The organism is Rhizobium aethiopicum (genome assembly GCF_014197535.1).
Classification (GTDB): Bacteria; Pseudomonadota; Alphaproteobacteria; order Rhizobiales; family Rhizobiaceae; genus Rhizobium; species Rhizobium aethiopicum_A.
Genome location: NZ_JACIFV010000002.1, coordinates 228,478 through 286,148, shown reverse-complemented (window position 1 = coordinate 286,148; position 57,671 = coordinate 228,478). Strand labels below are relative to the sequence as shown.

Genomic DNA, 57,671 nt, shown 5'->3' with positions numbered 1-57,671 from the left:
TTGGGGCTGAGTGGGGTCGGCATCATTTATGGCGCGGAACCGGTCCTTCGCCCGCACATCGAGACGGGCGCGCTGACGGTCGTGCTCAGCGATTGGGCTTCGATGGGCAGCGGGTTTCACGCATACTATTCCAGCCGCCGACAGGTCCCAACCGCGTTGCGCCTGCTCATCGACCTTATTCGAGAGATACGGCCGCTGGCTGGTTGAACAGACCGCTATAGTACCCGGACTGGGTCACGAAGCCAGCCGCTTGAATGCCGGACGCTTGCGACCTAAATTGGCTCCATGCTTGACCATTCGTCCCGGCCGTTATCGCCGTCCACTATCCCAATGGATGCCCTGAGTGAAGTCCTGCAGGACTTTCGCTTGAGCGGAGTCAACTATGGCCGCTGCGAGCTCAGGCATCCATGGAGCATAGCCTTTCCGCAACAACAGCTGCTTCGTTTTCACTTCGTCAGCCAGGCTCCGTGCCGGATCCATACCGAAACCCACGGATGGCAGGAGTTGAACGATGGCGATCTGGTGCTGCTGCCGCAAGGCATCGCACATCGATTGGCCAGTGCGCCGGACGTTGAGGGCGACTCGCTTAAAAGCTGTCAGATTACAAGATTGGGCAGCAACGTCTGCGACGTCTTGCGAGAAGGAACGGGCGCCACCAGCACCCTTTTCTGCGGCTCCATGACTTTGGGCGCTCATGCGCTTAACCCCTTGATCGCCCTGATGCCGCCAATCATCAAGGGTTGCGATGTAGCCGGTAATGACCCGATCGTAGGCCCCCTGCTTGCCGCTATGTCAGCGGAGGCGACACAGCCCCAGATGGGAAGCGCGACGGTCTTATCGCGTATGGCGGACTTGCTCGCTGCGCGGCTTATCCGCTGCTGGGTCAACTGCAGCGGAGGCTCGACCACCGGCTGGCTCGCCGCCATCCGCGATCCCCATATCGGTCGTGTGTTGGCGGCCATGCACCGGGATCCGGGCCATAACTGGACTCTCGAAAGCCTCGCTGGTGTGGCAGGCCAGTCGCGCTCGATCTTCGCCGAGCGCTTCAGCGCTATCTTGGGAGAAGGCGCGGCACATTATCTCGCCCGTCTGCGTATGCAGCTTGCCCGCGATTTGTTGGCCCAAGGCGGCATGTCGGTTGCCGAGGTTGCTTCCCGGCTGGGCTACGAGTCCGAGGCGTCGTTCGCGCGGGCCTTCAAGCGCGTCACCAATGTCTCCCCGGGAATTGTGCGTCGCACAAGTTTCGGACGAATGGACATAGATTTCGGATTTTAAGACACATATCATCCTGAAAACTTCGTCTATGAAATCTCCGAACATAGGAGATTCTTCAATGACGGACACGACATCACAGTTCGACGAAGCCGCAATTGGCGTAGAGACGGCTGAACCATCCGCGTGGAGCGGGGCGACCTGGTTTGCCGTTGTTTCGATGGCGGCCACCAGCTTTGCACTGGTGTCTGCTGAGTTCCTGCCGGCGGGACTGTTGACGCCAATGGCGCGCGATCTCAGCATTTCCGAGGGAACGGCCGGACAGGTCGTCACCGCCACCGCTTCCGTCGGCGCCGTGGCGGCCCTGCTGAGCAATGTTCTCATCGGCAGGCTGAACCGCAAGGCGGTGCTGGTCGGTCTCAGTGCGTTGGCGGTCGGCTCCAATATTCTTGCATCGTTAGCGACCGATTTTTGGCTGTTGCTGTTGGGCCGGGCCGGCTTGGGCATCGCGCTCAGCGGCTTTTGGGCGCTTTCAGTGGCCGTCGTGGCGAGGCTGGTCGGCGCCAATGCGACAGGTCGGGGCATGGCTATCGTCACCCTCGGCGTTTCGCTCGCCACGATCGCTGCCCCATCAATGGGTGCTTTGATCAGCGATTGGCTGGGATGGCGCAGCGCCATGGCGATGACAGCCGGGCTTGCCGCGCTTGCCATGCTGCTGCAGTTGCTCAGTCTGCCGACGCTCCCTGCAAGCACAAGCAACAGTCTCGCGGATGTTTTCCGGCTGACACGACGGGGCGGCATTCAACTGGGAATGCTCGCGATCCTTTTGCTGATGACCGGGCATTTTGCCGGGTCGGTTTATGTGCGTCCCTTCCTCGAAAAAGTGACGCTCCTTGAAACCAGATCGATCGCCTTGGCATTGCTCGGATTTGGCATCGCCTCCGTGATCGGCAATGTCGCCGGTGGCCGGATGGCCGACGCAAGCATCCGCATAGCATTGGCCGTCACCGCGGCATTGATGGCGTTTGCCGCATTCGCTCTGGTGCTTTGGGGCGCTCACACCGGCGTCGCCTTCGCGCTCGTCACGCTTTGGGGCTTTGCCTTCGGCATGGCGCCGGTCGTGCTGCCGACCAATCTTTCCCGCGCAGCCTCCGACGCTCTGGAAGCGGCAGGTAGCCTGATGGTCGTCTCTTTTCAGGTGGCCATCAGTATCGGCGCGGTTTTTGGCGGCTATATCGTCGACCACTACGGCGCTGTGGGTCCATTGACGCTTACCGCTCTCCTGGCTGCGTCGACGGTTGCCTTGGCGCTGCTGCAGCCCCGCAACTGATTTTGCTTCCTGCTTGATGGGCCGAGTAGCGCCCCACGGCGCTCTGTATATGAGGTCGTCGGCAATCGCCGGCGACCTCGGTCAGTTGAGGTTCAGGCCATCCGGTTGTTCGACCTTGGCGCAGCCATCAGGCTATACGCTCGCCTGCGCCTGCTGAACGACCCTGCGGTTTGTCATATATACGCCCGTCACGACGATCACCGTGCCCAGAATCAACGGCAGCGTCAGCCGCTCCCCGAACGCGATGAAGGCTTCGAGCGCGACGGCCGGCGGCATCAGGTAGATCAGCGAGGCGGCGCGCGAGACCTGACCGCGGCGGATAAGGTAAAGCAGCAGCCCGACACCGCCCATCGACAGGCCGAAGACCGACCAGAGCAGCGCGCCATAGGCCTGCGCGGTGCCGTCGAAATGCTGGTGTTCGAAAATCAGCGACAGCGGCAGGGTGAGGATGAGAGCGCCGACATATTGCAGCGTCGCGATGGTCCTGAGATCGCCGGATTGCAGGTGTCTCTTCTGGTAAAGCGTGCCGTAGGTGACGGAGCCCATGGCGATGAGGTTGATCGCCAGCGGCAGAGCGGCATTGCTGAGATCGGCCGTCGCCGGATCGAAAAGCTTTGGCGAAATGGCGATGGCGATGCCGATGAAGCCGAGCCCGAGGCCGAGCTTCTGTGTTTGTTGCAACCGCTCGCCGACGAGAAAGGGCGCCGCCATCGCCGTCAGCAGCGGCTGCAGCGCCGCGATGATGCCCGATATGCCGGCCGGCACGCCATTGGCAATCGCCCACCAGAGGCCGGCGAGATAGAAGCCGTGCAGGAAAAAGCCGGAATAGATGGCGCGCAGCACCGTCGCCCGGCTCTTCGGCCATTGCGCCCGCGCCACCAGGCAAAGCGCCAGGAAGGCGAGCGCCGACAGCGCATAGCGTATCGACAGAAAGGTGAAGGGCTCGGAATGCAGCGCCGCATATTTCGCCACCACCCAGCCCGTGGACCAGAGCAGGACGAAGAGAGCGGGGGCCAGGCGATCGAGGGACATGAGGCTGCTCGGCAAGAGGAGGTTTCGCCCCGCTGATATCCGCAGCCGGCGGTCACAGTCAAAGGCGAAGCGTTGATGCTTATTTGAAATTTGGCTGATGGTTGGAACAACCGACCGTCAGGAAGACGATAGTTTCAAACATAACGAACGAGCCTGTTGGAAGCTCGACAACATGCTACCGTAGCGAGGAATCGCCGGCGCACCGCCATACTCTACCTCATTCCTGTGCTCGTCACAGGAATCCAGTGCGCCCAAGTCCTTGGGCGCGGGAGACTCCATTTCTCGGTAAAGTCATTCACCGCGCCGACGCGCGGTGGCTGGATTCCTGTGACGAGCACAGGAATGAGGGTGGAGAGGTCGAGAACCGACTCCCGCCCGCCGACCGAAAAACCATCACCTGCCCAGATTTTGCGCAATCGCTGCAGAACAACCCTCCACCGCCCCGCGCCGCGCCGCGCCAAACGCCCCGATCTCACCCCTTTCCCGCACCGCAAAATCTTTTCCTTGAACTGCGCATGGTTCTTGCATTGCAATTTGCGTTGTATTCAAATGAACAAAAAAGGGGAGCCGCACCTTTGGCATTTGATGAAATGATTACCGGGGACGAGAGCCCCCGCCCGCCTTATGAAAAATATTTCGAGTGGTACAACAGCCAAGACCGGTCGCATCTGATTGCCAAGTCCCGCGACGCGGAAAACATCTTCCGGAAGACCGGCATCACCTTCGCCGTTTACGGCCATGCCGACAGCTCCGAAAAGCTCATCCCCTTCGATATCATCCCCCGCATCATCTCCGCCCGCGAATGGCGCAAACTCGCCCAGGGTATCGAACAGCGGGTAATCGCGCTCAACGCCTTTCTGGATGATATCTATCACAAGCAGGAGATCATCCGCGCCGGCCGCATCCCGCGCGAACTGATCGAAAACAATGTCGCCTTCCTGTCCGAGATGATCGGCTTCCGCCCGCCTGGCGGCGTCTACACCCATATCGTCGGCACCGACATCGTACGAACAGGCGAAGACCAGTTTTACGTGCTGGAGGATAATGCCCGCACCCCTTCCGGTGTCAGCTACATGCTGGAAAACCGGGAAACCATGATGCAGATGTTCCCGGAACTCTTCCATGCGAACAAGGTGCAGCGCGTCGAGGATTATCCCTACCTCTTGCGCCAAAGCCTCGCCTCGCTCGCCCCTCCCGGCTGCGCGGGTAAGCCGCGCGTCGCTGTCCTGACACCGGGCATCTACAATTCGGCCTATTACGAGCACTCCTTCCTCGCCGACATGATGGGCGTCGAACTGGTCGAGGGCTCGGATCTGCGCGTCATCGACGGCAAGGTGAAGATGCGCACGACCCGTGGTTACGAGGCGATCGACGTGCTCTACCGCCGCGTCGACGACGACTTCCTCGATCCGCTGACATTCCGGGCCGATTCCGCACTCGGCATTCCCGGCATCATGGATGTCTACCGCTCCGGCAACATCACCATCGCCAATGCGCCGGGCACCGGCATATCGGACGATAAGGCGATCTATTCTTACATGCCGGAGATCGTCGAATTCTATACCGGCCGCAAGGCGCTGCTTGAAAACGTCCCGACCTGGCGCTGTTCGGAAGCATCGAGCCTGAAATACGTGCTGGAGCACCTCGAAGAGCTCGTCGTCAAGGAAGTGCACGGCTCCGGCGGCTACGGCATGCTGGTTGGACCAACGGCTTCGAAGAAGGAGCGCGCCGATTTCGCCGAAAAGCTGAAGGCCAAGCCGAACAACTACATCGCCCAGCCGACGCTGTCGCTCTCCACCGTCCCGATCCTCGTCAACAAGGGGATCGCGCCGCGCCATGTGGACCTTCGCCCCTATGTGCTCGTCTCCGACAAGGTGCAGATCATTCCGGGCGGGCTGACCCGCGTGGCGCTGAAGCAGGGTTCGCTTGTGGTCAATTCCAGCCAGGGCGGCGGCACCAAAGACACCTGGGTACTGGAGGACTGATGCTCGGAAGAACCGCAAACGGCCTCTACTGGATGTTCCGTTACATCGAGCGCGCCGAAAATATCGCCCGTCTGGTCGATGCCGGGCTGCGCATGTCGCTGACCCGCAGCAGCGCCGGTGACGACAACTGGGACGGGGTGCTGCAAAGTGCCGGCGTGCGCGAGGCCTATGACGAAGGCCACGCCAAGCTGACCAATGCCGACGCGATCGATTATCTCCTGCGCGATCGTTCCAATCCGTCGAGCGTCATGTCCTGCATCGACTTCGGCCGCAATAATGCCCGCATGGTGCGCACCGCTCTGACACGCGAAACCTGGGAAGCGACCAACGAATGCTGGATCGACCTGAAGGCGCTGCTCGAAAAGCGCGTCAAGGCAGCCGAAATGCCGGAGGTGATCGACGCCATCAAGCGTCGCGCCGGCCTCATCCGCGGCGCCTTTCATGGCTCGACGCTGCGCAACGAGCTCTACAATTTCGCCCGCATCGGCACCTTCATCGAGCGGGCCGACAATACCAGCCGCATCCTCGACGTGAAATATTACGTGCTGCTGCCTTCGGTCTCGGCGGTCGGCTCGTCTCTCGACAACGTGCAGTGGGAATCGATCCTGCGCTCGGTCTCCGCGCACCGTGCCTATAGCTGGGCCTATGACGGTGAATACCGGGCAATGAACATTGCCGATTTCCTCACCCTCAATGTCCAGATGCCGCGCTCGCTGGCCTATTGCTACGAAAAGATCGTCAGCAATCTCGGCTATCTCGCTCAGGATTATGAGGCGCGGCTGCCCGCTCACGATACGGCCGATGCGATCCGCACCACGCTGCAGACCAGAGCGATCCGCGACATCATGGATCAGGGCCTGCATGAATTCCTCGAGGATTTCGTCTCGCGCAACAACCAGCTCGGCGCCGAGATTTCCGACGGCTACCGATTCTACGTTTAAGCGGATCAGAACATGAGACTGAAAATCAGCCACCTCACCGAATACCGCTACGACGAACCGGCGCAGTTCTCGCTGCAGCGCCTCAGGCTGACGCCGCCGACATCAGCCGCCCAGAAGGTGCTCGCCTGGTCGCTGAACGTCGAGGGCGCTACGCCCGAGGTGGAATATGACGACCAGTATGGCAACCACGTCAACTTGGTCTCGCTGGAAGGCGCGCAGCACGTGACGCGGATCTTGGCCGAAGGCGAGATCGAGACGGCGGACAATAACGGCGTCACCGGCCCGCATACCGGTTTCTGCCCGCTCTGGCTCTTCCTGCGCGAGACGCCGCTGACTAAAAGCGGCAAGCTGATCAAGGAACTGGTCAAAAGCGTCAGCGGCGATAACGAACTCGCCCGCCTGCATGCGCTGATGGCTGCCATCCACGAAACCGTCGACTACCGGCCCGGCACCAGCGACACCGCGACGACGGCCGAACAGGCGCTGGAGAAGAAAAGCGGCGTCTGCCAGGACCATGCGCACATCTTCGTTGCCGCCGCCCGCGCCCTGCAGGTGCCGGCGCGTTATGTCTCTGGCTATCTGATGATGGAAGAAAAGGTCGAACAGGCGGCGACCCATGCCTGGGCCGAAGCCCATATTCCCGGCCTCGGCTGGGTCGGCTTCGACCCGGCCAACGAAATCTGCCCGGATGAACGATATGTCCGCATCGCCTCCGGCCTCTGCTACCGCGATGCTGCCCCGATCTCAGGCATGCGCATCGGCACGCCGGGTGAGACGCTGTCGGTGACCGTGAAGGTTGAGGACGGCGGGCAGATGCAAAGCCAGAGCCAGAGCTGAGCGAGAGCGGGAGGTCGCATCTATCCAGCCGCAACGACCTGGAGGTGACCGCGCGCTCCATAACTGAGGATTGCCTGATCCGCCGTCAGTAACGGTGCGCGATGAAAACGGGCTGTGGCGGCGATGATGCGGTCCACGGGGTCGGCATGAAACTCGCCGGGCAACCGAACGCTGTCTATCGCGATGGAAGGCTCAATCGGTGCAAGCTGAAGCCCGGGCAGCGAGAGAGCGCTATCGATCCATCGCCCGACATCGTCGCCGAGCGCCAGGCGCCCCTTCTGCACGAGCATGGCGATTTCCCAAGGTGTGATCGCCGAAATCAGGATACGGCTTTTCTCCGTCATCTCGTCGATGATGCGCCGGGCCTGTGAACCGAGGCGCGCATCGTCCTGCATCGCCCAGACGAGGATATGCGTGTCGATGACGATCAACGGAGGGCGTCCCAATCCTCCGGCTCAACGGCCGGAGACAGAGGATCGTCATAGCGCAATACGCTGCCCTTCATCGCGCCGATGATGCTCCTGCGTTCACCTGTGTTTCGCGCCGGGGAAAGCACGGCAACCGGCTTACCGCGCTTGGTGATGACGATGGATTCATCGTCACTGCGCATCTGATCGATAAGATTCAGGCATTTCGCCTTGAATTCCGCAGCACCGACCACCTTTGACATGACCATCTCTCCTGTACACTTGTTCAGAATATAGCGTCATCTTCTCATTAAACAAGTACAACAAAAAACGGGGCTCTCGCCCCGCCTTTCAACTATTCCAATCTCGAATGCTTCCGCTCAGTGGCTGTCCTTGCCGACCGCATTTCCGCGACATCCCTTGAGGAAGTCGAGGTCGGCACCGGTATCGGCTCCTTCGACATGCTGCTGATGCAGGAAGGCGTAGCCCGAGGTCGGCAAATCGTGGTTCGGCTGCCATTCGGCGATACGGCGCGCCAATTCCTCGTCTGAGATGTCGAGATGCAGGCGGCGGTTCGGCACGTCGAGCTCGATCATGTCGCCGTTCTTGACGACAGCCAGCGGTCCGCCGACGGCGGCTTCCGGCGAGGTGTGCAGCACGACGGTGCCGTAGGCCGTTCCGGACATGCGGGCGTCTGATATCCGCACCATGTCGAGGATGCCCTTCTTCAGCACCTTGGGCGGCAGGCCCATGTTGCCGACTTCGGCCATGCCCGGATATCCCTTCGGCCCGCAGTTCTTCATGACCATGATGCAGGTCTCGTCGATGTCGAGATTGTCGTCGTTGATCTTCGCCTTGTAGTCGTCGATGTCCTCGAACACCACAGCCCGACCCTTATGCACCAGCAGATGCGGCGAGGCGGCCGACGGCTTCAACACCGCGCCCTTCGGCGCCAGATTGCCGCGCAGCACGACGATGCCGCCCGAAGAGGTCAGCGCCTTTTCAGCAGGCAGGATGACGTCCTCGTTCCAGTTGACGACGTCCTTGACCTCGTCCCAGACGGTTTCGCCGGAGACCGTCAGCGCATCCTTGTGCAGCAGGCCCGCCTCGCCGAGGCGTTTCAGCACCACCGGCAGGCCGCCGGCATAGAAGAACTCTTCCATCAGGTACTTGCCCGATGGCATCAGGTTGACGATTGTGGGAACGTCGCGGCCGCAGCGGTCCCAGTCGTCAAGCGACAGATCGATGCCGACGCGGCCGGCGATGGCGAGCAGATGGATAACGGCGTTGGTCGATCCGCCGATCGCCGCATTGGTGCGGATGGCGTTCTCGAAAGCCTGCTTGGTCATGATCTCCGAGGGCTTCAGGTCGTCCTTGACCATCTGCACGATACGGCGGCCGGTGAGCTGCGCCATGACCTTGCGGCGGGAATCGACGCCCGGGATCGCGGCATTGCCGGACAGCGCCATACCAAGCGCCTCGGCCATGGAAGCCATGGTGGAGGCGGTGCCCATCGTATTGCAGGTGCCCGACGAACGGCTCATCGAGGCTTCCGCCTCGAGGAACTCGGCCTGCGTCATCTCGCCGGCCTTCACCATTTCGGAGAATTTCCACAGATGCGTGCCGGAGCCGACACGCTCGCCGCGGAAATAGCCGTTCAGCATCGGCCCGCCGGTGACGACGATCGACGGCAGGTCGCAGGAGGCGGCGCCCATCAGCAGCGACGGCGTGGTCTTGTCGCAGCCGACGAGAAGGACGCAGCCATCCATCGGCTGGCCGCGGATCGCTTCCTCCACCGCGAGAGCGGCAAGGTTGCGGTACATCATCGCGGTTGGGCGGAAGGTGTTTTCCGATGCCGAGAACACCGGCACTTCGAGCGGGAAGCCGCCGGCCTCCCACACACCCGCCTTCACCTTCTCGGCGAGCTCTCTCAGATGGCCGTTGCAGGGGGTCATATCCGACCAGGTGTTGAGGATGCCGATGACCGGCCGTCCGTCGAACAGGTCGTGCGGATAACCCTGGTTTTTAAGCCAGCCGCGATGATAAATCACGTCGCGGCTCGTGCCGCCGTACCATTCCTGCGACCTCAGCCTGCGCGGCCATTCCGCTTTCTTCTTCATAATCTCCGTCCTTCAGGTGATTGCCGGGCCGCCTCGTACGGCCCGGGTCATCGGATATGTCTCAAGCCAGCGTGTAGGCCGTCTTGACCACAGTAAAGAATTCGCTCGCATACTTGCCCTGCTCACGCGGGCCATAGGACGACCCTTTGCGGCCGCCGAACGGAACGTGGAAATCGACGCCTGCCGTCGGCAGGTTGACCATGACCATGCCGGCTTCCGAATTGCGCTTGAAATGCGTCGCATGTTTCAGGCTGGTCGTGGCGATGCCGGCCGAAAGGCCGAACGGCGTGTCGTTGGCGAGGGCAAGCGCCTCGTCGTAATCCTTCGCCCGGATCACCGAGACCACGGGTCCGAAGATCTCCTCGCGCGAAATGCGCATCTGGTTGGTCGCTTCGGTAAACAGCGTCGGCTGCAGATAGAAACCGGGCGTTTCGCGCGAGATGACCTCACCGCCGAAGGCGAGCTTGGCGCCTTCCTTTTTGCCGATCTCGATATAGTCGGTATCGGTCTTCAGCTGCCGTTCGTCGACGACGGGACCTATATGGGTTCCGGCTTTCAGCGCATTGTCGACAACGAGCGTCTTCAGCTTGTCGGTGAGCGCCGCGACGAACTTGTCGTGGATGCCTTCGGTGACGATCAGGCGCGACGACGCCGTGCAGCGCTGACCGGTGGAGAAGAAGCCGGAGTTGGCGGCAGCTTCAACGGCGACGGAAAGATCGGCATCGTCAAGCACGACCATCGGGTTCTTGCCGCCCATCTCCAACTGGAACTTGCGGTTATGCTCGATCGAGGCGGCGGCCACGCGCCGGCCGGTGCCGGTGGAACCAGTAAAAGTAATGCCGTGAACGTCGGGGCTTTCGAGCATGGCCTGGCCGACAACCGAGCCCTTGCCCATGACGAGATTCAGCACGCCCTTCGGCAGCCCTGCCCGGTTGAGGATATCGACGATCGCCCAGGAGCAGGCCGGCACCAGCTCGGCCGGCTTGAAGACGATGGTGTTGCCGTAGCAGAGCGCCGGCGCGATCTTCCAGGCGGGGATGGCGATCGGGAAGTTCCACGGCGTGATGATGCCGATGACGCCGAGCGCCTCCCGGGTGATCTCGACGCCGATATTCGGGCGAACCGACGGGATGACCTCGCCGGCGAGCCGCAGGGCTTCGCCTGCAAAGAATTCGAAGATCTGCGAGGCTCGGATGACTTCGCCGGTCGCCTCAGGCAGCGTCTTGCCCTCTTCGCGGGCGAGCAGCGCGCCGAGCTCGTCCTTGCGCGCCATGATCTCGTCGCCGGTCTTCTTCAGGATGACGTGGCGCTCCCAGATGCCCGAGCGCGACCACGCCGGAAAGGCGGCCTTGGCGGCGGCGATGGCATTTCTCGTGTCTTCGGCGCTACCGTCGGCATAGAGGCCGACGACCTCGTTCGTATCCGACGGGTTGATGTTCTTCGTCGCGTTCGTGCCGACCCATTCGCCGGCGATCAGGTTTTGATAAATGGTCATGGGCTGAACAAGCCTCCTTTACCGTTTACATCACGGCCGGCCACGGACGCAGCCAGGCCTCGAAAATCAGAGCTGCTTGACAGCAATCTCTTCTTCGGCCGCCACCTTCAGCGGATTGCGCAGCGGCAAGCCGAATTCGGCGACTTCGATCTCGAACAGATCGCCTTCTTCCGTCTTGATGCCGTCGGCAAAGGACAGCGTCGCCGTGCCGAACATATGGACATGGACATCGCCCGGAACACGGAAGAGGCCATATTTGAAATGGTGATATTCGAGGTTCGCAAAGGTGTGCGACATGTTTGCCTCCCCCGACAGGAACGGCTTTTCGAAGATCACCTCGTCGCCGCGCTTGATACGAGAGGTGCCGCGGATATCGTCGGGTGCGGCGCCGATGCGGATTTCCGGACCATAGGCGGCCGGGCGCAGTTTCGAGTGGGCCAGATAGAGGTAGTTCATCCGTTCGGTGACGTGGTCCGAAAACTCGTTCGACAGGGCAAAGCCGATGCGGAACGGCGAGCCGTCCTTGGCGATGACGTAAATGCCGGCCATTTCAGGCTCTTCGCCGCCGTCGAGCGCGAAGGAGGGCGAGACGAGCGGCGCCCCGGGGGCAGCCGTGCCATAGCCGTTGCCCTTGTAGAACCATTCGGGCTGCACGCCCTTTTCGCCAGCCTTCGGCTTGCCGTTCTCCAGGCCCATCTTGAACATCTTCATCGAGTCGGTCAGCGTTTCCTCGGCCGCCTCGCTGGTCTTCTTGTGCATGCTATCACGGGTGGCGGCGGAGCCGAGATGGGTGAGGCCGGTGCCGGTCAGATGCAGGTGCGCGGCATCGGGATGGGTGATCGGCGGCAGGAAGCGGCCTTCCGCATAGGCCTTTTCAAGATCGACGGCATCGCCGTAACCATGGGCCTCGATAACAGCGGCAAGCGACTTGCCGGCATCGGCGGCTTCCATCGCCAGCGCATAGACGCTGCCGGCATTGTTGACCGACCTGGCCGCGCCGCCCTGCTCGCGCACGGCGACGACGATCTCTCCGTTGGCACCCTTGATCTGGGAAATAAGCACGACTTCAATCCTTCTCGTTTCGGCGAGTCTCAGAAAAAGCTCCGCCTGTCCGGCTCCCACGGGAGCCGGAATCCATCATTCATATGACTGCGAATGCCGGGGCTGGCGCTGACGCGCTCAGCCCTTGTTCTTGTTGTAGACGTCGAAGAACACAGCGGCGAGAAGCACCGCACCCTTGACCATCTGCTGCGAGTCGGTGCCGAGACCGTGGATCGACATGCCGTTGTTCATGATACCCATGATAAGCGCGCCGATCACCGCACCCGTCACCTTGCCGACGCCGCCCTGAGCCGATGCGCCGCCGATGAAGCAGGCGGCGATGACGTCGAGCTCGAGACCGAAACCGCCCTTGGCCGTCGCCGAATTCAGTCGCAGCGCGACGATGAGGCCGGCGAGACCGGCAAGCAGACCCATATTGGCAAAGGTCAGGAAGGTCAGCCGCTCGGTGTTGATACCGGAAAGCTTGGTCGCCTTCTCGTTGCCGCCCATGGCGTAGATCCGCCGGCCGATCGTCGTGCGACGGGTAATGAAGGCATAGGCAGCGACGAGGACGAGCATGACGACAAGCACGTTCGGGAAGCCGCGATAGATCGACAGCTGATAGCCGAGCCCCAGGATGGCGAGCGAGACAATGATGTTCTGGGCAAGGAAGAAGCCCATCGGCTCGACGTCATTGCCATGCTTCTCGTTCGACAGGCGCTTGCGCCACGCCAGATAGAAGAGGGTTACGGCGCCGACGACGGTCAGGATGATCGAGGTCGAGTTGATGCCGCCCATATCGAAGAGGTTCGGCAGGAAGCCGATGCTGATCAGCTGGAACTCCGGCGGGAAAGGACCGATGCTGGTGCCGGTGCCCGATGCCGTCATCACGAACAGCGTCAGGCCGCGGAAGACCAGCATGCCGGCGAGCGTGACGATGAAGGACGGAATTTTGTGATAGGCGACGAAATAGCCCTGAACGCCGCCAACGACCGCGCCGAGAGCAAGACACACGACACCCGCCAGGACATAGTTGGCGTGCCACTGCACCGTCATCACACCGGCGATGGCGCCGATGAAGCCGACGACCGAGCCGACGGAAAGATCGATATGGCCGGCGACGATGACCAGCAGCATGCCGAGCGCCATGATGACGATGAAGGAGTTCTGCAGAATGATGTTGGTCAGGTTGAGCGGCCTGAAGAGAACGCCACCGGTCGAGAACTGGAAGAACACCATGATCGCGATGAGTGCGATGAACATGCCGTATTCGCGGATGTTGCCGCGAACATAGTCTCCGATGGAGACGACACGCCCCTGCTCAGCGATGGGTTGGTTGATCGGCGTCATTGTTTCTTCTCCCCTGAGCGCATGATAGCGCGCATGATGGTTTCCTGGCTTGCTTCTCCCTTCGGCAGTTCCGCGACGATGCGTCCTTCGTTCATCACGTAGATGCGGTCACACGTACCAAGCAGTTCGGGCATTTCCGACGAGATCATCAGAACGCCCTTTCCGTCGGCGGCAAGCTGGTTGATGATAGTATAGATTTCGTATTTTGCGCCAACATCGATGCCGCGCGTCGGCTCGTCGAGGATCAAAATATCGGGATTGGAAAACAGCCATTTGGACAGCACCACCTTCTGCTGGTTGCCGCCGGATAGATTGACCGCTTCCTGGAAGATGCTGGAGGAACGGATGCGCAGCTTCGACCGATAGTCGGTCGCAACGCGCGATTCCTTGACGCTGTCGATGACGGAGGCATTCGACACCGCCTTCAGATTGACCAGTGTCGTATTGTGCAGGATCGTGTCGTTGAGCACCAGGCCGAGCTGCTTGCGGTCTTCGGTGACATAAGCGAGACCGGCGTCGATTGCCTTGCGCACAGTGCTGACGTCGACCGGCTTGCCGTGCATCAGCGCTTCGCCCGAGATCTTGTGGCCATAGGCCTTGCCGAACAGGCTCATGGCGAATTCGGTTCGCCCTGCCCCCATCAGACCGGCGATACCGACGACTTCGCCCTTGCGGACGGTGACGTTGATATTGTGCAGGACCTGGCGGTCGCGATGCTGCTGATGATAGGCGTTCCAGTTCTTCACTTCGAGAATGGTTTCGCCGATCGGCACCGAACGCGGGGGATAGCGGTCTTCAAGATCGCGGCCGACCATGTTGCGGATGATGATATCTTCGCTGATCTCGTCGGCGTGACAGTCGAGCGTCTTGACGGTCATGCCGTCGCGCAGGACGGTGATCTGGTCGGCGACCTTGCGGATCTCGTTCAGCTTATGGGAAATGATGATGGAGGTGATGCCCTGCTTGCGGAACTCCATCAGCAGCGTGAGCAGCGCATCGGAATCGCGTTCGTTGAGCGACGCCGTGGGCTCATCGAGGATGAGCAGCTTGACGCTCTTCGACAATGCCTTGGCGATCTCGACGAGCTGCTGCTTGCCGACGCCGATGTCGGTCACCAGCGTGTTCGGAGATTCGGACAAGCCGACTTTCTTGAGCAGCTGCTTCGTGCGGTTGAAGGTCTCGTCCCAGCTGATGACGCCGCTCTTGGCATTCTCGTTGCCGAGGAAGATGTTTTCGCCGATCGACAGCAACGGCACGAGCGCCAGTTCCTGGTGAATGATGACGATGCCGATTTCCTCGGAGTCCTTCAGGACCTTGAAGTTGCGTGTCTCGCCTTCATAGACGATGTCGCCTTCATAACTTCCGGTGGGATAGACGCCCGATAGGACCTTCATCAGGGTCGATTTGCCGGCCCCGTTTTCGCCGACCAATGCGTGAATTTCACCCTTGCGAACCTTGAGGTTCACGTTCTCCAGCGCCTTGACGCCCGGGAACGTCTTGGTGATGCTCCGCATTTCGAGGATGGTGTTGTCCATAGTCAAAAGTTCCAGCGCCTTGAGCCGACAAGCGGCCTGGCGATCATAAAATCGAAGACCGGAACCCGCAAGCGCGGGCTCCGGCCTCCTGCTTAACGTCTTACTTCAGCTTGTCTTCAGAGTAGTAACCGCTGTCGACGAGGATCTGCTTGTAGTTGGTCTTGTCGACGGCAACCGGCTTCAGCAGGTAGGACGGAACGACCTTGACGCCGTTGTCGTAGGTCTTGGTGTCGTTGACCTCAGGCTCCTTGCCGGACATGACGGCATCGACCATGGCAACCGTGACCTTGGCGAGTTCGCGGGTGTCCTTGAAGATCGTCGAGTGCTGTTCGCCAGCGATGATCGACTTGACCGACGGGATTTCAGCGTCCTGGCCGGTGACGATCGGCAGCGGCTGAGCAGCCGTACCGTAACCAACGCCCTTCAGCGAGGAGATGATGCCGATCGAGAGACCGTCATAGGGAGACAGAACGGCGTCGACCTTGGCGTCGGTGTAGTTTGCCGAGAGCAGGTTGTCCATGCGGGCCTGGGCCGTTGCCGGATCCCAACGCAGCGTGCCGACCTTGTCCATGCCGGTCTGGCCGGACTTCACGACGAGCTTGCCCGAGTCGATGTAGGGCTGCAGGACGGACATTGCGCCATCATAGAAGAAGAAGGCGTTGTTATCATCCGGCGAACCGCCGAAGAGTTCGATGTTGAACGGGCCCTTGCCATCCTTGAGGCCGAGGCCGTCAACGATGGAGTTTGCCTGCAGAACGCCGACCTGGAAGTTGTCGAAGGTGGCGTAGTAGTCGACGTTGCCCGAATCGCGGATCAGTCGGTCATAAGCGATGACCTTGATGCCGGCGTCGTGTGCCTTCTGCAGAACGTCGGAAAGGGTGGTGCCGTCGATCGAAGCGATGACGAGAACCTTGGCACCCTTGGTGACCATGTTTTCGATCTGCGAAAGCTGGTTCGGAATGTCGTCGTCGCCATACTGCAGGTCAGTGCCGTAACCGGCAGCCTGGAGCTGCTTGACGATGTTGTTGCCGTCGTCGATCCAGCGGGCCGAAGCCTTGGTCGGCATGGCAATGCCGACGGTGCCCTTGTCGGCAGCCATTGCCGGCGCAACGAACGAAGCGACGCCGAAGGCAGCCGCAGCCATCAATGAGATAATGGATTTCATTTCTCTCTCCCTTGTTAATAGAGCAGCGGACGAAAAATCGCCCGCCCCGAAACTGTGGCAGGTTCCGTATTGGATAGTTACTTCAGATGGTGAGAAACGAAGTAGGTCTCCTCCACGATCTCACACGTGTTGAGTGCCAACCAGCACACGGCGGCAAACTGGTATGGATTCCTATAACTGTCAAATAGAATAAGTGGTAATGTGCATAACAATTTTGGTATATCGTTAAAAAGTATTACTTTTGATGGAGCGCAGTGGGGAGGCTGCAACCATGACGATCGTTTCAGAGCCCATTTCGATGGATCACGTCGATATCCACAGCGACAATTTCGGCGACGACAGCTTTCTCCGTTCGGGACTTAAGCTGAATCACCTGCGCATCATCGTCGCAATCGAAGATAGTGGACAGATTTCCGCAGCTGCAGAAGTTCTCAACATCTCGCAGCCCGCCGCATCGCGCATGCTGTCGGAAATGGAGGCGATCACCAAGACCTCGCTCTACGAACGCGTCGCCCGCGGTGTGGTGCTGACGACCTTCGGCGCGGCCCTTGCCAGACGCGCCCGCAAGATCCTGCTGGAGCTGCGCGAGGCGAGCCGCGAGATCGGCGAATTGAAGAGCGGCAAGGGCGGCTCGGTGTTCATCGGCGCAGTGACGGCGCCGGCCATGAGCCTCGTCGTGCCGGCAATCAACAGGGTGCGCAAGGCCTATCCCGGCATCGAGATCAACATCCAGGTGGAGACGAGCAACGTGCTCGCCCGCGAGCTGCTTGCCGCCCGTCACGACTTCATCATCGGCCGCATTCCCGACGACCTCAACCCGCGCCTGTTCGAGGTGAAGGAGATCGGCATCGAACGGGCCTGCCTGATCGTGCGCAACCGCCATCCGCTCCTCAAAAGAAAGAAGACGAGCAGTCTTTCCGACGTCAGGGATTACGACTGGGTGTTCCAGCCGCCGGGCACGCTGCTGCGCCGCACGATAGAAGACATCTTCCTGTCGCGCGGCGTGGCGCTGCCGGAGAACATCGTCAACACCTCCTCGCTGCTGCTCACCTGCGCCATCGTCTGCGAAACCGATGCGATCGCCCCCGTCGCCGTCGACGTCGCCCATTTCCTCGCGAGCCAAGGCGCCAAGGCGTCCGACGTGCGCATGCTGCCGATCGATTTCGACATCAACGTCAAGCCCTACAGCCTGATCACGGCGAGAGAACGGGCGCTGCCGCCGAGCGCCAAGCTGCTCTACGACATCATCCTCGAGGAGAGCCGCAAGCAGGGCGGCTAGAGCGCGACGCCGGTTTCGGGCGACATCATGCTCCATCGATTTAACCGGCAAGCTCTGCGCCATCTTGCCCAGATCTAATGTCTTCGAGAGGAAGGCGCATGCTGTTCGGACAATCGGTATTTCAATCAGTGCTCGAGCGGCTGAAGGCGGAGGAAGATCCGGCCGAAGAGACGCACGCGCCGGCTGCCCACCGCGTATCCGGGCTTGCCACCGGCCTCGCATTCGATATCCTGGAAGGCATCTCGGTCGCCTCGCAGCGGATCGGCGAAGCTTATTTCGACAATCTCGGCAGCGAGCCTGCGGCCGAGGAGGCTCTCCCGCCGCAGCCGGAACCCGTCATGCCGGACCATCTCGCCCGCATCGCTCCGGAAGAGATCGCCGCCGAATTGGCGATCGCTGCCGCCGATACCCAACAGACGCTGAACGAGAAGCGGCGCACCTTTGCCAAGGCCAATCACCCTGATGGCGTCGCAGAGCCTTTCCGCGACAATGCCAACAGGCGCATGATGATCGCCAATCTGCTGATCGACGAGGCGATGCGCCGCCTGCCGCAGAGCTGAAACTTTCTCGAGCGCGGGTAAACACTCCGACGCCACGGAGGAGCCGCCATCCGGCTCGGTCCGCGCACGCTATATGTGCTGTTTTCCTGCAATTCAACCGGTCACGACGGTACTCAGTTCGATTCTTTCGCGCTTCGGTAGCATATAAACCCCCCGCTTTTTGCTATCTGACATAGCGTATTTCGGGACCCCCCTAACCCATGCCTACGTCCTTTTCAGTAAGGCACAGCGCTAACTGGCGAAATTGAATGCGATACAACATGTTGTAGCATCGGGCGGTTTAATGTTTTCAGGAGATCGCCCACATGTCGTCTACGGAAGATCCGAAGCAGCCACGCAACACTGCGCGCAGACATTTTCTAGGAGTGGTTGCGGCCGCCGGCGCTCGTCTCGCCGGCGCGGCGGCCATGGCCACGGCAATTTCAATCTCTCCGGCCAAAGCGATGGGTCGGCGCTGGGGGCGGGGCGGCTCCGGTGGACACGGAGGTTCCGGCGGAAGAGGTGGCCATGGCGGCAGCGGCGCAAATTGCTTCCTGCGCGGAACGGCGATCCTCACCGATTGCGGTGAGAAGCCCGTCGAGGATCTCAGCATCGGCGATCGCGTTGCCCTTCCGGACGGCAGCACCCGTGCGGTCAAGTGGGTCGGCCGCCAAAGCTTCAAGAAGAGCGGCGCACGCTGGCAGAAAGACGTGGTGCCGATCCGGGTTTGCCGCCACGCGCTGGACGGGCACACACCCCATTCGGATCTCTACCTGTCGCCTGGCCATGGGCTGTACCTGAACGGCATTCTGATCCAGGTGAAGGAGCTCGTGAACGGCACGACGATCGCACCGGTCTCTCCCGCGCCCGACGCCTCGATCGACTATTATGCCGTCATGCTCGATGCGCACGAGGTTATCCTAGCCGAAGGTGCTGCGGCCGAGTCCTTCCATCTGAAGAACAGCAATCACGAGAACTTCTGCAACTTTGCAGAGTACCAGCGTCTCTATGGCGGTGAACACAGCATGATGACACCCTTTGCGCCGTTGCTCGGAGGTGGCTGGTCACACTTGAAAGCGCTTCTCCTGCTCGGCGTTTCGCCGTTGGTACCGACAAGCGATCCATTCGGCGATGCCTGCGAAAAGATCGACGCGCAGGCCAGGGAATTGTCGCTCTGACGGGACGGGAATGCGCATAGACCAGGCTCGCTGCACGCGAAGCCGTGCGCCGGTTTTGCGATAATATCGAACAAAGATGTCAAGCGCGGCGCGCATCGGAAAGAGCGCGGCGCGCTTCGATTGTTCGGCTGCGACGAAGCCGATGATGCTCGCCGATCTCTTGATCGGCGAGCCGCCCGCTACTATTCCGCCTGACCGTCTTTCGAAGGCTTTTCGGCTGATGTCTCATCGGCCTCGTCCTCTCCCCCGGCGTCGGGCTGCGCAACCGGCTCGGCCGACTGCGGCTGCGGCTTAAAGGTCCAGAACAGCATATAAAAGGCATAGGCGCCGGCCGCCGCGGAGATCACCGCCCAGAAGGGATCGCCGCCGATAATCTCGACCGCGGCCCAGCCGAAGCAGACGGCAACGATGCCGACACGCACCCAGAGGCGCTGGTATGCCGGATGGTTCGGATCGATCAATTGCATGTCTGTCCCCGCGGTCGCATTTTGTCGCACTGTCCTTTAGTTTGAATCTTGCAAATGTGAAAGAGTCGCGGGCTTGACGCGACGCGCAGATAATGGAATGAAAATTCCAGATTTTTGGCAATTCGGTTTATTTGTTCCGAATTCAAGGGAGATTGAAATGACTGTAAGATTTGGTCTGCTCGGCGCCGGCCGTATCGGCAAGGTTCACGCCAAGGCCGTCAGCGGCGACGCCAATGCGACGCTGGTTGCGGTTGCCGACGCCTTTCCGCAGGCGGCTGAGGCGATCGCTTCGGCCTATGGCTGCGAAGTCCGCACCATCGAGGCGATCGAGGCCGCCAAAGATATCGACGCCGTCGTTATCTGCACGCCGACGGACACTCATGCCGACCTGATCGAGCGCTTCGCCCGCGCCGGCAAGGCGATCTTCTGCGAAAAGCCGATCGATCTCGACGTCGCCCGCGTCAAGGCCTGCATCAAGGTGGTGGAAGAGACCGGCGCCAAGCTGATGGTCGGCTTCAACCGCCGCTTCGACCCGCATTTCATGGCGGTGCGCAAGGTCATCGACGACGGCAAGATCGGCGATGTCGAGATGGTGACGATCACCTCGCGCGATCCCGGCGCCCCGCCGGTCGATTACATCAAGCGTTCGGGCGGCATCTTCCGCGACATGACGATCCACGATTTCGACATGGCCCGCTTCCTGCTCGGCGAAGAGCCGGTCTCGGTGCTGGCGACCGCCGCCGTGCTTGTGGACAAGGCGATCGGTGAAGCCGGCGACTACGACAGCGTCTCGGTGATCCTGCAGACCAAATCCGGCAAGCAGGCCGTCATCTCCAACTCCCGCCGCGCCACCTATGGCTACGATCAGCGCATCGAAGTGCACGGTTCCAAGGGCATGGCAACTGCCGAAAACCAGCGCCCGGTCTCGATCGAGGTAGCGAACGGCGACGGCTACACCCGCCCGCCGCTGCATGATTTCTTCATGACCCGCTACACCGAAGCCTATGCCAACGAGATCGCCGCCTTCATCGCCGCGATCGAAAAGGGTTCGAAGATCGCCCCCTCCGGCGCCGATGGCCTGGCAGCGCTGGCGCTCGCCGACGCCGCCGTGGAGTCGGTCAAGGAAGGCAAGCTGATCAAGATCGGCTGACGGTCCTCTCCCGACCGGAAGTCGTGCATGAGATGGCCGGGCTCTGCCCGGCCGTTTTGCGTTGGATGGCAGAGCGCGATCAAGACCCCTCCCCAACCCCTCCCCACAAGGGGGAGGGGCTAACTTGCCGCACTCCGCTGCTTCCCATTCCACGGTTTCATCCGCAGAAAGGTGGAGGTCTGCCAAGGTGGGCGCCACGTGGTAGCCCCTCCCCCTTGTGGGGAGGGGTTGGGAGAGGTTTTCGCTCGAGCGCGTGCGCTGAGCGCAGCGAAGAGTGATGAATGGCGTGCCGTGCAGCCCCCTCATCCGACCCTTCGGCTGCACCGCAAGCCATCTCAATCCGTCCCCTGCCCCCCCGACAGCACGATGTCCTGATCGATCACCGATAGCGCCCGGTTGAGGTGGCCCTCGAAGACGAGGATGGGTTCGTCGGGGACGACGCGGATTTCGGGCATGCCTTCCATACGCACGATATGCGACTGGCCGAGGCCCTCTTCGATGCCCTGGCGCAGTAGGTCGTAATAGCGGGTGCCGGGGCCTGTGATGGCGATCGGCATGCGTTCGGTGAGGCTCAGCATGCGCGACAGGCCGTTGCCGAGCGCAAGCCCCGCCTGGCGGAAGGCGAAGGCGGAGGTGCGGAGGCCCTGGCGGGCGCGGGCGGCGATCTTGTCGAGTTCGACGACCGGCACGAATTTCGCCGGAATCGTATCGAGCGGCACTTCGAAGGCGCTGCGCAGGATGGCGTAGAAGCCGGCATAGGCCTCGATGCAGCCGCGGGTGCCGCAACGGCAGAGACCGCCACCCGCCATGTGCAGCATGTGGCCGAAATTGGGGGCGGAGATCTCCTGGCCGGTCTGGCCGCCGCGCCGGACGATGCCAAGCCCGATGCTGTGGCCGAGCGAAAGTGCGGCGAGCGAACGGAAATCGGCGCCCTTGGCGATCTCCTCGCGGGCGCCGAGTGCCGCGGCGACGAGCAGCGTCTCGTTATCGAGGATGACCTTGGCCTGCCACTCCGGCCGCAGCGCCGATTCGAAATCGATCTGGTCGCTGCCGAAGATCGGCGACCATAGAAGCACCGGCTCGGTGGAATTGACCAGCCCCTTGGAACTGATCGAGATCAGCAGCACCCTTTCCTGCGAAATCCTCGAGCGATCGAGAATGCGCAAGAGCCCGGCCTGGACCGCGGCGACGAAGCGGGCGGCACCAGACGGATCACGCGAGCGCTCCTCGCTGAAACGGTCGATCAGCTTGCCTGCATAATCCACCAGCGAATATTGCACTGCATCCGAAGAGATGATGACGACGATCAGATAGCCGCAATCGCGCCGCTGGCGCAGAAGCACGCGCGGCCGGCCACGGCCGCTTGCCGCCTGCTGCTCGGACTTTTCGATGATCTGGGCGCGTTCCAGATCGGCGGTGATCGCCGAAATGGTGGCCGAGGAAAGACCGGTGAAATCGGATATTTCGGTATGGGCGAGCGCGCCGTGGCGCCGCAGCACGGACAGCACGAGCACGCTGTTTCTCTGCCGGACCAGCTCCGTGCTCGACTTGGTCAGCATGGATGCCGCCCTCTCCTCCCGCTTTCGTGAGACCATGACGCCGCGCGAAAACCGCTGACGGTTTTCGGCTTCATGCTCTTCATCGCCCTCACCTTCCCCTGCATCTCCGGTCGCTTTTGCGCAAGCCAATTAAGCCGGCGATGCAGAGTTGACAGTTGAAAAAATCTCTGACAGTTAATTTCTCGACTGTCGAGAAAAAAATCTCGACAGCTTTCGCGGTGGCCGGAGGAAGCATGGGCTGGGCCGGTCGCAACTCACTCGGGAGGACAATTTATGAAGTCTATTATGAAACTGATGGCAGGGGCTGCCATTCTCGTTTCCGTGCATACTGCCGCCATGGCTGCCGATCTCGTCGTCGGCGTTTCCTGGTCGAATTTCCAGGAAGAGCGCTGGAAGACCGACGAAGCCGCCATCAAGAAGGCTCTCGAAGCCAAGGGCGCCAAATATATTTCCGCTGATGCGCAGTCCTCGGCCGCCAAGCAGCTGACCGACGTCGAATCGCTGATCTCGCAGGGCGCCAACGCGCTGATCATCCTTGCCCAGGATTCCGACGCAATCGGCCCGGCGATCGAAAAGGCCGCTGCCGAAGGCATCCCGGTCGTCGGTTACGACCGCCTGATCGAAAACCCGGCTGCCTTCTACATCACTTTCGACAACAAGGAAGTCGGCCGCCTGCAGGCCGAGGGCGTGTTCAAGGCGAAGCCGGAAGGCAACTACGTCTTCATCAAGGGCTCGTCCTCCGACCCGAACGCCGACTTCCTGTTCTCGGGCCAGCAGGAAGTGCTGAAGGCTGCGATCGACGCCGGCAAGATCAAGAATGTCGGCGAAGCCTATACCGACGGCTGGCTGCCGGAGAACGCCCAGCGCAACATGGAGCAGTTCCTGACCGCCAACAACAACAAGGTTGACGCTGTCGTCGCCTCCAACGACGGCACGGCCGGCGGCGCGATCGCAGCGCTCGACGCCCAGGGCCTCGCCGGCTCCGTTCCGGTTTCCGGCCAGGACGGCGACAAGGCGGCGCTGAACCGCATCGCGCTCGGCACGCAGACAGTTTCCGTCTGGAAGGACAGCCGCGAACTCGGCAAGCGCGCCGCTGAAATCGCTCTCGACCTCGCCGGCGGCAAGGACATGAGCAAGATCGACGGCGCTCAGGCCTTCAAGGGCGGGCCGAAGGGCGTGGAGATGCAGTCTGTCTTCCTGAAGCCGCTCGCCATCACCAAGGACAACCTCAACGTCGTCATCGACGCCGGCTGGATTTCCAAGGCTGAGGCCTGCCAGGGCGTCAAGGCCGGCACGGTTGCTGCCTGCAAATAAGCCAGCTTTGAACTAGAATAACCGGCGCCGCAGCGGACACCGCTGCGGCGCCGGATGCGGACGGGAATTCCAAGACGAAGTTTTCTCCGCCTCGCCACACCATCGCAGACTTGCATTCCCTGCCGGAAGAGCGTCGCGACGCCACGCGACCGGCTTCCGGAAGCATCGCGATGGTCAGTTGAAGACAGACGAATGATGCCTTTGGTCAAGCTCCAGCACACAGGCGCGCGCGTCCAAACAAGAATGGGGGAACTGCAAAACCCATGGCCGACATGCTAAAATCAACGACAACAAGCGGGCCGCGAACGGCGGAAGCCAATCCGGTGACCCGCTTCTTCCGCGCCACCGAGATCGACACGCGCCTGCTCGGCATGATCGGCGCGCTCGTCATCATCTGGATCGGTTTCCACATCATCACCGGCGGCCTGTTCCTGACCCCGCGCAATCTCTGGAACCTCTCTGTCCAGACGACCGACATCGCGATCATGACGACGGGCATGGTGCTGATCATCGTCACCCGCAACATCGACCTTTCGGTCGGTTCCGTGCTCGGCCTCTGCGGCATGATCATGGGTGTCACGCAGGCAAAGATCCTCCCGGAATATATCGGCTTCGACAGCCCCTTCACTTGGGTGATCACGCTGCTGATCGGCATCATCGCCGGCGGCCTGATCGGCACCTTCCAGGGCATGATCATCGCCTTCCTCAACGTTCCCTCCTTCATCGTGACGCTCGGCGGCCTGCTCGTCTGGCGCGGCGCGACATGGCTCGTCACCAGCGGCCAGACGGTTGCCCCCATGGACCAGACCTTCCGCATCATGGGCGGGGGCGCCGAGGGCTCGATCGGCGCCACCTGGAGTTGGATCGTCGGCATCGCCGCCTGCCTCTTCGTCATCGCCAGCATCATCGGCTCGCGCCATCAGCGCCGCCGCTTCGGCTTTCCGCGCCGGCCGATCTGGGCGGAATATTTCCTGGCGACCTTGAGCTGCGTGCTGATCCTCGGCGCCGTCTCGATCGCCAACAGCTATTACTGGCCTGTCAACATCGCCAAGAAATATGCCGAGACCAACAATATCCCCTGGCCGGAAACCGGTCTCGATATTCCCTACGGCATCGCCGTGCCGGTGCTGATCGCCATCGTCGTCGGCATCATCATGACCTTCATCGCCACCCGCCTGCGCTTCGGCCGCTATGTCTTCGCGATCGGCGGCAACCCGGAGGCCGCAGAGCTTGCCGGCATCAAGACCCGCTGGGTGACGGTGCGCATCTTCGCGCTGATGGGCGTGCTCGCAGCCATTGCGGCGGCGATTTCCACCGCCCGCCTCAACGCCGCGACGAACTCGCAGGGCACGCTCGACGAGCTTTACACCATCGCCGCCGCCGTGATCGGCGGGACGTCGCTGGCAGGCGGCACCGGCACCATCGCCGGCGCCATGCTCGGCGCGCTCGTCATGCAGTCGCTGCAATCGGGCATGGTGCTGGCGCATGTCGACACACCGCTGCAGAGCGTCGTCGTCGGCACCGTCCTTGTCGTGGCAGTCTGGCTCGACACCGTCTACCGCGCCCGTGCCAAGTGAGAGGAGCTCCAGATATGGCTGATCAACGCACTCCCCTCGTGGAACTGAAAAACATCTCGATCTCCTTCGGCGGCATTCACGCCGTGGACAACGCTTCGGTCGATCTCTACCCCGGCGAAGTGGTGGCCCTGCTCGGCCATAACGGCGCCGGCAAATCGACGCTGATCAAGATTCTCTCCGGCGCCTACAAGCGCGATGGCGGCGAGATCCTGATCAATGGCGAGCCGGCCGACATCCGCAATCCGCGCGATGCCAAGAAATACGGCATCGAGACGATCTACCAGACGCTTGCCGTGGCCGACAATGTCGACGCCGCCGCCAACCTCTATCTCGGCCGCGAGCTGAAGACCCGCTGGGGCACGCTCGACGACGTGGCGATGGAAGCCTCGGCCCGCCAGGTGATGGGGCGGTTGAACCCCAACTTCAAGCGCTTCAAGGAGCCGGTGAAGGCGCTTTCGGGCGGCCAGCGGCAATCCGTGGCGATCGCCCGCGCCATTCTCTTCAACGCCCGCATCCTGATCATGGACGAGCCGACGGCGGCCCTCGGCCCCCAGGAGACGGCGCAGGTGGGCGAGCTGATCAAGCAGCTGAAGAAGGAAGGCATCGGCATCTTCCTCATCAGCCACGACATCCACGACGTCTTCGACCTCGCCGACCGCGTCTCGGTGATGAAGAACGGCCAGGTCGTGGGCCACGCCCGCACCGAGGACGTGACCAAGGACGAAGTGCTCGGCATGATCATCCTCGGCAAGGTGCCGCCGAAAGCCATCCCCGGCCCCGGCGCCATGCAGATCTGAGCGCCGGCGCACTGCCCCAGACAACCAAGCTCCGCCGCCCGCAAGGCCGGCGGAGTTTTTTATGTGGCATTTCCCGGGCTGACGGATAAAAACGCCCGCCAAATCGCAAGCATCGGTATTTCCGAGAATTTCGCGATTGAAGCCGGCCGCAAGCTAGGCTAAGAACCACCCATCGGACAGGCGATTCAAACCGCCTCAGGCATGCACCCGTAGCTCAGCTGGATAGAGTGTTGGATTCCGATTCCAAAGGTCACAGGTTCGAATCCTGTCGGGTGCGCCATTTCTCAAAAGTAGAAAGCGTTACCTTCCGGCCGCTGAAAGCGCTCGTTTGGTTCGTCGCTGTTGGCAGGTGGTTGAGGCAAATCGCGCCAACAGGTTTGAGATGCCGCCTTTTTGGAGGAACATCGCGGCGCTTTCGGCAGAGTGCCGCGGACATGCCGCGGTAGTTCCGAGCAGTGTAGGGATTAGACCGACACTGACAGAACAACGTCTATCGGTCGAAGTTTGACAGCCCTATGAACGATCGAATTGAACTCACGGCAATCCCATCGTTGTCACTTAGGGAAGCCCTTCTGAACGCCTTCGTCGAACAAGGGCCTCTATAACTTCCACCTCATATGCCGCACGGTACCTCTGCTGTCAATCAGGTAGCAATTGGTAGTCTCCATTGAGAAAACGCTCGCTATTGGCAAAGGCCTTATACATCGCAGCCTGCCAATCGTTCGGATTTTTGGCCGATAGCTCCTCGCTCTGGTGTTTTAGCCAGCGCTCGATCGCGACAGGCCTCAATTGATCGAGAAGGAACGGGAAGGAGCAGGTAGCTTTCACGCTGCGGAAATGGGTGGCGGCTGCCACTGGCAAGTTCTTGGCGAACTTATAAACATCGAACGTCTTTCTGGCGCGACGGTAAATGCTGTCCGGGCATCCGACCGGTTGTTTCAGGTCAAACTCCACGCGCGGACCGCCCTCAAAAACCAATCGAGCGGTGAGCATCGGATAATCCAGCCAGCTATCGAAAAAGGGATTGAAGAGGCATTCGTCAAGCGTTCTCGGAGTGTGGTCTCGCTTGTCTCGATTGCAGGGTACGCATGTCGGTATCAGGTTCATCGGCACGACAGACAGTTCTGGGGCGGATGACACCGGGAGATAATGATCGAGAGAGCCCGCGATCGAGGCCCCGCAGATCGGGCATGGCCGTTCTTTGCCAGCGTATATAAGTTCGTCGTAGATGGCACGTTGTCCGCCGTCCCTGAGTACGCGTCCATAAAGGTCGCCCAATTCCGAAGGTCGGCAGGCGAAGGGACGACGAGCGCGTTTGAAATACGCGCTGGGATCACCTGCCTTAACCGCCTCTACAAAATCTTGCTCGGCTATGGCGACAGAAGGTGAAGTACGCGTCAACCTCTCGATTAGCGTCGTGTCTGTGGTATGCGGCATGCATGCGTCGAAGACGGCCTTGCCGCTAATTGTCGGTGCTTGGATCGAAAACATTTGGCTACAGCAGATCGTGTTCTTTTGCGGTCAACAGCGCGATGGCGATTGCTTTTCCTTCGCCTCCCAGGTGCCCATCAAGTGCATTGACGACGTCGTCAATCGTCCTGACGTTTTTGCGTCGGACAATTTCGTCGATCGTTGCGTAGTAGCTGCTTTCCCGCATCTCGAGCTCGAATACCCGTTGCGTGAGATAGCCAACGTTTTCCCCAAATGTCTCAATGTCCATGGGACGCGCCCGCAATTCTTCTTGTCGATCAATCAGCCACGCACAATTCTGCGGCACCTCCTGAAGTGCGACTGGCGAATGGGTGGCAATGATCGCCACACCGTTTCTTTGTTTTAGGAGATTCGAAATCGCCCTAATCAAGGACGCCAGCAAAGGAGGGTGGAGGTGACATTCGGGCTCGTCGTACAGGACCAACGTCCGATCCTGAACAAGCTCTACCAGCCTACTGATGCTCAGCAATACGATCTGATGGCCCGTGCTCATCTCGCTGAGGACATCACGGTATCGCTCGACTTCTTCCTCGGTATTTAGATCAGCTAGCTCCGCCAAGGGTAGACGTCGAAACACCGGATCGTGTGATAGAATTTGGAGAGACTGCTCCCAGGCTTCTTTTCGCGAACTGAAAAGGCAAACCTTCAGACAGCTGATCAATTCGTCGATCAGCTCATCACGTGTCTTGAGGCGGTTTTCCTTGATCAGGCGGAGGCCAATGTAATCATAAGGAATGAGCAACTCGCGCTCGAATCCATCCGCGGTCGGGACCTTAAAATTATCGAAGGCGCTGTAGGAAACGGACACGACATTGCCGAAGAGTGAATCCGGCTCTTCACTGTCGAAACGGCCATATTCAGGATGCAGAAAGAGTTCATCGGGCTTTGTACAAGCCGCATGAGCCAAGTTCGCCAGAAGTGTTGTCTTGCCCACGCCGTTGCGGCCGATCAACGCGTGCAAGTTAGTGGCGGGAAGAGAATCGGGATGTACAGATAGACTGAACAACTCCCCGATCTCAGTGGAATAGGCGAACGCATAACTGCTATTGATGTCTGCCCCCTTCAGAATGCTTCTGAAGGACTCGATCTTGCGCATGTCCAGATAGCGCATCAGCGAAACCCTGAACGCCTCGTCGTCTTCGACGCGCTTGTATCGTGCCTCATCAAGCACGATATCTCTCATAGCGTTCAAGATGCGTTTTCCAACCGCATTTGGAAGTTCGCGAATGGTTTCGTAGTACGATTGGCTCTGGCCAAGCGAATAGTGTGCATCCGAAAGCTTCTGGGTGTTCCCTTGTAGCAGAAGGGTTCCCTCCCTCACACCCAGGAAAGCAACCTTCACTTGCCCAAGCGCGTGGGGCTTTCCAGCGCTGTCGACGTATGTCGCATCAAATGTCAGCCTATAAGAATAGTCGTCCCAGCTGTTATGATTCAGGTAGATAGCATCCACCCATTTCTTAAGCTGTTTCTCGTCCTGAACGTAAATGAAAGTCATTAAAATCCCCAGAAAATCGGGCAAGCACTCACCGACTCTGTCGCAACTCTAGGTGCACCATCGGGTTGCCCGTGTCACGCGCTTTTTTAAGGCCAAATGCCTCTGCCGAACCGGAGCGAGCGGATAAGAGCTGAAGACGTCCATGACACCCAATCGTACGCTTGCGAACAGCTGCAAGATCGCTGACTGTACAACCGGGGTTCGGAGGTAAACTGCTGCTATGATGACAAAAATAAACCACAACAGGCCTACGTTTCGCCTTCTCGATAACTATCGACGCGAGCTGAAGTCCCAGCAGCGGGAATACTCGATCCCTGACGATACTCCTCGCAACTCAGTGGGCCACGCTAGGATGCCTAGCGTTAGCCAAACAGCTCAGGCCAAGATTATAGGCATGTTTGATCAGGCCGGTGCCTATTTTCGTGCCTTTTCAAACTATCTTGAATCGATTTCACCGCAGGCGAGCAAATCGCTTACCAAGAAGAGAGCTTCACTAAAAGAGAAGCTGGAAGAATCGAAGCTTGTCCTCACCGACTCCTGCGTGCAGATAGTACTGGAAGCAATGCGCGAGAAAATGGATGGAAAAGCAGGCCTCATTAATTGGCTTGAATGGCTACAAAACGAGGCTCAGCGTACAAACGACTACGGTCTGTACGATATCTTCGAGATCGGTGTGAAGCCTGCCTTTGAGAAGGTCGACGCACTTATCACGTGATGCCTTCGTCCGAACGATTCCACCCACCCCAGAGCTGGGTCGTGCGCGGGCAACTTTTCCGTCCGCTCCTAAGCGACGCTCCGCGCGCGCCCTCCTCAGCAGGGCTGAGCGCCCTTACTGGCACGTCAGCAATTAATCCTGCCTGGTGCGAAGATGACCGCAGTTGCGTCGCGCCTTCTGATTGCCCAATTGAAGAGAATTCCGGAATGCCGATTTACAACAGCCCCTAAAATAAAGATTGAAATCGGCCCCGCCCGCAAATCTTTTATCGGGCCGTACTGTTCTCCCTCCAGGATCTCTGTGTTAGGCAGCCCCAAAAGCGCCAATCTTGCGCGCGACCAAATCACGCTCTCTATATGAAGGCCGCTAACATTGAAGGTTTACCGACCAGAGATTGATGGCCTAAGGGCCATATCGGTGATCGCGGTTATTCTTTATCACGCCGAGTTCACGGTTGCCGGCCACACGCTGCTTTCTGGTGGATACATCGGCGTCGATGTATTTTTTGTGATCAGCGGCTTCCTGATTTCCCAGATTTTGCTGACGGAAATCGAAGCGACGGGGCGTATCGATTTCCTGAAATTCTATGCCCGGCGTGCCCGACGAATTCTGCCTGCGTTGTTCGCAGTCATTTTCGCGACGATGCCCTTCGCCTATTATTTTCTTTTGCCGTTGGAACTCACGGACTACGCCAACTCCGTAGGTTCTTCGCTCCTGTTTGGATCGAATATCTACTTTTATTTCACTGCGGCCCAGTACGGGGAGCCCAATACCCTTCTCAAGCCTTTTCTGCATACCTGGTCGTTGAGCGTCGAAGAGCAATTTTATATCGCCTTTCCCCTCTTATTGCTGCTCGTGCGCCGATACCTGAAATCGAGGTTTTTGCCATGCGTGTTGCTCATGGCAGCCCTCAGCTTTGTATTCTGTTTCGTCACGGTACGGCACGATCCGCAGCAGGCCTTCTATTCGCCGCTCACCCGGGCCTGGGAATTGCTGGCCGGAACACTGCTCGCCTATTACGAGCTGAGGCGTGGACGGCCTCGCCCCCAGCCGTTGCTCGCGGCGGCCGGGCTTGTCCTCGTTGTTGGTTCACTCATCTTGTTTGGAAAGGATACGGTTCATCCTGGCCGGGTCACTGTGATCCCCGTCATCGGGACCTGTCTGGTGCTCGCATTTGCCAGCCGCGAGAACGCAGTCGGGCGCCTGCTGGCTTCTCGGCCTGCGGTGCTCACCGGATTGGTGTCCTACTCTTTATATTTGTGGCACTATCCGGTCTTCGCCTTCTGGCGGCTGACAAGCTTGGATTTCGGCAATGGCGACAAGCTTCTCGCCATCGCGGTGACGGTCCTGGTCTCAGTCGTCAGCTTTGTCGTCATCGAAAAGCCGCTGCGCCACACCAGGAGAAGCCGCGCTCTCTGGACCACCCTGAGCTCATTCGTTATCACCATCGCGGCTGCTGTCCTGTCAGCAATCGCGATGGCCGGTTTTCCTCACAGGCTGGATGACGTCTATCCACCTCTCGCGCAGGCGAACGAGGCGCGGCTCGAAAGCACTTTTCTGAGCTTGAACGACAACATTCAAGCTGAGAAGCCCATTATCTTCATCATCGGGGACTCGCACGCCCGAAACTGGTCGATTGCGCTGAAAAATTACGTCGATACCGACCGGTATCAAGTCGTGGCCCTCAGCTATTTGAACTGCATGGTGGAGATTAAGAACGATATTGTTAAGGCCCCGTCTCGCGCCAGCATCTACGACAAATACTGCATTCCCTTTGAAAAATATATCAACGACAAATCATTGCTCAGCCGAACCAAAGCGATCTTCCTCACGAGCCTTCGGCCTTTCGAATACACCGTCAACCCCTTCAGGTTCGAGCTTATTTCATGGATGAAAAGCCACTCGGATAATGCGCGCGTTTTCGTGTTCGGAAATTATTTCCAGCTCGACGAATTGCACTCGTGCCTGGGGCTGATGTTTCAGAGAAAATCCGATGCCTCTATTTGCCTGCGGGAAGCCAGCTATCCGCCGGCCAACCAGCCTTTAGAGCAACTGCCATTTTTCCCATCCGGTCTTCCGTTCACCTACGTCGATATCGTCAAGCTTCACTGCGATTACGACAAGGAGAAGTGCCTGACCAGCAGCAAGGGTGTTCCGTTCATCATAGACTGGAACCATATGACGGCAGAATTTCTGACGACCTTGATTGGTGACATTCTGGAAAAGAGAACCGCTGACCTAAAGAGCGACGGTCTCCTCGATTTCCTGGTACCGCCGCACGCCGGGCAATCCGAACGAACGGCGAGTTCTCAGCCGAGCGCTGCTGCGACGTTATCCGCTTCTCCATCGAATTAAGCGGTGAGACGCCGGCAACGACGGTTTCCATCGTCTCAATGCGTTGTTCTCATCGCGCATGAATTGGAAGCAGACGATGAGCGCCTTCCACTCCCCATTTCAACAGCAGAGGTCGCTGAAGTCGCTCGAGCGGCGTACATTCGGGTGACCTTCGATCCGATAGTGGCCCGTTCCATTCCCGGTTTTAGAGCCGCAGCGGCATCGGGCGCCACCGGCCGAATGCTCCGACGGTTGTTTATTAGCCACCACTGAAACATGCGTCAAACTCGTGTATGATGTCTGGGGAGAATTCATGTCGGGGGACTGAGACATGGAGCGCAGATTATCTGCAATTCTAGCCGCCGACGTGGTCGGATACTCCGCGCTTATGGAACAAGACGAAGCTGGCACATTTGACCGTCTTCGAGCACGCCGCACCGAGCTTTTTGAACCCGAGATTGCGCGGCATCATGGGCGCATCTTCAAGCTCATGGGCGACGGCCTCCTCGCGGAATTCGGCAGCGTGGTCGACGCCGTCGAATGTGCCGTATCTCTGCAGCGCGGAATGACCGAGCGCAACGCCTCTGTTCCTGAGGAGGAAAGGTTCAACGTCCGCATTGGTATCAACATCGGCGAAGTGATCGTGGACGGCGACGACCGCTATGGCGAAGGCGTAAACGTCGCGGCCAGGCTGGAGCAACTCGCGCCACCGGCCGGGATCTGCGTTTCCGGCAAGGTGGCAAAGGAGGTCGAGAACAAACTTGCATTTACCTTCGATTCCGTTGGGCGGCAGAAGGTCAAGAACATCGAAGAGCTTGTCGATGTCTACCAAGTGCGCATCGACGCCGCGCCACGCCGACGCATTCGACACAAGCGCAGGATCGGCCAACGATGGTGGGCCATTGGGGCCGCGGCAACCATCGTCGCCTTGGTGGCCGTATGGATGGTGTTACAGAATCCGCTGACCATGATCTCTCCTGCGGGCCCTCGTACGATTCCTTCTGTCGCCGTATTGCCCTTCGCTGATCTCAGTGCCGACAAGAGCCTGGGCTACATGGGAGAAGGGCTGGCGAACGACGTCATCGCGATCCTCTCGCGCTTTTCTGACATTGCGGTCGTCTCGCGAACTTCGTCGTTTGCCTACGAGGGCAAGCAAGGCGACATCCGCCAGATCGGCAAGGAGCTGGGCGTCGGCTATGTCGTCGAGGGCAGCGTGCGCAAGGAAGGCGATAGAGTGCGCATCGTTGCACAGCTTATCAACACCAAAACGGGTGATCATGTCTGGGCGGACCGCTTCGACAAGGCCGGCACCGACCCATGGGCGCTTCAAGATGAGCTGACCGGCAAGATCGTGGGGGCGATGACGGGCGAATTCGGAGCCATTCGCAAAGCGGATTACAGTCAGGCCTGGGGCAAGGACAGCACCAATCTGGCTGAATACGACTACTACTTGCGCGCGGAAAGCCAGTTGAACCTTTACACCAAGGAAGGTCTCGAGCGATCCGGTGAGATCTCGCGACAGGGGCTGCAAGTGTTCCCCGGCTCGCCCCTTCTGACTGTGGAATTGGGGTGGTCTCATTGGTTGAAAGTGGCGCTGCTTCACAGCCCTGACCCGCAGGCTGATCTGCAGGAGGCGGACCGACTGGTCAAGCAGGTCCTCGCAGACAAGAATCTAAGCCCGCAAGTGGCGAGGCTGGCAAACTGGCTCAACGCTTGGCTCCTCACGCTCAAGCGGGACCATGACGGGGCTGTTGCGGCAATGAACAAAGCCATCGCCGCGGCACCCTATAATGCTTTCACCCTCACGGATGGCGGAAGTATTTTCCTGCAGGCGGGTCAACCCGAAAAGGGGCTGGAGCTGACCGACGCTGCAGCCGCGCGTGATCCTGGGCTGTCTTGGTTTTTCAACTATGTGCGCGGTTTTATCTATATCGTGCTTGGCAGAAACGAAGATGCAGTTGAGGCGTTGAAGGCCACGGAATTCGCCGACGCACCATTGCAACTAGCCATCGCCTATATGAGGCTGGGACGCGAGGCAGACGCCCGATCTGCCGTCGAGAAGATGCTCAAGTCAGCTCCGACTGCGACCATCCAGTCGTGGCGGCAGACCTGGAACTTCCGAGATCCTTCTATTATGGATCAGGCCGCGGCAGACCTTGCGCGCGCCGGCCTTCCGCCGCAATAGGCTGTCGATGGTATTCAGCCTTCGTGGCGGTTCGTCCCGTTGTCTGCCCATGGGCAGGTTTGGCAGAGTCCGGGGGAACTTTTGCGTGCCTTCTTCAATTTAGGAAATACTTGTTCGGAGATGTGCGCCATGAATGTGAGCGACGAAAGAACTGTCTCCTTGTGGGCCTCGCTCAGGGTTATGCCCGACGCCACTCCACTCACTGGGAATGATGAGGCCGATGCCGTTGTCATCGGCTCCGGAATTGCCGGCCTGTCGGTAGCCTACGAACTCGCCCTTGCAGGGCAGAAGGTTGATGTCATCGATCGCGGCCAGATAGGCAGCGGCATGACGGCCCGCACGACGGCGCATCTGTCATCCATATGTGACGACTATTTTTCCAAGTTGATTGATCTTCGAGGGCGCGTTCTGGCTCGGCAGTTTCATGAGAGCCAATCGGCGGCGATCGACCGTATCGAAGCGATCCAAGCGACCGAAGGTTTGGACTGTGATTTCAGACGTGTCGACGGGTTCCTGTTTCCATCGTTCGAAGGTGAGGAAGCCGATCTCAAACGCGAATTCGACGCCGCACTGCGAATCGGCGCCGCGGTCGAAAAAGTCACGGGCCTGCCATTTGCGGGATGCGCTGCGACACCCGCGCTTCGTTATATCAATCAGGCGACATTCCATCCGCTCAAATATCTCCGTGGGCTGACGGCGGGCATTCGCGCTCGCGGTGGCAAACTCTTCTGCGACTCGGTGGTCGAGCAGGTCGAGGAGACCGAAGGCGGTGTCCGTGTGTCGACGGGTTCCGGCTTCAGCATCACCGGCAAATGGGCCGTGGTCGCCACCAATTCGCCAATCAATGACCGTGTCGCCATTCACACCAAACAAGCGCCGTATCGGACCTACGCGATGGCTTTCGAGATCGAACGCGGGGCGATCGCAGATGGGCTCTATTGGGACATGGAAGATCCCTATCATTACGTGCGTCTGCAACCCGGTGACGGCGCGACGGACTTTCTCATCGTGGGCGGTGAAGACCACAAAACCGGCGCCGTCGACGATGCCGGAGAGCGCTTTGCCGCCTTGACGGCCTGGATCAGGCGTCTGCTGCCGGATATTGGCGCCGAGACCCATCGCTGGTCGGGCCAGGTCATGGAGACGATCGACTACGCCGCCTTCATCGGCCGTAATCCCGGCAATCAACGCGTGTTCGTCGTCACCGGCGATTCCGGTGAAGGCATGACCCATGGGGTGGTCGCTTCCCTGTTGATCCGCGATCTCATTCTCAACGGCGACAGCCCGTGGCGGGAACTTTACGAGCCCTCGCGCAAGACGCCCCGGGCGATCGGCGATTACCTGATGGAGAATGCGACGGCGATCAAGAATTTCGCAGAGTATGTCGCGCCTGGCGAACTCGATTCCGTCGATAAGTTGCAGCCCGGTGAAGGCGCCATTGTCCGGGAGGGGCTCACCAAGATCGCCGCCTTCCGAACTGAGGCTGGAGTGCTCTACAAACAATCGGCATCTTGCACCCACATAGGCTGCCACGTGCACTGGAATTCCCTTGAGCGCTGCTGGGATTGTCCTTGCCATGGCTCACATTTCGCCGTCGACGGCACCGCTTTGAATGGCCCGGCTGTCTCGCCGCTGGCCGGCATTTGATAGTCCCTTCTGTTGCTCGTGAGGTCCCGCAGGCGGGTAAGATAATCAGACGGCGACGGCCAGCCTGAGCGGAAGGTCATGCGCTGAATTGTTCTTCACGCATACGGGCGAGAAGGGCGCGACGGAAGGTTCGATCCAAACCGCCTCGCCCAGATCAAGCTTAAAGTGGTGCGCACATTCACGAGCTTGACGCTTTGGGCGGCCCACATCTTCAATTCGCCAAACCTCCACATGCGCTCGTTAGCATTTTGTTGACCATAAGCTGGCTTTACTGGGCCTGATGGATGCGGAGGTTTCCGCCCGTCGTCGAATGTTTGGTGTGGGACGGGATTGTTCGTGTTGGAGTATTCACAGGGTTTGTCGGGCGGAGCCTTGGGCGGAATTGCCGCGCTCCTGTCGCGTGCTAAACGCTTCGCAGCGCAGACCATTCTGCCGGCTCTGTTTGCGCTGCCGGCACTTGTCGGTTCTGCATCCCTCGCCTCGGCGGAAGATCGGGCGCTGAAGCTGTTCTTTACCCATACGGGCGAAAGGGCGACGATTACCTACAAGCGGGATGGAAAGTTCGATTCCAGAGGCCTTGCCCAGATCAACCGGTTTCTGCGCGACTGGCGAAGGAATGAGCCGACCCGGATGGATCTGCGGCTGCTCGACCTGGTCTGGGAGGTGTATAAGAAGAGCGGCGGCAAGGATTATATCCACGTCGTCTCCGCCTATCGTTCCCCCGCCACCAACAACATGCTGCGCAACCGTTCGCGCAGCACCGGAGTCGCCAAGAAGAGCCAGCACATGCTGGGCAAGGCGATGGATTTCTACGTTCCCGGCGTCAAGCTTGCGACGCTGCGTGCCATTGCCATGCAGATGCAGGTCGGCGGTGTCGGATATTATCCGACCTCGGGATCGCCCTTCGTGCATCTGGACGTCGGCAATGTCCGGGCCTGGCCCCGCATGTCCCGGCAGGAACTCGCGCGCATATTCCCGAATGGGAAGACGATGCATCTTCCGGCCGATGGCCGGCCGCTGCCGGGATATAACCAGGCGGTTGCGAACTACAGGAAACGCGTCAGCTCCACCTCGATCGAGATCGCCGGCACCGCGGGAGGAGACGAAGACGTGGCAGTGTCGAACACGCCGAGCGGCGGCACCACAGACAGCAAGCTGGTGACGGCGCTGCTGCCGGCGCCGAAAAGCCGGGCCTTGAATGCGCTGGCGCAACAGACCGGCGCGGTCGAGCGGGATGACAAAGGCTCCGCTCCCGATCTTTCATCTCTCCCGATTCCGATACCGGTGATGCGCCCATCAGCCGTTGCGCAGGAGGCGGGCGCGGACGACAGGCTGGAGACTGCCTCGATCGGCCCGATTACAGCCCTTCCGGAGAGACGGCCGCCCGCATTGCCGGTTCACGCACGCTTCCATCCCGTCATTGCCGCACCGCAGACCTCCAGGCAGGGCGCCGACATGATCGCCTCCCTGCCAATGACCGCGTCCTGGGAAGAAGCAGATTTCCTTGGATCGACGTCCGAAGCGGCGCTGATGCAATGGGCGCTGCATTCTCCCGGCGCGGCGATCGGCTTGAGCGCGCCTCGCCTTTCTCCCCGCACGGTTCATCGCGAGGCGAATGTCGCGGCTTCAGACGAGAATCCCGTTCCGGTCGCCGCCACAGGTCCGTTCGACGCCAGCCGGTTTTCGTCGCTCCCGGAGGGTTGAGCACAGGAAAACGACAGGTGCATAGGGGCCAGAAGGCGTTTCTAAGCTTGCGTGAGAGAATTGCTCAGGTGCTGTGGGGACACTTGCGGAGAGCCAATTGCGACACGGCAGAAACAGAGATGCTCTTCTCTCCGTTCGCGATCAGATCAATAGAGCGATCAAAATACATCAACGCAAGATTTTAAATATATCATCACTCGCCTAACGCTTCTGAGCCGTATTAGCGAGATCATAAGTCGCCGGAACTTCTTCAAAACCGGTGCGCTAGCAGTGCAGATGTGATCGTCGCTCGGTCGACTTCGCATTTGTCCTTTCCAACTCTTCGCTGCCCCGCAATCCAGCGGGGCTTTTTTTGCGGAAGTACTTTGCTCAGTACGGCACCGTACGGAAACTCCTGCGGCCCGCGGGCGTTTCTTGCTTCGGATCGCGCAGATGGAGCCTCTCCTGTCTCCGCGCGCACCCCTATGCTCTGTGCGATCCACACTACCCTCGAGACAACCTTCTGAGATCCGAGTGCGAGCAGCGGCCGGCCGCCCCCACCATTTCATCCGGCCCGACAGCGCTGTGCATATGCCGCCGGCTCAGGCGACATCTCACTGTCTCAGTGAACAACCGCGATCACCCGTATTCCGGCTTCCTCCGCGGCGCGAATGAGTGCGGCGCGCGCCACATCGGGCGAAATATTGCCCTGGATCGCGTCCAGGCAGGTCTTTACAGCCGCTATATATTCCCGGCCGTCATCCGTCGGCCAGGCGGCGATAAGCGCGCCGGCGACCTCGCCGAGCGACCGGACAAGCCTGTGTTTTTCCTGACCGCCCATCACGAGCATCAGAGGCGCGAAGTCTTCGCTTGTGTGCCAGTCCACGATACCGACCGTCTGTATTGCCATTCGTTCCGTTACCCTCACAAGACGCCTTCCCCATCCGCTGAAACGCGGACGTCGGGATGGCAGGTTGGCGCTTCGCCAGGAGGTCTCGGCGGTGTTTCGCGACAACGACCAGGACCTTCCCGAAATGTCCCTTCCATCGGACGGGAAGCATCTAAGGCAGGTGATGCCGGGGAAAAGCCGGACCTAAGTCGGACTGGAAGGGCGGCATCTGCTGTTCATATAACAGAGTCATGTAACCTGCAGGTCCGTGGAGGGGCGGAACGGGAGGAGGAGATGAAGTTCGGCCCCAACAACCACGAAGAGCGCTTTTCGCAAGGCCACAGTTCGGCAGCAACTGTCGCCACAATCGAAGCAGCCCTTTCCGCTGATCCCGACATCGACAGCAGCGCTATCGAAGTCAGGATGCTCGGCCCTGTCGTGCTGCTCGAAGGCTATATAACAAAGCCCGCCGACCGCGACAAAGCCATCGCGCTTGCCGCGATGATCGTCGGTGAGGAGAATGTCCACGATCGGATGCTGAGCCGTTTCCCCCCGCAGTAGCGAGGGATCGGCGGCTGGGACCAAGGTCGGCTAAGCCCCGGCCTCAAGTCCTAACTCCGGAACCGTTCCTCCATTAACCGGTTGGCACTCCAGCGGAACCAACCGCATCAATGGAGCAACAGATGAATATCAAAGCAGTAACAACTGCTGCCGGCATCCTGCTGGCGTCGGCCTCTGCCTTTGCGCAGCAGTCGACGGTCACAGGTGCGGTCGGTGGCGCCGCGACGGGTGCGATCGTCGGCGGCCCGGTGGGTGCTGCCGTCGGCGGCATCGTCGGCGGCGTCGCAGGCAGCGTCATCGATCCGCCGCCGCCAAAGGTGGTGACCTATGTCGAGCAGGCTCCCGCCCCGGCTGAACGCGTCGTGGTGAAGGAGAAGGTCGTCGTCGGACAGCCCCTGCCGGAGACCGTCGTCGTGACGCCAATTCCGGATGATCCGAAATATGCCTATGCGATCGTCAATAATCAGCGTGTGATCGTCGAACCTTCCTCGCGGACCGTCATCCAGGTCATCGAGTGACCAACGGGCGGCAAAGCCGCCATTCCAACAATCAGGGCGCGCATGTCACGCATGAGAATGCGGGCGGCATCGCGCGGTCGAACTTCGGAGATTGATCATGAAAAGCAACCATCTCACCATGCTTCTGGCAGCGCTGTCGCTCAGCGTGTCACCGTTGGCGACACTGCCGGCCGCAGCCCAGCAGGACACCACCAAGAGCAGCGGCCAGACCCAGTCCGGTTCTCAAAGCACGGATTCCGGTTCACAGTCCGGCGCCGGCAAGACCGACTGCACCCCCGATGCTTCCGGGGCCTGCCCGCAGGGCAAGGGCCAGACGACGCAGCAGAAATCCGGCCAGGGCTCCGACATGAAAAAGAGCGCTGAACAGCCTTCCAACGACAACAGCGCGACGAGCGGAAGCACCTCGGGCAAGGCTTCGACGGAAACCAAGCCCGCATCGCCGGACGCCAGCGGCGCCACCACGACCGAACAGAAGCCCGCCGCCAAATCCGGCACCACCACCACGCAGAGCGGCGATACGACGAAGCAGCCGAGCGATCAGAACGCGACGACGACAAACAAGAGCTCGTCGGAAACCAACGTCAACAACAACACGACGACGAACAAACAGACTTCGAACACCACCAACGTCAACATCTCGGTCGAGCAACAGACCGAAATTCGAACGGTCGTGAAGGAGGTCCATGTAGCGCCGGTGAAGGAAGTGGACTTCACGGTCTCCGTCGGGGTGAAAATCCCGAAGAAAGTGCGGCTCGAACCACTGCCCCCACGCATCGTCAAGATCGTTCCGCAATATGAAGGCTATCGCTTCTTCATCCTTGCGGATGGCCGGATCGTCATCGTCGATCCCGATGCTTTGACGATTGTCTACATCATCGAGGTTTAAACCAGCAGGCGGTCCCGGCGGCGTCATTTTCGCCGCCGATCCGCCCACCGACACCCAATACGCACATTGAGTGACTGGCCTTCCTCCCGGCTTGAGCGTTTACTCTGTCGGTCTGGCGGAGGAAGCAGACCATGGCCATGTATCTCACACGCTTCAGCTACACGCCCGAAACCTGGGCGCGCATGATCGAAAAGCCTGAAGATCGCCGCGAGGCGGCACGCAGCTACATCGAATCCGTGGGCGGCAAACTCCATGGGTTCTGGTATGCCTTTGGCGAGCATGACGGATGGAATTTGTGGGAGGCGCCCGACAACGTGTCGATGGCGGCCGTCACGCTTGCGATCGGCGCCGGCGGCGCGCTCAGCTCGATCGAGACCACCGTGCTGCTCGAAGTCGAGGACACGATCCACGCCCTGGAAAGAGCGAAGTCGATCCGGTACCGCCCGCCGGCAGCCTAGATTGCGGTAGCATCAAAGCGCGCCGAGACATTCGGATCCGCTCGCGCTCAGCTCATTGTTTTTACGCATGCTGCTGTCGAAGGACCGCAGCCTACTCGCTCTGCCTGAAATTCCGGATCCGATCGAACAGCACCGCCAGCACGATCGCGCCGCCGATAAAGGTCCCCTGCCAGAAGGCGTTGATGCCGAGCAGGCCGAGGCTGTTGCGGATCACTTCGATCAGAGCCGCGCCAACCAGGGCGCCGAAGGCGGTGCCGACGCCGCCGGCGAGATTGGCGCCGCCGATGACGGCGGCGGCGATGACCTGCAGCTCCATGCCGGCGCCGATATTGGTGGTGACGGCGCCGAGCCAGCCGGTCTGGACGATGCCGGCAATGCCGGCCGACAGCGCCGAGATCATGTAGACGGCGACCTTGATGCTGCGCACGGGAACACCGGTCAGTGTTGCAGCATGCTCATTGCCGCCGATCGCGAAGATATAGCGGCCGAACCGCGTCCAGCGCAGCACGAAGCCGGTCAGCAGCGCCAGTATGATCATGTAGAGGACCGGATTGGCGATGCCGAGGAACCAAGCGCCGCCGCCGAGCGCCAGGAGTTGGTCATGATCGGGGCCGAACTGGAAGACGACGGTGTTGTTGGAGGCGACCATGGCGAGGCTGCGCGCCACCGACAGCATGCCGAGCGTCACCACGAAGGGCGGGAAATCGAGATAGGCGATCATCACGCCATTGAAGGCGCCGACGACAAGCGCCGTGCCGATCGCGGCCGCTATGCCGACCTCGATGCTGTAACCGGCATGCATGGTGACCGCCAGCACCATGCTGCAAAGGCAGAGCACCGAGCCGACCGATAGGTCGATGCCGCCGGTGATGATGACGAGCGTCATGCCGAGCGCGATGATGGCGACGAATGTGACGTTGCGGGTGATGTTGTAGAGGTTCTTCGCCGTCGCGAAGGAATCGGTGGCGAAGGACAGGAAGAGGCAGGCGAGAATGACGGCGATCAGCACCCAGAAGGTCTGGCTGCCGATGAACTCCGAAAGCCGGCTTCGCTCTCTCTGCGCAATCGTCTGATCGAGGGTAACTGCCATTGCTGACCTTCTTTTCTGCCCGTGCCGCGCCGCTCAAACCTGTTCGATGGCGCCTGTTATGAGACCCGTCACTTCCTCCGGCGAACTCGACGCGATCGATTTGTCGGCGACTTTCCGGCCGCGGCGCATGACGATCACCCGGTCGGCGACGGTGAAGACATCGGGCATGCGGTGACTGATCAACACAACCGCGATGCCGCGATCGCGCAGCTCGCGGATCAGGTTCAAGACCTCCGCCACCTGGCGGACCGAAATCGCAGCGGTCGGCTCGTCCATCAGCACGATCTTCGCTTCCGACAGCATGGTGCGGCCGATCGCCACCGCCTGGCGCTGGCCGCCCGACATCTGCTTGACGAGGTCGCGTGGGCGGGTTTCCGATTTCAGCTCCTTGAAGATCTCGCCGGCGCGCCTGTACATCGTCTTGTAATCGAGCACGCGGAACGGACCGATGCCGCGGCGGAGCTCCCGGCCGAGGAAGACGTTGGCGGCGGCCGTCAGATTGTTGCAGAGCGCCAGATCCTGATGGACGATCTCGATGCCGTGCTGGCGCGCCTCGACCGGCCGGTGCATGACGATTTCCTTGCCGTCGAGCCGCATCGTGCCCTCGCTCGGCCGGAAGTTGCCGGCGATCATCTTGACCAGCGTGCTCTTTCCCGCGCCGTTATCGCCCATCAGACCGACGACCTGGCCGGCTTCGAGCGTAAACGACACGTCGTTCACCGCCTGGATGGCGCCGAAATGTTTTGAGATATTGGTAAGTTCGAGAACCGCAACCAGCCGACTACCCTCCCCGGAACCTGCATGCCCGCGCCGCCGCTTGCCGATAGCCGGTCAGACGCCTGCGATCTCGCTTTTGCCGATCTCCTCCCGGAAGAGCGATTGGGTTCATTAATGCAAAAGCGCCAGGAATCGTCAATCGAATGTCCGCTAAAACGGCCCCTCATCACAAAAATCTATTTTAGTACGACAAATACAGATTGACGCGGGAAACGCGCGCATATTAGCTGTTGCTGGGGAGAGAGGTATGCTGATCCTTGTCACCGGGGCTACGGGCAAGGTCGGGCGGCGCTTCATTACTGGGCTGCTTGACGAGCCGCGATTTTCCAAAGCACGCATTCGCGCGCTTTGCCATAATCGCGTGCTTGAGGAAACCGACCGCGTCAGTGTCGTGAAGGGTTCGATCGCCGACAGCAATGTTGTCGCAGCGGCGATGGCGGGCGTCACTCATGTGCTGCATCTCGCCACCTGCAAGGAAACGCCTGACGATGTGATGGACGTTACCGTCAAGGGGCTGTTCTGGCTGCTCGAGGCCTTTCGCCTAAGCTCGACGGCGCGGCAGTTCATCCTGATCGGCGGCGATGCCGGCATCGGCCATTTCTTCTATCGTCACGATGGGCCGGTGACCGAAAAGACGCCGCATCGCGCCTATCCCGGCTGCTACGCGCTCTCCAAGGTGCTGGAAGAGGTGATGCTGGAGCAGTTCGCCATTCAATATGGCATCAACAGCTGCTGCCTGCGCGCCCCCTGGATCATGGAGAGAGACGATTTCAAGTTTACCCTCTCTTTCGGCGAGGATGTCTTCGGCGGGCCGGATTGGAAGAGCTTGGTGCCGCCGGCCGATGCGGAACGTTATGCGCGCGACGGCACCGTGCCACTGCTGCGCGATGCCGACGGGCGGCCGCTGAAGCGCAATTTCGTCCATGTCGACGATCTCGTCTCCGCGATCCTGGCGGCGATCGACAATCCGCGCGCCGTGGGCCAGCTCTTCAACATCGCGATGGACCGGCCGGTCGATTACGGCGAGGTCGCCGCTTATCTCGCCCGCACGCGCGGGCTCGGCTCCGTCGACATTCCGAGCGAATATCACTCGAACTGGATGGACAACAGCAAGGCCAGATATCTGCTGGACTGGAAGCCGGTCTACGATCTGGAAAAGCTGATCAATTCGGCTTGGGACTACCAGCGGTCGAAGGAGGAGCCTCGGGTCGTCTGGTATCCAGGTTGATAACGCGGCGGGTGCAGAAGCGCCCGTCTTTTTCAATGGGAGGAAGCTATGAGGAAGGCATTATTGCTTACAGCTGCAGTCCTGGCGTTGACGGCCGGTCAGGCCCTGGCAGCCAAGAAGCAGTTGGTCATTGTCGTCAAGGGCCTCGACAACCCGTTCTTCGAAGCGATCAACCAGGGTTGCCAGAAGTGGAACAAGGAAAACGCTTCGGCCGAATATGAATGCTTCTATACCGGCCCGGCATCGACCTCGGATGAGGCCGGCGAAGCGCAGATCGTCCAGGATATGCTCGGCAAGGCCGATACGGCGGCAATTGCCATCTCGCCGTCGAACGCCAAACTGATCGCCCAGACGCTGAAGACCGCCAATCCGAGCGTACCCGTCATGACCCTCGATGCCGATCTGGCGGCGGAAGATTCGGCGCTGCGCAAGACCTATCTCGGCACCGACAACTACCTCATGGGCGCCAAGATCGGCGAATATATCAAGAAGGCCAAGCCGAAGGGCGGCAAGATCTGCACGATCGAAGGCAATCCCGGCGCCGACAACATCCTGCGCCGCGCTCAGGGCATGCGTGACACGTTGAGCGGCAAGAAGGGACTCGACGCCCTCAAGGGCGAAGGCGGCTGGACCGAGGTGGCGGGCTGCCCGGTCTTTACCAATGACGACGGCGCCAAGGGCGTGCAGGCGATGACCGACATCCTTGCCGCCAATCCCGACCTCGATGCCTTCGGTATCATGGGCGGTTGGCCGCTGTTCGGCGCCCCGCAGCCCTATCGCGACCTGTTCAAGCCGATGGCCGACAAGATCGGCAAGAACGAGTTCGTCATTGGCGCCGCCGACACGATCGGCGACGAAGTGGCGATCGCCAAGGAAGGCTTGGTGACCGCGCTCGTCGGCCAGCGGCCGTTCGAAATGGGCTACAAGGCGCCGACCGTGATGATGGACCTGATCTCGGGCAAGAAGGTCGATGATCCGGTCTTTACCGGGCTGGACGAGTGCACCAAGGATACGGTCGACACTTGCATCCAGAAATGACCCTTAATCGGAGCGCCCATTCCGGTGGGCGCTCCCCTGGATTACCTTTCCATTTCCGAAAAGATCCAGTCGGAAAAAGCGTGCATGGCCGGCGTGACCGGCCGCGACTGCAGGCGCGTCAGCCAATAGCTTCCGAGCGAGATGACGGTGGCGAAGGGCTGCACGATCGCACCCGAGCAGAGGTGCCTTGAAAACATCGAGGGCGGGGCGAGCGCCACGCCGAGCCCCTGCAGAGCCGCCTCCATCATGCCGACGGAGGAATCGAAGACGATGCCGGCATTGATCTGGGCGGCCGGCGGCACGCCCGCGGCCTGGAACCAGGTGCTCCACTCATCCGTGCGGTAGCTGCGAAGCAGCGTCATCCCGGCAAGGTCTGCCGGCGATTGGAGATCATCGGCCAGTTTCGGGATGCAGAGAGGTGAAAGCGGCGCCTCGAACAGGCGCTCAGCCTGCGTGCCGTGCCATGAGCCGTTGCCGAAGCGGATGGTGAAATCGAGCCCTTCTGCCGCCGGATCGACGCGGTTGTTGTTGGTGGAAATGCGCAGATCAATGAAGGGATGCCGGCGCTGGAAGTCCGCAAGCCGCGGCAGGAGCCAGCCGACGGCGAAGGTTCCGACGACACCGAGGAACAGCAGTTCGCGCACCTGCCCGGCCTCGATCCTATCGAGCGTCGCCGCCATCTGGTCGAAGGAGGCGGTGACCGTCGGCAGCAGCGCTTCGCCTTCCGCGGTGATCTTCAAGCCGCGGGGAAGGCGCTGGAACAAAGCCACGCCCAACCGCTTCTCCAGGCCCTTGACCTGCTGGCTGACGGCCGCCTGGGTGACGCAGAGCTCAATTGCGGCGCGGGTGAAGCTCAGATGCCTGGCGGAGGCTTCGAAGGCGCGGAGACCGTTCAGCGGGAGGAATGGACGAACCATGTAAGCCCCAGATTTTCTTTTATCTCCCGCGAGATATCATCGTTTGTGATCGGAAAACAGCGCCTTTAAACGCGGTCTGAGTGCGCTTCACGCTCTGTTGACCGACCTTTGGAGGATGACTGATATGAAGATTATTGGGATAAGAATTTTATCGGCCGCGTTGATCTCGACATGCACTTGCGCAAGCGGCTTTGCCGCCGATGCCGCGAAAGTGAGGACGATCGCCGACGCCGCGATCAAGCCGGTCATGGAGAAAAACGCCATTCCGGGTATTGCCGTCGGCATCACCATCGATGGAGAGCAGCATGTCTTCACTTATGGCGTCGAATCGAAGGAGACCGGCCGGCCAGTGGCGCCGACGACGCTGTTCGAACTCGGATCGGTCAGCAAGACTTTCACTGCGACGCTGGCATCTTACGCTGACGCGAAGGGCAGGTTTTCGCTTGACGGCAAGGTGAGCACATATCTGCCGGCGATGAAGGGCAAGCCGTTCGGCGATGTCGCGCTGATCAATCTCGCCACCCATACCGCCGGCGGATTTCCGCTGCAGCTGCCCGATGACATCAAGACCGAAAAGCAGCTGCTTTCCTATTTCGCCGCCTGGCAGCCCTCTTACGCGGCGGGGACGCAGAGAAGTTACGCCAATCCGAGCATTGGCATGCTCGGCTATATCACCGCGAAGGCGATGGGCGGCGATTTCGCCGCCCTGATGGAAGGCAAGCTGTTTTCCGCTCTCGGATTGAAGAACACCTTTATCAAGGTGCCGAAGTCGCGGCTGGCCGATTATGCTCAAGGCTATAAGCGCAACGGCGAGCCGGCGCGGCTGACGCCGGCCCTGCTCTCCTCCGAAGCCTATGGCGTGAGATCGACCGCCGGCGACATGATCCGCTTCGTCGGCGCCAATATGGGCCTGGTCAAGCTCGACGAAACGCTGCAGCAAGCGATTGCCAGGACCCATAACGGATATTTCAGTGTCGGGGCGATGACCCAGGGTCTGATCTGGGAGCAATATGCCTATCCCGCCACCCTGGAGAGCCTGCTCGAGGGCAATTCGGCCGCTATGCTGAAGACAATTCCAGTCTCTGAGCTCAGGCCGCCGATGAAACCGCGTGACGACGTCTGGATCAACAAGACAGGCTCGACCAACGGCTTCGGCGCCTATGTCGCCTTCATTCCCAAGGAGCGCCTTGGAATCGCCATCCTGGCCAACAAAAACTATCCCAACGAGGATCGGGTCGCCGCCGCCTATCAGATATTGACTGCGCTTGCGGCCGACTGATCGAAATGGGCGCAGTCGGCTTGATGGACGCTGGAGCAGGCTGTTTAGGCGTCGGCCTTGAGGCACACGGAGGAGAACGCTCTGAATCAAAGTACTCGTCTCGAGTCGGACTTTAGACCGATGCGCGACTGCGCTCGTGTGCTAGAGAACCCGCAACGGCCGATGGAGAATGCTGTGGTCGAGCCGGCTGCAGCATATGTCCGAGGGTCCGCAACTTCGCCCCGCAGTGCACATGGTGATACTACCTTAAGTACTGCAAATTAATAATTAAGATTAACGCGCGAGTATTTCTTAGACTTTTTCTAAGCAATTGCCAGTCCTTATAGGGAATGCTAATAGACAATTACCTTACTTGAAGTCATCAGGGGCAATGCAAATGAAAACTGTATTGATTTCGGGCGGAGCTGGTTTCATCGGGTCGCATTTGTGCGACCGACTTCTGCTCCGGACTGACGTTCAGAAACTCGTAGTTGTTGACAATCTTTGGACCGGACTTCTCGAAAACATCGAGCACATCAAGGATCCGCGTTTTCACTTCGTGAAATCGGATGTCGAAACCTTACAGACCTCCGATAAATTCGACGAAATCTACCACCTTGCCTCTCCCGCATCGCCACCGTGGTATATGAAGGAGCCGAAGCGGACGATTTCCGCCAATCTTCTCGGGGCAATGCGGCTTCTCGATCTCCTGAAAAAGGGCGGTCGTTTCGGCTTTACCTCGTCTTCCGAAGTCTATGGCGACCCGCTGGTCTCGCCGCAGCCCGAATCCTACAAGGGCCAGGTCGACTGTACAGGGCCACGCTCGTCCTACGACGAGAGCAAGCGCTGCACGGAATCGCTGCTGTTCGAGATGCAGCGCACCCAGGGGCTCGACGTCAAGGTCGTCCGTCCCTTCAACATTTATGGCCCCCGCACCCGCGCCGACGATGGGCGCGCGGTCTCCAACTTCATCACCCAGGCGCTCTCGGGCCGCCCGATCACCGTATTCGGCGATGGTCTGCAGTCCCGCAGCTGGGGTTATGTCGACGATATCGTCGACGGCTTCGCGCGTTATTTCTGGGTAAACCAAACCGACTATAAGGGGCCTCTGAACGTCGGCAACGATCGCGAAATCTCGGTTCTCGAGGTCGCGCAATATGTCTCCCGTCTCGTCGGCGGCGTACCGATCGTCTTCGAGCCGTCCCCTCCGCAGGATCCCACCAACCGGCGGCCGGACCTCAGCAATGCGAACTACGTCATGCCCGAGTGGTCCTGTAAGATCAGTTACGAGCAAGGCGTGGCCCTGACGCTCGAATGGTTCAGGGAAAAAATGAAGGCCGAGAAGCAATCATCACAGCTGCGCAGCGCGCATCGTTGATGCTGACGGCTTGGGGCGGCGCGCGGCCTTTCGAACGCGCGAAGGGCGCCGATATTCTGAACCGGCGCATAGTGCCGTCAGATAAGCCCGATCTAGGGCCGATGCGCAAGGTTCAAGGGTGCGATCGAGAGAGCGTTGATGCGAGAACCAATTCCGGCTGATCTGAAGGACATCCGCTTTCCCGTACCAATTCGCTATCTGGATCTCGCCTCGGCCGAGGTCGATACTGGCTCATCCGCCCTTTCCGAGGGGTTGGTGATCTTTCTGTCGGATGGCCTTCCCGTAGGACAGGCCTATGTCGACAAGCCAGAGAACACGACCGCACTCGCCTTGCGCGTCGTGCAGCCCGAGACGGTCGAGCATGCGCATCAGGTCGCGCAAATCCCGCTCAAAAATCACGACGTCAGTATTCTGATCTGCACCAAGGACCGGCCCGACGAGCTGGCCCGCTGCTTGGCATCCATCCCCAGACAATCTCTTCCGCCGGTCGAGATCGTCGTTGTCGACAACGCATCGGCCGGCGATGGCACGCGTCGTGTCGCAGAGGCAGCCGGCGCCACCTATGTCCGTGAGGATAGGATCGGCCTCGACTATGCCCGAAACGCTGCCGTGCGCGCGGCAACGACGGAATTCGTCGCCTTCACGGACGACGATGTCGTGCTTCACGAACGATGGCTCGAGAACCTGATGAAGGGGTTCGACCAGCCCGAAATCGGGTGCGTCACCGGCCTCGTCCTTCCCGGAGAGCTTTCCACGCCCGCGCAGCTGATATTCGAAAGACACTGGGGGTTCGGCCGAGGCTATCGGCGCAGGGACTTCGATCGGCACTTCTATCGCCGGCATAAGCGGCATAAAAATCCCATGTCGATGGTCGGCGCAGGAGCAAGCCAGGCGTTTCGTCGCAAAGTGTTCGATGAATGCGGATTATTCGACGTCCGACTCGGCGCGGGGGCGGCTGGGTGTTCGGACGACTCCGAGTTCTGGGATCGGCTTCTCCATCATGGCCATACTTGCCGCTACGAGCCGACCGCGGTTTCGTGGCATTTTCACCGCAAGGACATGGAAGGGCTGGCAAAACAGATCCATCAATATATGAAAGGCCATGTCGCTGCGCTGCTGATCCAGTACCAGAACACCGGCAAGCTGGGCAATCTGCGCCGCATGCTAATGTCGCTCCCCTGGTATCATCTCAAAAGGTTCGCGAAGCGGCTCGAACGCGGAGCGACTTCGGACAACTTCTTTCTGAAGGAAGAGGTTCTGGGGAGCCTGCAGGGCGCATTTTATCTTCTCGGCCGCTGGAAAATGCAGCCATGGTGACGGCGTCGAGACCTGCGATCTCCTTTCTCATCCCGGCCTATAATGCCGCCGGTACGCTGTCGGATTGTCTGGGCAGCCTGCAAAATCAGACGATATCGAACTGGCAGGCGGTCGTGGTGGATGACGGCTCGACCGACGGGACTTGGGAGGTCCTTGAAAGCCTTGCCAACGCGGACGGGCGGATTACCCTTTACCGTCAACCGAATGCCGGTGCCGCCGCCGCACGCAATGCAGCCGCTCAGCTTGCCGCTGCGCCTCTCCTCTGCATGCTCGATGCCGACGACTGGCTGGATCCCGCCTTCAACGAAAGCATGCTGCCGATCGCCAGCAACCAGTCTCAGCCACTAATCGCCCATTGCAGCTATCGCCGCGTCACGGCCGACGGCCGGATGCAGAAGATCGAGCAGGCGCATGATCTTACCGGAGATCGTGCAATCCAACAATTTTCGTCAATTTGCGCTCTGGCCATTCATACGGCAGTCTTTCCCAAGCGCCTTTTTACGGAACTAGGCGGCATGGATGTCACATTACAAACCTGCGAGGACTGGGATCTCTGGCTTCGCATGGCGTTCGCCGGGGCTCGATTCCAGCGGGTGGACAAATGCCTGGCCTTCTATCGCATGAAGGCCGGCTCTCTGTCGTCCGATCCGATCAGGATGATGCGGGACGCGATTGTCGTGACGGAAAGGGCGCGGGCCTTGCAAGTTGAGCGGGGCTTGCCGACGCAGGGCGAGGACGACGCTTGGCCGAAGCCGGCCCTTAGCCAGCTTCGCATCTTCATTTGGATCGCGTCGATGCATCTTTGTGCGGAAACCGATCCCAAGGACCTGGCCGAGCTTCTGCCGGAATTTCCCGATGGCTCGGGCCACGAAGACATGATGGCGGTGGCCATCCTTCATGGGTTGCAGACGGGCCAATCGGTTGAGAATACTGGCGCCCTGATCGACCTGATGGACTCGTGGGCACCGGCAGTCGCGCGGCTCCTCGCCCTCATCGAAAGCCATTCGCTGGCCGGAACCGCACGAAAGACAGAGCAGCTTCTTGCCTGGCGGCTTTCATCAGAAGCCGTCTCGCGTCCTTTTAAGCTCGGACGCGTCCAGACTGTGGGCGTCGACGTCAACAAGCTCGCGAAGATTACCAAGGCCGTCGAAGCCGATACGCTGGTACTGCAGCTTTCGTCTGGACAGAAACATATCGGTGCCCACGTGGGGCCGCTATGGGGAGATCTGTCGGTCGGCGCATTGGTTCGCCTGATCGTCCGGGACATGCATGCAGGCGGCCGGCTGCCCACGCCAAGGACCTTCGCCTATGCGCGCCACTGGTTATTCGAAACCTTGCGTAACTATAGAGGCTTCCTTGGGATTCTTCGTCGGGGAGGACGACGGCGGGGACGCCTCGGCCGCCTTGTCCAATCAACGCGCGACGCAGCTCTTATAAAATCTCTGGCAGGCGACGGGGAAACGGATGACCTGCACCTTTCGAAGGCAGATCGGCAGAATGAGCGCTTGCATGGCGCGGTGTTAGCCGAGCGCCGCGGAAAAAAAACGGGAAAGGAAGCCCTTTTGTCAGAGGCCGCTTCCAAAGAGGAATATTGGGAACGGGTCTTTGAGCATCCCGACCCATGGAACTACGTGTCGATCTACGAACAGGTCAAATACGAGCAGACGCTGGGCCTTGTCCCGGAAGGGATAGGCAAGGCATTGGAACTTGCCTGTGCGGAGGGGATATTCTCCGCCAAGCTTGCGCAAAAGGTCGGGACGCTGACGGCAACGGACATCTCGCGTCGTGCGATCGAAAGAGCATCCGAGCGGTGCCGAGAGTTGGGGAATGCCGAGTTTCGTGTCCTGGACTTCGCAGGCGACGACATTCCTGGCGGACAGGACCTGATCGTCTGCTCGGAAGTCCTCTATTACATGGATGACGAACAGGTCTTGGAGCGGGTCTGCCGAAAGATTGCCGCAGCACTGAAGCCGGGCGGCTGTCTGATTACCGCTCACGCCCATCTCCGGCGAGACGAGCCCGAAAGGACCGGTTTCGATTGGGACAATCCGTTCGGTGTCGGCACCATCAGGAAAGTCTTTTCGAACCTGCCGGACCTTAGCCTGGAAGAAACGATCGAGACCGAGCTTTACGCCATTCATCGGTTCCGCAAGCGTGAAACGTCCGTACACACAATACGGTTTGAACGGCACGGTGTCCCATTGGACACGGAGGTGGCCAAGAACATCATCTGGGGACCGGCCGGTGTCGAACGAGTGGCGGCGTGGTCGAACGAAGTGACGACCTCGATCCCGGTGTTGATGTATCACAGAATCGCGCGCGAAGGTCCCGATCGGCTGCGGCGTTTCCGGATCGCGCCGGAGATGTTCCGCCAGCACATGCAGTTTCTCCGGCGGCAGGGCTACTATGGGCTGACGTCCGATGCGCTGGCCCATCTGCTTCAGGTGGGAAAGCCGATACAGGGGCGGCCGGTCGTCCTGACCTTCGATGATGCCTATCTCGATTTTTTTACCGAAGCCTATCCCATCCTTGTAGAGAACGGCTTCAGCGCCGACGTCTTCGTCGTGACGGACAAAGTGGGCGGCCGATCGGATTGGGATGCCGCTTACGGTGAGCCAGCCCCTCTGATGTCTTGGAACGACATTGAGGATCTCCATCGAAAGGGCATCCGATTTGGGTCTCATCTGGAAACCCACACGCCGGCGAGTGCGCTGGATAACGCCATGCTATTGGCCGAAGCGGTTCATTCTCGCAAGACGCTGGAGAACCGGCTCGGCGCGGCCACGACATCTATCGCTCTCCCCTTCGGCTGCACCGATTTCCGTGTTCCCGGAATTCTGGCCGAGGCGGGATATCAAATTGGCTTCACCACCAGGCCGGCAAAAGCGGGCTTTTCGGACAAGCTGCTGTCACTCCCGCGCCTTGAGGTACGCGGCGATTTACCCATCACGGCGTTTGCCGAACTGATGGGCCATCCCAACGCCTTTATCGGATAATGCCATGATCATTGACCCTCTTTTGGTGACCGTCATCATTCCCGCGTACAATGCGGAAGCGACCCTCGTGCAAACGCTGCGAAGCGTCTCGGCCCAAACCTATGAACACCTCGAGATCCTCGTCGTGGACGATGGATCGCGGGACGAAACATTCGAACTGGCGACAGAATATCGCCTTTCTGACCCGCGCGTTCGTGTCCTTCGCCAGCAAAACGGCGGCGTCGCCCGTGCCCGCAACTACGGTATAGAAGAGGCCCGCGGCAGCTACATCGCACCGATCGATGCCGATGACCTCTGGCACCCTCTAAAAATCGAGATGCAAGTCCGCGCACTCGGGAAATTGTCGACAGGCCACGGCGTCGCCTACAACTGGTACGCGGCAATCGACGGGAACGACGTGATTTTCAGCCATTCGGGTCCCGTGCTCTATGAGGGCGATGTCTTCGAAATATTGGTCGGGGAAAATTTCATCGGCAACGGCAGCACCCCCCTCATGCCGCGGGCGGAAGTCCTGGCATGCGGGGGTTATGATTCTGCCCTGCGTGATCAGGGAGCCGAGGGATGCGAGGACCTGAAGCTCTATCTCGCATTGGCTGAAAGACTACCCTTTGCAGTGGCTCCCGATTTCCTGACCGGTTATCGTTTTACCGCAGGCAACATGTCGAGCAACGCCTCGCGCATGCTGAAATCCCACGCTCTGGTGATGGCAGACGTGAAGCGGCGCCATCCCGATCTTGCCGCCGCCGCCACCCGGGCGGAATTCCATACGGCGTGCTGGTATTTCAAGCAGGCGTTTGCCGGCGGCAACTACGGGCAGGTCAGGAAAGTGGCGCCTCTCCTTGTCAGGAGATTCCCGTCAAGGCTTGTCGGCCAAGCTGTCAGGCATCTGTGGCGCCAAGCGAAGCGGCAGCGCAGGAAACTGTTGAAACGGATACGTCGTAGGTCGCACGCGTGGCCGAAAGGGGCGGCTCCGAAAAGCGTGGCGCTCCCCATCAGCGGCACGTCGTTTTACGACCTTGTCGCAGCCACGCCAACGATACGGACAGGCGAGCTCATCAAGTCCCGGATGGATCATTTATGATGACGCTACGGAAACCCGTTCTCCGCAGGTCGTGGGGCGCCTTCAACGTTATTGTCGCAGCGCGTTTTCGCGAACTTCTGGAGCTCGTTCCCTCGCTCCGGTTGAAGACCTCCGTCCTGATCGTCATCGGTATCCTGACCGGGCTATCGGAAATGGTGGGGATAACCTTGCTGGTCAGCCTCGTTTTTGCCCTCAGCCAACAAAGCCCTGCTTCCGGGTCCGTCGCCTGGCTACCGGCATATTTTGGCGGATTGGAATCTTCCATCACGAAGTCGATGCTAGTCGCCGTGCTGATCTGCGCGATCATCCTGAGGATCATTCTGGGCTTCGTCAACGACATCATCGCAAGCACCGTAAGCCATCAGATCAGCGAGAGTATTCGTCACCGTCTTTATGCAAAGATTCTGACGATCCCCTTCCAGCGATTTCAACGCTATGAGCGCAGCGATCTGATCAATGTCATCGCCACCGAATCCTATTCCGTGGCCTCAGCTCATACCGGCCTTGTGCGCCTGGGAATCAGTCTCGGGACCATCATCATTTTCGGGGCCGGAATGCTCGTAATGGCATGGCCGATTGCTGTGCTCGCGGTGATGTTCGGCGTCGTCCATAACCTCAGCCTCGGCTTGTTTGCAGCTGCCTATCGCCGTCTTGGCGCCGCCAGTCTTTCAGCTCTGGAAGAATTGACCCATCTGAGCTGGACCACATTGCAGACCTTAAAGGCGGTGAAGAGCTTCGGTCTGGAAGACGACCACAAAGGTATTTTCGAAACCTTGTCCAAGACAGTGGGGGAAACCTGGCGCCGTTCGGATCGGATGGGGGCAGCAACGTCGCTTCTGAGCGAAACGCTGACATTCGGGGTGATCCTGACGATCATCCTGTCCTCGCAGGTCCTGCCGGTCGATTTTCGGGCCGCCCTGTCTGCCACGATACTTCTTTACAGGCTCCAGCCACATATCAAGCAATTCGATTCCCAGCTGCTGCGCTTGCATGAAATCGAAGCCTCACTGCAAAACGTGCTCGCGCTGATCGCGGAACAGGACGACGCCAGAAAAACTGCAGGCGGAGAGGAACTGCGACATCTAAAACAGGAGATCGTTTTCCACGATGTATCCTTCTTCTACGAAGAGGCCAGAATGCCTGCCGTGCGTCATGCCAGCTTCTCGATCAGGGCAGGCGAGACCACGGCTCTGACCGGACCCAGCGGCTCCGGCAAAACGACGATCATCAACATGCTTCTCGACCTTATTCAGCCGACCGAAGGCCGGATCACGATCGATGGCAAGGACCTCTCGACTATCGAGCGATCCAGCTGGCTGCGCCTGCTCGCGGTCTCGGGCCAAGACGTCGAGCTTATGGATGGCTCCGTCCTCGACAATATCCGCTTCCGTCGCGACATCCTTGAGGAGGATGTCCGCTGGGCGGCAGATATGGCCTGCGCCACCGAATTCATCGAGAATCTGCCCTACGGCTTCGACGAATGGCTGGGCGACGAAGCGATCCGGCTTTCGGGTGGGCAACGACAGCGCATCGGTCTGGCGCGGGCGCTGGCCGGCCGGCCCGACATATTGCTCCTGGACGAAGCGACCAGCGCACTCGACGAGGAGACGGAGGGGCGCGTGCTCTCCCTCCTGCTCAGGGAATATGACGGCCGGACCCTGATCGTCGTCAGCCATCGCCCGTCGGTCGCAAGGTTGATGAAGAACCGGATCGACCTGCGTCCGGCCACAACAGCGGATGGGTTGCTCTATGGCGGCTGAGCCTCTATCCGGATTGACGGTGGCAGTCGTCATCCCTGCCTACAATGCCGAAGAGTTCATCGCCGCCACACTTCGATCGGTTGTCGACCAGACCCATTCGGCACTCGAAATCATCGTCGTGGACGACGGCTCCACCGATGATACCGCATCGATCTGTCGCGAGTTCGCCGCAGCTGATCCGAGGATCACGATCCTGTCGACCGAAAATCGTGGTGTAGCCGCGGCGCGCAATGCCGGGATCGAGGCATCCAGGTCTAGCTATATAGCCTTCATCGACGCAGACGATCTCTGGCATCCCACTTATGTCGAAAGGATGCTGTCAGCGCTCCATCCCCTGCCGGACGCGTGGGGTGCAGTATATGCCCTTCACCGTTTCGTCGATTCCGAGGGATATTGCACGAGGTCCGGCTCGTCGCTCAACGCCCGGGAATCCATTCTCATTCGCCACCTCGTCTTCCGCTTTGTCGGCAATGGCAGCGGCTTCATGGTGCGCCGCGCCGTCATAGACAAAATCGGCGGCTACGATCCGAGCTATGCCGATCGAGGAATTGGAGGATGCGAAGACTTCGATTTCGAACTCCGCACCGCCGAGCATTTCAAGATCGAGGCTGTGCCACTCGGTCTGGTGGGCTATCGCCTTCATTCCGCAGCCATGTCTGCCGACAGGTCCCGAATGGCGCGGTCGCTTTTGGCAGTGACCGAGCAATGTGTCTCCCGCAACCCGGAGCTTCCCGCTTTCGTCGTCAGCTGCGCCCACGCCTCGGCTCACCTGTATGCATTCTCAAAATTTGCAGCTTTGAAAGATTGGCACAGCGCCGCCACCTCGCTTAGGCACATCTATCGTCATAGCCCCCTGCTTGCTGTGGCCGTCGTAATCAAACTGATCTTCTCAAAAGCCAACAGAGCCACAAACAGGGCTTTGGCCAAAGTCCGGCCGGTCAGGCAATCAAAGCAGAAGTATTTTAAGAAATTCGAGGAATTAGACCCCCTTATCCCGCTGGTCGGCGGGTGGTCACGCTTCCGGACGAAGGCCTTGTTCCGGCGCTTATCGAAGATCGACCGGTGCTGCGGAGAGTCCATTGCGACCTCGCGAAGGTAGAGCATCTCCGCCAATCGAGAGAGAACGAAAATGCTTCGGAAGCCGGCGCTTTCCACTCCGCCGGCGACCAGCTCATTATTTTGAAGTACAAACTTCAAAAAAATACAAATATTGGCATAACGATAAGACAATAAATTGTGGGAAAACATAACTACCCAACAATAATCCGTGACAGTATCGACTTTAACAGCAATCATATCTTCGTACTGTGCAGGCAATCTTACCCGAGGACCCGTCACCACCCCGGCGGGTCCTCGCACTTGCGAAGGTTGGCGCAGAGTAAACAGTGATGAATCCTGCGTCGGACGACGAGAAATCCGCGATATCGACAGAACCAAGGCTGCCGTTTTACAGCGCATCGTCTCGGCCAACATTGCAATTAATGCCGAATGCTTCCACTCAGTGGCCCGGCGCACAGCAAGAAGTCGTCACACAGGCGATATTATCATCAATTATAGTCAAGCACATTGTCTCTACTATGTTTCGGTTACCACATCCTCCAATAATTATTAGACAAACCTCATTCAGCTTATAATGGATATTTAAATACAACTTTTATG

General features: G+C 59.9%; 48 protein-coding genes and 1 tRNA gene (1 of these 49 running past the window's edge). 32 read left to right on the top strand and 17 right to left on the bottom strand.

Features of this window, described 5'->3' with window-relative positions:
* The 3 genes from GGD53_RS04480 to GGD53_RS04470 form a co-directional block, all read left to right on the top strand.
* Positions 1 to 207: the final stretch of a LysR substrate-binding domain-containing protein gene (locus tag GGD53_RS04480; protein ID WP_184453955.1), read on the top strand. It extends 702 nt beyond the left edge of the window; the window shows 207 of its 909 coding nt (coding positions 703-909); the start codon falls outside the window, past its left edge; it ends in the stop codon at positions 205 to 207.
* Between the two features lie 78 nt (positions 208 to 285).
* Complete coding sequence (locus GGD53_RS04475) at positions 286 to 1,275, top strand: AraC family transcriptional regulator (protein WP_184453953.1); 990 nt, start codon at positions 286 to 288, stop codon at positions 1,273 to 1,275.
* Positions 1,276 to 1,333: 58 nt separating this feature from the next.
* Complete coding sequence (locus GGD53_RS04470) at positions 1,334 to 2,542, top strand: MFS transporter (protein ID WP_184453951.1); 1,209 nt, start codon at positions 1,334 to 1,336, stop codon at positions 2,540 to 2,542.
* A gap of 132 nt (positions 2,543 to 2,674) precedes the next feature.
* On the opposite strand, the gene GGD53_RS04465 is transcribed toward GGD53_RS04470, so the two are convergent.
* Positions 2,675 to 3,574 (bottom strand): DMT family transporter, encoded by a 900-nt coding sequence (locus GGD53_RS04465; RefSeq protein WP_184453949.1) that lies wholly within the window; start codon positions 3,572 to 3,574, stop codon positions 2,675 to 2,677.
* Between the two features lie 575 nt (positions 3,575 to 4,149).
* Between GGD53_RS04465 and GGD53_RS04460 the strand changes: the two genes are divergently transcribed.
* The 3 genes from GGD53_RS04460 to GGD53_RS04450 are packed head-to-tail and all read left to right on the top strand — an operon-like array spanning position 4,150 to position 7,337.
* Positions 4,150 to 5,559, top strand: coding sequence for a circularly permuted type 2 ATP-grasp protein (locus tag GGD53_RS04460; RefSeq protein WP_184453947.1), 1,410 nt, complete (start codon positions 4,150 to 4,152; stop codon positions 5,557 to 5,559).
* On the top strand, positions 5,559 to 6,500 hold the full coding sequence (locus GGD53_RS04455; RefSeq protein ID WP_184453946.1) for an alpha-E domain-containing protein: 942 nt from the start codon (positions 5,559 to 5,561) through the stop codon (positions 6,498 to 6,500). Before GGD53_RS04460 ends, GGD53_RS04455 begins: the two co-directional genes overlap by 1 nt.
* Before the next feature lie 12 nt (positions 6,501 to 6,512).
* A complete protein-coding gene (locus tag GGD53_RS04450; protein WP_184453944.1) occupies positions 6,513 to 7,337 on the top strand; it encodes a transglutaminase family protein in 825 nt (274 codons plus the stop codon).
* Positions 7,338 to 7,357: 20 nt separating this feature from the next.
* Here the strand turns inward: GGD53_RS04450 and GGD53_RS04445 are convergent, their stop codons facing one another.
* From GGD53_RS04445 to chvE, 8 genes are all read right to left on the bottom strand, one after another.
* Positions 7,358 to 7,768 (bottom strand): type II toxin-antitoxin system VapC family toxin, encoded by a 411-nt coding sequence (locus GGD53_RS04445; RefSeq protein WP_184453942.1) that lies wholly within the window; start codon positions 7,766 to 7,768, stop codon positions 7,358 to 7,360.
* Positions 7,765 to 8,007 carry a type II toxin-antitoxin system Phd/YefM family antitoxin gene (locus tag GGD53_RS04440; RefSeq protein ID WP_184453940.1) on the bottom strand — a complete coding sequence of 81 codons (243 nt, stop codon included), beginning with the start codon at positions 8,005 to 8,007 and terminating at the stop codon, positions 7,765 to 7,767. The genes GGD53_RS04445 and GGD53_RS04440 overlap by 4 nt, the downstream gene beginning before the upstream one ends.
* A gap of 117 nt (positions 8,008 to 8,124) precedes the next feature.
* Complete coding sequence (gene araD / locus GGD53_RS04435) at positions 8,125 to 9,864, bottom strand: L-arabinonate dehydratase (RefSeq protein WP_184453938.1); 1,740 nt, start codon at positions 9,862 to 9,864, stop codon at positions 8,125 to 8,127.
* Positions 9,865 to 9,925: 61 nt separating this feature from the next.
* Positions 9,926 to 11,359, bottom strand: a complete 1,434-nt coding sequence (locus GGD53_RS04430) for an aldehyde dehydrogenase family protein (protein ID WP_088393085.1) — start codon at positions 11,357 to 11,359, stop codon at positions 9,926 to 9,928.
* 66 nt (positions 11,360 to 11,425) lie between these two features.
* Positions 11,426 to 12,421: an AraD1 family protein gene (gene araD1, locus GGD53_RS04425; RefSeq protein WP_184453936.1), complete on the bottom strand. Its 996-nt coding sequence runs from the start codon at positions 12,419 to 12,421 to the stop codon at positions 11,426 to 11,428.
* 117 nt (positions 12,422 to 12,538) lie between these two features.
* Entirely contained in the window at positions 12,539 to 13,750 is a 1,212-nt protein-coding gene (gene mmsB / locus GGD53_RS04420) for a multiple monosaccharide ABC transporter permease (protein ID WP_184453935.1), read from the bottom strand.
* Complete coding sequence (gene mmsA, locus GGD53_RS04415) at positions 13,747 to 15,285, bottom strand: multiple monosaccharide ABC transporter ATP-binding protein (protein WP_184453933.1); 1,539 nt, start codon at positions 15,283 to 15,285, stop codon at positions 13,747 to 13,749. The genes mmsB and mmsA overlap by 4 nt, the downstream gene beginning before the upstream one ends.
* 100 nt (positions 15,286 to 15,385) lie before the next feature.
* A complete protein-coding gene (chvE, locus tag GGD53_RS04410; protein WP_184453931.1) occupies positions 15,386 to 16,450 on the bottom strand; it encodes a multiple monosaccharide ABC transporter substrate-binding protein in 1,065 nt (354 codons plus the stop codon).
* Between the two features lie 271 nt (positions 16,451 to 16,721).
* On the opposite strand from chvE, the gene GGD53_RS04405 reads away from it, so the two are divergent.
* The 3 genes from GGD53_RS04405 (at position 16,722) to GGD53_RS04395 (ending at position 19,446) form a co-directional block, all read left to right on the top strand.
* The gene (locus GGD53_RS04405; protein ID WP_184453929.1) at positions 16,722 to 17,729 is read left to right on the top strand and encodes a LysR family transcriptional regulator; all 1,008 of its coding nucleotides are present in this window, start codon (positions 16,722 to 16,724) and stop codon (positions 17,727 to 17,729) included.
* A gap of 98 nt (positions 17,730 to 17,827) precedes the next feature.
* A complete protein-coding gene (locus GGD53_RS04400) occupies positions 17,828 to 18,289 on the top strand; it encodes a hypothetical protein (RefSeq protein ID WP_184453927.1) in 462 nt (153 codons plus the stop codon).
* 305 nt (positions 18,290 to 18,594) lie between these two features.
* A complete protein-coding gene (locus GGD53_RS04395; protein WP_184453925.1) occupies positions 18,595 to 19,446 on the top strand; it encodes a Hint domain-containing protein in 852 nt (283 codons plus the stop codon).
* Between the two features lie 182 nt (positions 19,447 to 19,628).
* Here GGD53_RS04395 and GGD53_RS04390 read toward each other — a convergent pair whose 3' ends face one another.
* A complete protein-coding gene (locus tag GGD53_RS04390) occupies positions 19,629 to 19,913 on the bottom strand; it encodes a hypothetical protein (RefSeq protein ID WP_184453924.1) in 285 nt (94 codons plus the stop codon).
* 157 nt (positions 19,914 to 20,070) lie between these two features.
* Between GGD53_RS04390 and iolG the strand changes: the two genes are divergently transcribed.
* Positions 20,071 to 21,063: an inositol 2-dehydrogenase gene (gene iolG / locus GGD53_RS04385; RefSeq protein ID WP_184453922.1), complete on the top strand. Its 993-nt coding sequence runs from the start codon at positions 20,071 to 20,073 to the stop codon at positions 21,061 to 21,063.
* Between the two features lie 335 nt (positions 21,064 to 21,398).
* On the opposite strand, the gene GGD53_RS04380 is transcribed toward iolG, so the two are convergent.
* Positions 21,399 to 22,622 carry an ROK family transcriptional regulator gene (locus GGD53_RS04380; RefSeq protein ID WP_184453920.1) on the bottom strand — a complete coding sequence of 408 codons (1,224 nt, stop codon included), beginning with the start codon at positions 22,620 to 22,622 and terminating at the stop codon, positions 21,399 to 21,401.
* A 273-nt stretch (positions 22,623 to 22,895) separates the two neighbouring features.
* Between GGD53_RS04380 and xylF the strand changes: the two genes are divergently transcribed.
* The 4 genes from xylF (at position 22,896) to GGD53_RS04360 (ending at position 26,590) form a co-directional block, all read left to right on the top strand.
* Positions 22,896 to 23,936, top strand: a complete 1,041-nt coding sequence (gene xylF / locus GGD53_RS04375) for a D-xylose ABC transporter substrate-binding protein (RefSeq protein ID WP_085860222.1) — start codon at positions 22,896 to 22,898, stop codon at positions 23,934 to 23,936.
* Positions 23,937 to 24,199: 263 nt separating this feature from the next.
* Positions 24,200 to 25,513: a sugar ABC transporter permease gene (locus GGD53_RS04370; protein ID WP_184453918.1), complete on the top strand. Its 1,314-nt coding sequence runs from the start codon at positions 24,200 to 24,202 to the stop codon at positions 25,511 to 25,513.
* Positions 25,514 to 25,527: 14 nt separating this feature from the next.
* Positions 25,528 to 26,310, top strand: a complete 783-nt coding sequence (locus GGD53_RS04365; RefSeq protein ID WP_003581354.1) for an ATP-binding cassette domain-containing protein — start codon at positions 25,528 to 25,530, stop codon at positions 26,308 to 26,310.
* 203 nt (positions 26,311 to 26,513) lie between these two features.
* Positions 26,514 to 26,590: transfer RNA gene (locus tag GGD53_RS04360), tRNA-Arg, on the top strand.
* 359 nt (positions 26,591 to 26,949) lie between these two features.
* Here the strand turns inward: GGD53_RS04360 and GGD53_RS04355 are convergent.
* Both GGD53_RS04355 and GGD53_RS04350 read right to left on the bottom strand, forming a co-directional pair.
* Positions 26,950 to 27,801, bottom strand: coding sequence for an HNH endonuclease (locus GGD53_RS04355; protein ID WP_184453916.1), 852 nt, complete (start codon positions 27,799 to 27,801; stop codon positions 26,950 to 26,952).
* A 4-nt stretch (positions 27,802 to 27,805) separates the two neighbouring features.
* Positions 27,806 to 29,296, bottom strand: a complete 1,491-nt coding sequence (locus GGD53_RS04350; protein ID WP_184453914.1) for an AAA family ATPase — start codon at positions 29,294 to 29,296, stop codon at positions 27,806 to 27,808.
* 394 nt (positions 29,297 to 29,690) lie between these two features.
* Here GGD53_RS04350 and GGD53_RS04345 point away from each other — a divergent pair, with 394 nt between their 5' ends.
* The 5 genes from GGD53_RS04345 (at position 29,691) to GGD53_RS04325 (ending at position 37,881) form a co-directional block, all read left to right on the top strand.
* Positions 29,691 to 30,011, top strand: coding sequence for a hypothetical protein (locus GGD53_RS04345; RefSeq protein WP_184453912.1), 321 nt, complete (start codon positions 29,691 to 29,693; stop codon positions 30,009 to 30,011).
* Between the two features lie 372 nt (positions 30,012 to 30,383).
* Positions 30,384 to 32,366, top strand: a complete 1,983-nt coding sequence (locus GGD53_RS04340; protein WP_184453910.1) for an acyltransferase family protein — start codon at positions 30,384 to 30,386, stop codon at positions 32,364 to 32,366.
* 310 nt (positions 32,367 to 32,676) lie between these two features.
* A complete protein-coding gene (locus GGD53_RS04335; protein WP_184453908.1) occupies positions 32,677 to 34,530 on the top strand; it encodes an adenylate/guanylate cyclase domain-containing protein in 1,854 nt (617 codons plus the stop codon).
* A 129-nt stretch (positions 34,531 to 34,659) separates the two neighbouring features.
* Positions 34,660 to 36,177 (top strand): FAD-dependent oxidoreductase, encoded by a 1,518-nt coding sequence (locus tag GGD53_RS04330; protein WP_184453906.1) that lies wholly within the window; start codon positions 34,660 to 34,662, stop codon positions 36,175 to 36,177.
* Between the two features lie 336 nt (positions 36,178 to 36,513).
* A complete protein-coding gene (locus tag GGD53_RS04325; protein WP_184453904.1) occupies positions 36,514 to 37,881 on the top strand; it encodes a DUF882 domain-containing protein in 1,368 nt (455 codons plus the stop codon).
* A 601-nt stretch (positions 37,882 to 38,482) separates the two neighbouring features.
* Here GGD53_RS04325 and GGD53_RS04320 read toward each other — a convergent pair.
* A complete protein-coding gene (locus GGD53_RS04320) occupies positions 38,483 to 38,770 on the bottom strand; it encodes a DUF982 domain-containing protein (RefSeq protein ID WP_210303071.1) in 288 nt (95 codons plus the stop codon).
* A gap of 273 nt (positions 38,771 to 39,043) precedes the next feature.
* Between GGD53_RS04320 and GGD53_RS04315 the strand changes: the two genes are divergently transcribed.
* The 4 genes from GGD53_RS04315 (at position 39,044) to GGD53_RS04300 (ending at position 41,172) form a co-directional block, all read left to right on the top strand.
* Positions 39,044 to 39,310, top strand: a complete 267-nt coding sequence (locus GGD53_RS04315) for a BON domain-containing protein (RefSeq protein ID WP_184453902.1) — start codon at positions 39,044 to 39,046, stop codon at positions 39,308 to 39,310.
* Positions 39,311 to 39,432: 122 nt separating this feature from the next.
* The gene (locus tag GGD53_RS04310; protein WP_184453900.1) at positions 39,433 to 39,828 is read left to right on the top strand and encodes a DUF1236 domain-containing protein; all 396 of its coding nucleotides are present in this window, start codon (positions 39,433 to 39,435) and stop codon (positions 39,826 to 39,828) included.
* 97 nt (positions 39,829 to 39,925) lie between these two features.
* Entirely contained in the window at positions 39,926 to 40,714 is a 789-nt protein-coding gene (locus GGD53_RS04305) for a DUF1236 domain-containing protein (protein WP_184453898.1), read from the top strand.
* 131 nt (positions 40,715 to 40,845) lie between these two features.
* Positions 40,846 to 41,172, top strand: coding sequence for a GYD domain-containing protein (locus GGD53_RS04300; RefSeq protein ID WP_184453896.1), 327 nt, complete (start codon positions 40,846 to 40,848; stop codon positions 41,170 to 41,172).
* A gap of 91 nt (positions 41,173 to 41,263) precedes the next feature.
* Here the strand turns inward: GGD53_RS04300 and GGD53_RS04295 are convergent, their stop codons facing one another.
* Together GGD53_RS04295 and GGD53_RS04290 are read right to left on the bottom strand one after the other, a co-directional pair.
* A complete protein-coding gene (locus GGD53_RS04295; protein ID WP_184453894.1) occupies positions 41,264 to 42,262 on the bottom strand; it encodes an ABC transporter permease in 999 nt (332 codons plus the stop codon).
* A 33-nt stretch (positions 42,263 to 42,295) separates the two neighbouring features.
* Entirely contained in the window at positions 42,296 to 42,973 is a 678-nt protein-coding gene (locus GGD53_RS04290; protein ID WP_302748741.1) for an ATP-binding cassette domain-containing protein, read from the bottom strand.
* A gap of 313 nt (positions 42,974 to 43,286) precedes the next feature.
* Here GGD53_RS04290 and GGD53_RS04285 point away from each other — a divergent pair, with 313 nt between their 5' ends.
* Complete coding sequence (locus tag GGD53_RS04285; RefSeq protein WP_184453892.1) at positions 43,287 to 44,267, top strand: NAD-dependent epimerase/dehydratase family protein; 981 nt, start codon at positions 43,287 to 43,289, stop codon at positions 44,265 to 44,267.
* A gap of 48 nt (positions 44,268 to 44,315) precedes the next feature.
* Positions 44,316 to 45,305 (top strand): sugar-binding protein, encoded by a 990-nt coding sequence (locus GGD53_RS04280; protein ID WP_184453890.1) that lies wholly within the window; start codon positions 44,316 to 44,318, stop codon positions 45,303 to 45,305.
* 41 nt (positions 45,306 to 45,346) lie between these two features.
* Here the strand turns inward: GGD53_RS04280 and GGD53_RS04275 are convergent, their stop codons facing one another.
* Entirely contained in the window at positions 45,347 to 46,222 is an 876-nt protein-coding gene (locus GGD53_RS04275) for a LysR family transcriptional regulator (protein WP_184453888.1), read from the bottom strand.
* Positions 46,223 to 46,346: 124 nt separating this feature from the next.
* On the opposite strand from GGD53_RS04275, the gene ampC reads away from it, so the two are divergent.
* The 7 genes from ampC (at position 46,347) to GGD53_RS04240 (ending at position 57,111) form a co-directional block, all read left to right on the top strand.
* Positions 46,347 to 47,501 (top strand): class C beta-lactamase, encoded by a 1,155-nt coding sequence (ampC, locus tag GGD53_RS04270; RefSeq protein ID WP_184453886.1) that lies wholly within the window; start codon positions 46,347 to 46,349, stop codon positions 47,499 to 47,501.
* A 376-nt stretch (positions 47,502 to 47,877) separates the two neighbouring features.
* Entirely contained in the window at positions 47,878 to 48,858 is a 981-nt protein-coding gene (locus GGD53_RS04265) for an NAD-dependent epimerase/dehydratase family protein (RefSeq protein WP_184453884.1), read from the top strand.
* Positions 48,859 to 48,996: 138 nt separating this feature from the next.
* Positions 48,997 to 50,175 (top strand): glycosyltransferase family 2 protein, encoded by a 1,179-nt coding sequence (locus tag GGD53_RS04260; RefSeq protein WP_184453882.1) that lies wholly within the window; start codon positions 48,997 to 48,999, stop codon positions 50,173 to 50,175.
* Complete coding sequence (locus GGD53_RS04255) at positions 50,169 to 53,171, top strand: glycosyltransferase (RefSeq protein ID WP_184453880.1); 3,003 nt, start codon at positions 50,169 to 50,171, stop codon at positions 53,169 to 53,171. The genes GGD53_RS04260 and GGD53_RS04255 overlap by 7 nt, the downstream gene beginning before the upstream one ends.
* 4 nt (positions 53,172 to 53,175) lie before the next feature.
* Positions 53,176 to 54,252 carry a glycosyltransferase family 2 protein gene (locus GGD53_RS04250; RefSeq protein ID WP_184453878.1) on the top strand — a complete coding sequence of 359 codons (1,077 nt, stop codon included), beginning with the start codon at positions 53,176 to 53,178 and terminating at the stop codon, positions 54,250 to 54,252.
* Positions 54,249 to 56,012 carry an ABC transporter ATP-binding protein gene (locus GGD53_RS04245; protein WP_432443119.1) on the top strand — a complete coding sequence of 588 codons (1,764 nt, stop codon included), beginning with the start codon at positions 54,249 to 54,251 and terminating at the stop codon, positions 56,010 to 56,012. The genes GGD53_RS04250 and GGD53_RS04245 overlap by 4 nt, the downstream gene beginning before the upstream one ends.
* Entirely contained in the window at positions 56,002 to 57,111 is a 1,110-nt protein-coding gene (locus tag GGD53_RS04240) for a glycosyltransferase family 2 protein (protein ID WP_184453876.1), read from the top strand. The genes GGD53_RS04245 and GGD53_RS04240 overlap by 11 nt, the downstream gene beginning before the upstream one ends.
* The last annotated feature ends 560 nt before the right edge of the window (positions 57,112 to 57,671 follow it).

Bases quoted from the DNA above. Each gene is read 5' to 3' on its own strand.
- GGD53_RS04475 (WP_184453953.1), top strand. From the start codon at position 286: ATGCTTGACCATTCGTCCCGGCCGTTATCGCCGTCCACTATCCCAATG.
- GGD53_RS04470 (WP_184453951.1), top strand. From the start codon at position 1,334: ATGACGGACACGACATCACAGTTCGACGAAGCCGCAATTGGCGTAGAG.
- GGD53_RS04465 (WP_184453949.1), bottom strand. From the start codon at position 3,574: ATGTCCCTCGATCGCCTGGCCCCCGCTCTCTTCGTCCTGCTCTGGTCC.
- GGD53_RS04455 (WP_184453946.1), top strand. From the start codon at position 5,559: ATGCTCGGAAGAACCGCAAACGGCCTCTACTGGATGTTCCGTTACATC.
- GGD53_RS04450 (WP_184453944.1), top strand. From the start codon at position 6,513: ATGAGACTGAAAATCAGCCACCTCACCGAATACCGCTACGACGAACCG.
- GGD53_RS04440 (WP_184453940.1), bottom strand. From the start codon at position 8,007: ATGTCAAAGGTGGTCGGTGCTGCGGAATTCAAGGCGAAATGCCTGAAT.
- araD (WP_184453938.1), bottom strand. From the start codon at position 9,864: ATGAAGAAGAAAGCGGAATGGCCGCGCAGGCTGAGGTCGCAGGAATGG.
- GGD53_RS04430 (WP_088393085.1), bottom strand. From the start codon at position 11,359: ATGACCATTTATCAAAACCTGATCGCCGGCGAATGGGTCGGCACGAAC.
- mmsB (WP_184453935.1), bottom strand. From the start codon at position 13,750: ATGACGCCGATCAACCAACCCATCGCTGAGCAGGGGCGTGTCGTCTCC.
- mmsA (WP_184453933.1), bottom strand. From the start codon at position 15,285: ATGGACAACACCATCCTCGAAATGCGGAGCATCACCAAGACGTTCCCG.
- chvE (WP_184453931.1), bottom strand. From the start codon at position 16,450: ATGAAATCCATTATCTCATTGATGGCTGCGGCTGCCTTCGGCGTCGCT.
- GGD53_RS04405 (WP_184453929.1), top strand. From the start codon at position 16,722: ATGACGATCGTTTCAGAGCCCATTTCGATGGATCACGTCGATATCCAC.
- GGD53_RS04400 (WP_184453927.1), top strand. From the start codon at position 17,828: ATGCTGTTCGGACAATCGGTATTTCAATCAGTGCTCGAGCGGCTGAAG.
- GGD53_RS04395 (WP_184453925.1), top strand. From the start codon at position 18,595: ATGTCGTCTACGGAAGATCCGAAGCAGCCACGCAACACTGCGCGCAGA.
- GGD53_RS04390 (WP_184453924.1), bottom strand. From the start codon at position 19,913: ATGCAATTGATCGATCCGAACCATCCGGCATACCAGCGCCTCTGGGTG.
- iolG (WP_184453922.1), top strand. From the start codon at position 20,071: ATGACTGTAAGATTTGGTCTGCTCGGCGCCGGCCGTATCGGCAAGGTT.
- GGD53_RS04380 (WP_184453920.1), bottom strand. From the start codon at position 22,622: ATGCTGACCAAGTCGAGCACGGAGCTGGTCCGGCAGAGAAACAGCGTG.
- xylF (WP_085860222.1), top strand. From the start codon at position 22,896: ATGAAGTCTATTATGAAACTGATGGCAGGGGCTGCCATTCTCGTTTCC.
- GGD53_RS04370 (WP_184453918.1), top strand. From the start codon at position 24,200: ATGGCCGACATGCTAAAATCAACGACAACAAGCGGGCCGCGAACGGCG.
- GGD53_RS04365 (WP_003581354.1), top strand. From the start codon at position 25,528: ATGGCTGATCAACGCACTCCCCTCGTGGAACTGAAAAACATCTCGATC.
- GGD53_RS04355 (WP_184453916.1), bottom strand. From the start codon at position 27,801: ATGTTTTCGATCCAAGCACCGACAATTAGCGGCAAGGCCGTCTTCGAC.
- GGD53_RS04350 (WP_184453914.1), bottom strand. From the start codon at position 29,296: ATGACTTTCATTTACGTTCAGGACGAGAAACAGCTTAAGAAATGGGTG.
- GGD53_RS04345 (WP_184453912.1), top strand. From the start codon at position 29,691: ATGTTTGATCAGGCCGGTGCCTATTTTCGTGCCTTTTCAAACTATCTT.
- GGD53_RS04335 (WP_184453908.1), top strand. From the start codon at position 32,677: ATGGAGCGCAGATTATCTGCAATTCTAGCCGCCGACGTGGTCGGATAC.
- GGD53_RS04330 (WP_184453906.1), top strand. From the start codon at position 34,660: ATGAATGTGAGCGACGAAAGAACTGTCTCCTTGTGGGCCTCGCTCAGG.
- GGD53_RS04320 (WP_210303071.1), bottom strand. From the start codon at position 38,770: ATGGCAATACAGACGGTCGGTATCGTGGACTGGCACACAAGCGAAGAC.
- GGD53_RS04315 (WP_184453902.1), top strand. From the start codon at position 39,044: ATGAAGTTCGGCCCCAACAACCACGAAGAGCGCTTTTCGCAAGGCCAC.
- GGD53_RS04310 (WP_184453900.1), top strand. From the start codon at position 39,433: ATGAATATCAAAGCAGTAACAACTGCTGCCGGCATCCTGCTGGCGTCG.
- GGD53_RS04305 (WP_184453898.1), top strand. From the start codon at position 39,926: ATGAAAAGCAACCATCTCACCATGCTTCTGGCAGCGCTGTCGCTCAGC.
- GGD53_RS04300 (WP_184453896.1), top strand. From the start codon at position 40,846: ATGGCCATGTATCTCACACGCTTCAGCTACACGCCCGAAACCTGGGCG.
- GGD53_RS04295 (WP_184453894.1), bottom strand. From the start codon at position 42,262: ATGGCAGTTACCCTCGATCAGACGATTGCGCAGAGAGAGCGAAGCCGG.
- GGD53_RS04285 (WP_184453892.1), top strand. From the start codon at position 43,287: ATGCTGATCCTTGTCACCGGGGCTACGGGCAAGGTCGGGCGGCGCTTC.
- GGD53_RS04280 (WP_184453890.1), top strand. From the start codon at position 44,316: ATGAGGAAGGCATTATTGCTTACAGCTGCAGTCCTGGCGTTGACGGCC.
- GGD53_RS04275 (WP_184453888.1), bottom strand. From the start codon at position 46,222: ATGGTTCGTCCATTCCTCCCGCTGAACGGTCTCCGCGCCTTCGAAGCC.
- ampC (WP_184453886.1), top strand. From the start codon at position 46,347: ATGAAGATTATTGGGATAAGAATTTTATCGGCCGCGTTGATCTCGACA.
- GGD53_RS04265 (WP_184453884.1), top strand. From the start codon at position 47,878: ATGAAAACTGTATTGATTTCGGGCGGAGCTGGTTTCATCGGGTCGCAT.
- GGD53_RS04260 (WP_184453882.1), top strand. From the start codon at position 48,997: ATGCGAGAACCAATTCCGGCTGATCTGAAGGACATCCGCTTTCCCGTA.
- GGD53_RS04255 (WP_184453880.1), top strand. From the start codon at position 50,169: ATGGTGACGGCGTCGAGACCTGCGATCTCCTTTCTCATCCCGGCCTAT.
- GGD53_RS04250 (WP_184453878.1), top strand. From the start codon at position 53,176: ATGATCATTGACCCTCTTTTGGTGACCGTCATCATTCCCGCGTACAAT.
- GGD53_RS04245 (WP_432443119.1), top strand. From the start codon at position 54,249: ATGATGACGCTACGGAAACCCGTTCTCCGCAGGTCGTGGGGCGCCTTC.
- GGD53_RS04240 (WP_184453876.1), top strand. From the start codon at position 56,002: ATGGCGGCTGAGCCTCTATCCGGATTGACGGTGGCAGTCGTCATCCCT.